This is a genomic window from Burkholderia sp. BKH01, assembly GCF_025685725.1.
Taxonomy (GTDB): domain Bacteria; phylum Pseudomonadota; class Gammaproteobacteria; order Burkholderiales; family Burkholderiaceae; genus Burkholderia; species Burkholderia pyrrocinia_C.
Genome location: NZ_JAOTQT010000008.1, coordinates 114,710 through 171,761, shown reverse-complemented (window position 1 = coordinate 171,761; position 57,052 = coordinate 114,710). Strand labels below are relative to the sequence as shown.

At 66.6% G+C, this 57,052-nt stretch carries 51 protein-coding genes (2 of these 51 cut by a window edge); 42 read left to right on the top strand and 9 right to left on the bottom strand.

Annotated features, from left to right (window positions below; genetic code table 11):
- The 9 genes from OEJ37_RS15200 to OEJ37_RS15160 all read left to right on the top strand — a co-directional run.
- Positions 1–1,198: the 3' portion of a DNA polymerase III subunit gamma/tau gene (locus OEJ37_RS15200; protein WP_263344717.1), read on the top strand. Its footprint begins 1,163 nt before the window's first position; only the last 1,198 of its 2,361 coding nucleotides appear in the window; the start codon falls outside the window, past its left edge; its stop codon occupies positions 1,196–1,198.
- Between the two features lie 98 nt (positions 1,199–1,296).
- Complete coding sequence (locus OEJ37_RS15195; protein ID WP_006482124.1) at positions 1,297–1,623, top strand: YbaB/EbfC family nucleoid-associated protein; 327 nt, start codon at positions 1,297–1,299, stop codon at positions 1,621–1,623.
- A 31-nt stretch (positions 1,624–1,654) separates the two neighbouring features.
- Positions 1,655–2,251: a recombination mediator RecR gene (gene recR / locus OEJ37_RS15190; RefSeq protein ID WP_034181272.1), complete on the top strand. Its 597-nt coding sequence runs from the start codon at positions 1,655–1,657 to the stop codon at positions 2,249–2,251.
- 48 nt (positions 2,252–2,299) lie between these two features.
- Complete coding sequence (locus OEJ37_RS15185; protein ID WP_263344716.1) at positions 2,300–3,505, top strand: CaiB/BaiF CoA transferase family protein; 1,206 nt, start codon at positions 2,300–2,302, stop codon at positions 3,503–3,505.
- Between the two features lie 223 nt (positions 3,506–3,728).
- Positions 3,729–4,490: a 5'/3'-nucleotidase SurE gene (gene surE, locus OEJ37_RS15180; protein ID WP_175920176.1), complete on the top strand. Its 762-nt coding sequence runs from the start codon at positions 3,729–3,731 to the stop codon at positions 4,488–4,490.
- Positions 4,487–5,419, top strand: a complete 933-nt coding sequence (locus OEJ37_RS15175) for a protein-L-isoaspartate(D-aspartate) O-methyltransferase (protein ID WP_263344715.1) — start codon at positions 4,487–4,489, stop codon at positions 5,417–5,419. The genes surE and OEJ37_RS15175 overlap by 4 nt, the downstream gene beginning before the upstream one ends.
- 5 nt (positions 5,420–5,424) lie before the next feature.
- Entirely contained in the window at positions 5,425–6,327 is a 903-nt protein-coding gene (locus OEJ37_RS15170; protein WP_175920174.1) for a peptidoglycan DD-metalloendopeptidase family protein, read from the top strand.
- 11 nt (positions 6,328–6,338) lie between these two features.
- Entirely contained in the window at positions 6,339–7,427 is a 1,089-nt protein-coding gene (rpoS, locus tag OEJ37_RS15165; RefSeq protein WP_034181276.1) for an RNA polymerase sigma factor RpoS, read from the top strand.
- Between the two features lie 3 nt (positions 7,428–7,430).
- Entirely contained in the window at positions 7,431–8,207 is a 777-nt protein-coding gene (locus OEJ37_RS15160) for a 3'-5' exonuclease (protein ID WP_174419028.1), read from the top strand.
- A gap of 14 nt (positions 8,208–8,221) precedes the next feature.
- Here OEJ37_RS15160 and OEJ37_RS15155 read toward each other — a convergent pair whose 3' ends face one another.
- Positions 8,222–9,076 carry an endonuclease/exonuclease/phosphatase family protein gene (locus OEJ37_RS15155; RefSeq protein WP_263344714.1) on the bottom strand — a complete coding sequence of 285 codons (855 nt, stop codon included), beginning with the start codon at positions 9,074–9,076 and terminating at the stop codon, positions 8,222–8,224.
- 220 nt (positions 9,077–9,296) lie between these two features.
- Here OEJ37_RS15155 and rlmD point away from each other — a divergent pair, with 220 nt between their 5' ends.
- Positions 9,297–10,694, top strand: a complete 1,398-nt coding sequence (gene rlmD, locus OEJ37_RS15150) for a 23S rRNA (uracil(1939)-C(5))-methyltransferase RlmD (protein WP_263344713.1) — start codon at positions 9,297–9,299, stop codon at positions 10,692–10,694.
- Between the two features lie 63 nt (positions 10,695–10,757).
- Here the strand turns inward: rlmD and OEJ37_RS15145 are convergent, their stop codons facing one another.
- The gene (locus tag OEJ37_RS15145; RefSeq protein ID WP_034181280.1) at positions 10,758–11,456 is read right to left on the bottom strand and encodes a Bax inhibitor-1/YccA family protein; all 699 of its coding nucleotides are present in this window, start codon (positions 11,454–11,456) and stop codon (positions 10,758–10,760) included.
- A 249-nt stretch (positions 11,457–11,705) separates the two neighbouring features.
- Here OEJ37_RS15145 and ndk point away from each other — a divergent pair, with 249 nt between their 5' ends.
- The 17 genes from ndk (at position 11,706) to OEJ37_RS15060 (ending at position 30,429) form a co-directional block, all read left to right on the top strand.
- On the top strand, positions 11,706–12,131 hold the full coding sequence (gene ndk / locus OEJ37_RS15140) for a nucleoside-diphosphate kinase (RefSeq protein WP_011352265.1): 426 nt from the start codon (positions 11,706–11,708) through the stop codon (positions 12,129–12,131).
- Positions 12,132–12,186: 55 nt separating this feature from the next.
- The gene (rlmN, locus tag OEJ37_RS15135; protein ID WP_174419031.1) at positions 12,187–13,326 is read left to right on the top strand and encodes a 23S rRNA (adenine(2503)-C(2))-methyltransferase RlmN; all 1,140 of its coding nucleotides are present in this window, start codon (positions 12,187–12,189) and stop codon (positions 13,324–13,326) included.
- Between the two features lie 164 nt (positions 13,327–13,490).
- Complete coding sequence (locus OEJ37_RS15130) at positions 13,491–14,519, top strand: helix-turn-helix domain-containing protein (RefSeq protein WP_263344711.1); 1,029 nt, start codon at positions 13,491–13,493, stop codon at positions 14,517–14,519.
- 112 nt (positions 14,520–14,631) lie between these two features.
- Positions 14,632–15,939, top strand: a complete 1,308-nt coding sequence (gene ispG, locus OEJ37_RS15125; protein ID WP_263344710.1) for a flavodoxin-dependent (E)-4-hydroxy-3-methylbut-2-enyl-diphosphate synthase — start codon at positions 14,632–14,634, stop codon at positions 15,937–15,939.
- 14 nt (positions 15,940–15,953) lie between these two features.
- Positions 15,954–17,294, top strand: a complete 1,341-nt coding sequence (gene hisS, locus OEJ37_RS15120) for a histidine--tRNA ligase (protein ID WP_174419034.1) — start codon at positions 15,954–15,956, stop codon at positions 17,292–17,294.
- Positions 17,295–17,349: 55 nt separating this feature from the next.
- Positions 17,350–17,979: a tetratricopeptide repeat protein gene (locus OEJ37_RS15115; protein WP_152857461.1), complete on the top strand. Its 630-nt coding sequence runs from the start codon at positions 17,350–17,352 to the stop codon at positions 17,977–17,979.
- Between the two features lie 41 nt (positions 17,980–18,020).
- Entirely contained in the window at positions 18,021–19,166 is a 1,146-nt protein-coding gene (gene bamB / locus OEJ37_RS15110) for an outer membrane protein assembly factor BamB (protein WP_152857460.1), read from the top strand.
- 249 nt (positions 19,167–19,415) lie between these two features.
- Positions 19,416–20,753 carry a ribosome biogenesis GTPase Der gene (der, locus tag OEJ37_RS15105; protein WP_072437233.1) on the top strand — a complete coding sequence of 446 codons (1,338 nt, stop codon included), beginning with the start codon at positions 19,416–19,418 and terminating at the stop codon, positions 20,751–20,753.
- A 141-nt stretch (positions 20,754–20,894) separates the two neighbouring features.
- Positions 20,895–21,134, top strand: a complete 240-nt coding sequence (gene hfq, locus OEJ37_RS15100; RefSeq protein ID WP_006399927.1) for an RNA chaperone Hfq — start codon at positions 20,895–20,897, stop codon at positions 21,132–21,134.
- A 72-nt stretch (positions 21,135–21,206) separates the two neighbouring features.
- Positions 21,207–22,382: a GTPase HflX gene (gene hflX / locus OEJ37_RS15095; RefSeq protein ID WP_174419041.1), complete on the top strand. Its 1,176-nt coding sequence runs from the start codon at positions 21,207–21,209 to the stop codon at positions 22,380–22,382.
- A gap of 47 nt (positions 22,383–22,429) precedes the next feature.
- Positions 22,430–23,770, top strand: coding sequence for an FtsH protease activity modulator HflK (gene hflK, locus OEJ37_RS15090; protein WP_175920169.1), 1,341 nt, complete (start codon positions 22,430–22,432; stop codon positions 23,768–23,770).
- Between the two features lie 15 nt (positions 23,771–23,785).
- The gene (gene hflC, locus OEJ37_RS15085) at positions 23,786–24,685 is read left to right on the top strand and encodes a protease modulator HflC (RefSeq protein WP_263344708.1); all 900 of its coding nucleotides are present in this window, start codon (positions 23,786–23,788) and stop codon (positions 24,683–24,685) included.
- Positions 24,686–24,721: 36 nt separating this feature from the next.
- Positions 24,722–24,913, top strand: a complete 192-nt coding sequence (locus OEJ37_RS15080) for a DUF2065 domain-containing protein (protein ID WP_006478685.1) — start codon at positions 24,722–24,724, stop codon at positions 24,911–24,913.
- A gap of 113 nt (positions 24,914–25,026) precedes the next feature.
- Positions 25,027–26,175, top strand: a complete 1,149-nt coding sequence (locus tag OEJ37_RS15075; protein WP_152857457.1) for an ATP phosphoribosyltransferase regulatory subunit — start codon at positions 25,027–25,029, stop codon at positions 26,173–26,175.
- A 113-nt stretch (positions 26,176–26,288) separates the two neighbouring features.
- A complete protein-coding gene (locus tag OEJ37_RS15070) occupies positions 26,289–27,635 on the top strand; it encodes an adenylosuccinate synthase (protein WP_174419037.1) in 1,347 nt (448 codons plus the stop codon).
- Between the two features lie 6 nt (positions 27,636–27,641).
- A complete protein-coding gene (locus tag OEJ37_RS15065; RefSeq protein ID WP_174419038.1) occupies positions 27,642–28,238 on the top strand; it encodes a phosphoribosyltransferase in 597 nt (198 codons plus the stop codon).
- Between the two features lie 274 nt (positions 28,239–28,512).
- A complete protein-coding gene (locus OEJ37_RS15060; RefSeq protein ID WP_174419039.1) occupies positions 28,513–30,429 on the top strand; it encodes a potassium transporter Kup in 1,917 nt (638 codons plus the stop codon).
- Positions 30,430–30,723: 294 nt separating this feature from the next.
- Here OEJ37_RS15060 and OEJ37_RS15055 read toward each other — a convergent pair whose 3' ends face one another.
- Positions 30,724–33,048 carry a Tex family protein gene (locus OEJ37_RS15055; protein WP_263344707.1) on the bottom strand — a complete coding sequence of 775 codons (2,325 nt, stop codon included), beginning with the start codon at positions 33,046–33,048 and terminating at the stop codon, positions 30,724–30,726.
- 160 nt (positions 33,049–33,208) lie between these two features.
- On the opposite strand from OEJ37_RS15055, the gene OEJ37_RS15050 reads away from it, so the two are divergent.
- The 3 genes from OEJ37_RS15050 (at position 33,209) to OEJ37_RS15040 (ending at position 36,559) form a co-directional block, all read left to right on the top strand.
- Entirely contained in the window at positions 33,209–33,961 is a 753-nt protein-coding gene (locus OEJ37_RS15050; protein WP_174422208.1) for a hypothetical protein, read from the top strand.
- A 77-nt stretch (positions 33,962–34,038) separates the two neighbouring features.
- On the top strand, positions 34,039–34,254 hold the full coding sequence (locus OEJ37_RS15045; RefSeq protein WP_034181296.1) for a YdcH family protein: 216 nt from the start codon (positions 34,039–34,041) through the stop codon (positions 34,252–34,254).
- Positions 34,255–34,309: 55 nt separating this feature from the next.
- On the top strand, positions 34,310–36,559 hold the full coding sequence (locus OEJ37_RS15040; RefSeq protein WP_263344706.1) for an ATP-dependent DNA helicase: 2,250 nt from the start codon (positions 34,310–34,312) through the stop codon (positions 36,557–36,559).
- A gap of 124 nt (positions 36,560–36,683) precedes the next feature.
- On the opposite strand, the gene OEJ37_RS15035 is transcribed toward OEJ37_RS15040, so the two are convergent.
- A complete protein-coding gene (locus tag OEJ37_RS15035; RefSeq protein ID WP_021163132.1) occupies positions 36,684–37,508 on the bottom strand; it encodes an outer membrane protein assembly factor BamD in 825 nt (274 codons plus the stop codon).
- 41 nt (positions 37,509–37,549) lie between these two features.
- Between OEJ37_RS15035 and OEJ37_RS15030 the strand changes: the two genes are divergently transcribed.
- The 6 genes from OEJ37_RS15030 (at position 37,550) to phaR (ending at position 44,659) form a co-directional block, all read left to right on the top strand.
- Entirely contained in the window at positions 37,550–38,758 is a 1,209-nt protein-coding gene (locus tag OEJ37_RS15030) for an RluA family pseudouridine synthase (RefSeq protein WP_174422206.1), read from the top strand.
- 6 nt (positions 38,759–38,764) lie between these two features.
- Complete coding sequence (pgeF, locus tag OEJ37_RS15025; protein ID WP_263344705.1) at positions 38,765–39,604, top strand: peptidoglycan editing factor PgeF; 840 nt, start codon at positions 38,765–38,767, stop codon at positions 39,602–39,604.
- A 359-nt stretch (positions 39,605–39,963) separates the two neighbouring features.
- Positions 39,964–41,829 (top strand): class I poly(R)-hydroxyalkanoic acid synthase, encoded by a 1,866-nt coding sequence (gene phaC, locus OEJ37_RS15020; RefSeq protein WP_175920164.1) that lies wholly within the window; start codon positions 39,964–39,966, stop codon positions 41,827–41,829.
- 99 nt (positions 41,830–41,928) lie between these two features.
- Positions 41,929–43,110 (top strand): acetyl-CoA C-acetyltransferase, encoded by a 1,182-nt coding sequence (locus OEJ37_RS15015; protein ID WP_263344704.1) that lies wholly within the window; start codon positions 41,929–41,931, stop codon positions 43,108–43,110.
- 122 nt (positions 43,111–43,232) lie between these two features.
- Positions 43,233–43,973 carry a 3-ketoacyl-ACP reductase gene (locus OEJ37_RS15010; protein WP_263344703.1) on the top strand — a complete coding sequence of 247 codons (741 nt, stop codon included), beginning with the start codon at positions 43,233–43,235 and terminating at the stop codon, positions 43,971–43,973.
- A 119-nt stretch (positions 43,974–44,092) separates the two neighbouring features.
- A complete protein-coding gene (gene phaR / locus OEJ37_RS15005; RefSeq protein ID WP_111016915.1) occupies positions 44,093–44,659 on the top strand; it encodes a polyhydroxyalkanoate synthesis repressor PhaR in 567 nt (188 codons plus the stop codon).
- A gap of 418 nt (positions 44,660–45,077) precedes the next feature.
- Here the strand turns inward: phaR and OEJ37_RS15000 are convergent, their stop codons facing one another.
- The 3 genes from OEJ37_RS15000 to OEJ37_RS14990 all read right to left on the bottom strand — a co-directional run bounded on the left by OEJ37_RS15000 (position 45,078) and on the right by OEJ37_RS14990 (position 48,222).
- Positions 45,078–45,329 (bottom strand): hypothetical protein, encoded by a 252-nt coding sequence (locus tag OEJ37_RS15000; RefSeq protein WP_175919406.1) that lies wholly within the window; start codon positions 45,327–45,329, stop codon positions 45,078–45,080.
- A gap of 185 nt (positions 45,330–45,514) precedes the next feature.
- Positions 45,515–46,861 carry a M16 family metallopeptidase gene (locus tag OEJ37_RS14995; protein WP_263344702.1) on the bottom strand — a complete coding sequence of 449 codons (1,347 nt, stop codon included), beginning with the start codon at positions 46,859–46,861 and terminating at the stop codon, positions 45,515–45,517.
- A complete protein-coding gene (locus tag OEJ37_RS14990; protein ID WP_175919405.1) occupies positions 46,858–48,222 on the bottom strand; it encodes a M16 family metallopeptidase in 1,365 nt (454 codons plus the stop codon). Before OEJ37_RS14990 ends, OEJ37_RS14995 begins: the two co-directional genes overlap by 4 nt.
- A gap of 426 nt (positions 48,223–48,648) precedes the next feature.
- On the opposite strand from OEJ37_RS14990, the gene rimO reads away from it, so the two are divergent.
- The 5 genes from rimO (at position 48,649) to OEJ37_RS14965 (ending at position 54,056) form a co-directional block, all read left to right on the top strand.
- A complete protein-coding gene (rimO, locus tag OEJ37_RS14985) occupies positions 48,649–50,010 on the top strand; it encodes a 30S ribosomal protein S12 methylthiotransferase RimO (protein ID WP_263344701.1) in 1,362 nt (453 codons plus the stop codon).
- 3 nt (positions 50,011–50,013) lie between these two features.
- The gene (locus tag OEJ37_RS14980; protein WP_263344700.1) at positions 50,014–50,940 is read left to right on the top strand and encodes a sugar kinase; all 927 of its coding nucleotides are present in this window, start codon (positions 50,014–50,016) and stop codon (positions 50,938–50,940) included.
- A 69-nt stretch (positions 50,941–51,009) separates the two neighbouring features.
- Positions 51,010–52,200, top strand: coding sequence for a beta-ketothiolase BktB (gene bktB, locus OEJ37_RS14975; RefSeq protein ID WP_174419293.1), 1,191 nt, complete (start codon positions 51,010–51,012; stop codon positions 52,198–52,200).
- Between the two features lie 18 nt (positions 52,201–52,218).
- On the top strand, positions 52,219–52,761 hold the full coding sequence (locus OEJ37_RS14970; protein WP_263344699.1) for a hypothetical protein: 543 nt from the start codon (positions 52,219–52,221) through the stop codon (positions 52,759–52,761).
- Positions 52,762–52,874: 113 nt separating this feature from the next.
- Positions 52,875–54,056: a cystathionine beta-lyase gene (locus OEJ37_RS14965; protein WP_174419291.1), complete on the top strand. Its 1,182-nt coding sequence runs from the start codon at positions 52,875–52,877 to the stop codon at positions 54,054–54,056.
- A gap of 89 nt (positions 54,057–54,145) precedes the next feature.
- Here the strand turns inward: OEJ37_RS14965 and serB are convergent, their stop codons facing one another.
- Positions 54,146–54,991, bottom strand: a complete 846-nt coding sequence (serB, locus tag OEJ37_RS14960; protein ID WP_175919402.1) for a phosphoserine phosphatase SerB — start codon at positions 54,989–54,991, stop codon at positions 54,146–54,148.
- Between the two features lie 202 nt (positions 54,992–55,193).
- The gene (locus tag OEJ37_RS14955; protein WP_174419304.1) at positions 55,194–56,135 is read right to left on the bottom strand and encodes a LysR family transcriptional regulator; all 942 of its coding nucleotides are present in this window, start codon (positions 56,133–56,135) and stop codon (positions 55,194–55,196) included.
- 123 nt (positions 56,136–56,258) lie between these two features.
- Between OEJ37_RS14955 and OEJ37_RS14950 the strand changes: the two genes are divergently transcribed.
- A protein-coding gene (locus tag OEJ37_RS14950; protein ID WP_175919400.1) for a zinc-binding alcohol dehydrogenase family protein crosses the window boundary here: on the top strand, positions 56,259–57,052 show its 5' portion. Its footprint extends 223 nt past the window's final position; the window shows 794 of its 1,017 coding nt (coding positions 1–794); the start codon lies at positions 56,259–56,261; its stop codon lies off the right edge, out of view.

The following is a 57,052-nucleotide window of genomic DNA, read 5'->3' as shown; positions in this document are numbered from 1 at the left end:
TGCTGCGGCGAAGCCGGTATCGGCTGCCCCCGCCAACGCAGTGCGTCCGCAGGCCGCCGCACCGGCTGCTCCCGTTGCGCCGGTCGCGCGTTCAGCGCCGGCACGGGCCGGCGACGAAGCGGGCCGGCCGGCCATGAAGCCGGCTGCTGCCGAGGCATCCGCGCCGGCTCCGGTTGATGCGCAAGTTATCGAGGCGCCGCAGCCGGAAGCGAATGCGGCGCCGGCCGGCGATACGTCGCCACCGGTCCGCAAGGAACCCGAGCCGCCTGCCGCTGCTGCCACTGCTGCCGTTACGCAGCGAAACGACGAACCGGCTGCTGCGCCGGCCGAACCGGTGCCGCGCGCTGCGCCGCCTGAACCCGCCGCGCGTCCGGCATCGCGTGCAGGCGGTGCCGCCGCTGCGCTCGACGTGCTGCGCAACGCGGGGATGCGCGTGTCGTCCGACCGTGCACGGGCAGGCGCCGCCGCGAAACCGGCGGTCGAGCCGGCCGCTGAGAAACCGGCCGCGCCGCGTCCCGCCGTGCAGGTGCCGACGCCGCGCGCTGCCGCCCGTGCGCCGCAAGCAGCCGATTCGCGCCAGGCTTCGCCGCCGTGGGAGGACATCCCGCCGGACGACTACGTGCCGCTCAGCGCCGATGAGATGTTCGGCGGGCCCGACGATGGTTTCGTCCCCGTGTTCGACAGCGGCCCCGACGATGTGTGCGTGTCGCCGAAGCTGGCGGAAGCCCGTCCGGCCGCGCCGGTCGACACGCGACCGTTGCCGCCCGCGATCGCGCTCGATCCGGTCGGCTTCGACGGCGAATGGCCGGCGCTGGCCGCGCGGCTGCCGCTCAAGGGTGTCGCATACCAGCTCGCGTTCAACAGCGAACTGACGGCCGTCGATGCGACGACATTGAAACTTTCCGTGCCGGTGCCGCAGTACGCGGACGCCGCGCAGGTCGCGAAGCTGAAGGCCGCGCTGGCCGATGCGCTCGGCAAGCCGGTCGAGGTGGTGGTCGAGGTCGGGCCCGCACGGCGCACGGCGGCAGCGCTCGATGCGGCCGCGCGCGCGGCACGCCAGCGCGAGGCCGAGCAGGAGATTCACGGCGACCCGTTCGTCCAGCAGCTCGTGCGCGACTTCGGAGCGCGCATCGTCGAGGGTTCGGTGCGTCCGCTCGCCGATTCGGCGCCGGACGGCCCGCCGCCGACGCTGCATTGAACTGACCGCACCGCGACAGGCACAATCACGCCCGCACACATTGGCCGGCACGCTCCGCGTGCCGGTTTTCACACGATCAAGAAAGAAGGAGTATTCCCATGTTGAAAGGCAACCTCGCCGGACTGATGAAGCAAGCGCAGCAAATGCAGGAAAACATGAAGAAGATGCAGGAGCAGCTTGCGCTGATCGAAGTCGAAGGGCAGTCGGGGGCGGGCCTCGTCAAGGTGACGATGACGTGCCGCAACGAAGTGCGTCGCGTGTCGATCGACCCGAGCCTGCTCGCGGACGACAAGGACATGCTCGAGGATCTCGTCGCGGCCGCGTTCAACGACGCCGTGCGCAAGGCCGAAGCGACGTCGCAGGAAAAGATGAGCGGCATGACGTCGGGCCTGCCGCTGCCCCCGGGCTTCAAGCTGCCGTTCTGAGCGCGGTGTCCTTGCCACTGTTTGCCGCCGTATGAAACAGCCGTCCGCCCTGTCCGCTCTCGTCGAAGCACTGCGCGTGCTGCCCGGCGTCGGGCCGAAATCCGCGCAGCGCATGGCGGTCCACCTGATGCAGCACGACCGCGAGGGCGCGGAGCGGCTCGGCCGGTCGCTGCTGTTCGCGACCGAGCACCTGCAGCACTGCGAGAAATGCAACACGTTCACCGAAGCGCAGATCTGCGAGGTCTGCAGCGACGAAGAGCGTGATCCGACGCTGCTGTGCGTCGTCGAGACGCCTGCCGACCAGATCATGCTCGAGCAGACGATGACTTACCGCGGGCTGTATTTCGTGCTGATGGGGCGACTGAGCCCGCTCGACGGGATCGGTCCGAAGGAAATCCATTTCGACCGCCTCGTGCGGCGCGCGTCCGACGGAATCGTCAAGGAAGTCGTGCTTGCGACCAACTTCACGAACGAGGGCGAAGCCACCGCGCACTACCTCGGCCAGACGCTGAAGGCGCGCGGCCTCGCGGTCACGCGCCTCGCGCGCGGCGTGCCGGTGGGCGGCGAGCTCGAATACGTCGACGCGGGCACCATCGCCCGCGCGATGCTCGACCGCCGCACGATGTAAGCCGGGCGTCGCCTGCGGGCGGCGCCGTTCCTCATGCCAGGGAGACACATGAGCACCAGCCAGGGCCCGCTCGCGGGCGTCAAAGTGCTCGAATTCGGAACGCTGATCGCGGGGCCGTTCGCGTCGCGGCTGTTCGCCGAATTCGGCGCGGAAGTGATCAAGATCGAGGATCCGAACGGCGGCGACCCGCTGCGCAAGTGGCGCAAGCTCCATCCGGAGCAGGGCGGCACGTCGCTGTGGTGGTCCGTTCAGGCGCGCAACAAGAAGTCGGTCACGCTCAACCTGAAATCCGATGCCGGCAAGGCGATCGCGCGGCAGCTCGCGAGCGAGGCCGACATCGTGATCGAGAACTTCCGTCCGGGCCTGCTCGAAAAGCTCGGGCTCGGTTACGACGTGCTGTCGGCCGACAACCCGGGCCTCGTGATGGTGCGCCTGTCCGGCTACGGGCAGACGGGCCCGTACCGCGACCGGCCCGGCTTCGGCGCGATCGCGGAATCGATGGGCGGGCTGCGCCACATCACCGGCTATCCCGACCTGCCGCCGCCGCGCATCGGCATCTCGATCGGCGATTCGATCGCCGCGCTGCACGGCGTGATCGGCGCGCTGATGGCGCTCCATCACCGCAAGGTCAACGGCGGTGCGGGGCAGGTGGTCGACGTTGCGCTGTACGAAGCCGTATTCAACATGATGGAAAGCGTGGTGCCCGAATACGGCGTGTACGGGATGGTGCGCGAGCGCACCGGCGCGTCGCTGCCGGGCATCGTCCCATCGAATACGTATGCGTGCCGCGACGGCAGCATCGTGATCGGCGGCAACAGCGACCCGATCTTCAAGCGGCTGATGAAGGCGATCGAGCGCGACGACCTCGCCGACGATCCCGCGCTTGCGCGCAACGACGGGCGCGTGCCGCGCACGCAGGAAATCGACGACGCGATTGCCGAGTGGCTCGCGCCGCGCACGATCGACGATGCGCTCGTCGTGCTCAACGCGGCCGACGTGCCGGCCGGGCGCATCTACAGCGCCGCCGACATGTTCACCGATCCGCAGTTCGTCGCGCGGCAGATGATCCAGCGCTTCAAGCTCGCCGACGGCACCGACATTCCGCTGCCGAACATCACGCCGAAGCTGTCGGACACGCCGGGCGGAACGCGCTGGCTCGGGCCCGAGCTCGGCGAGCATACGGACGAGGTGCTGCGCGGCCTCGGCTACGACGCGCAGGCGATTGCCGCGCTGCGCGACGCGGGCGCGATTTGAGCGCTGTCGGGCCTGTCGCTTTGCGCCAGGCCTTCCCTGAGGGGGCATCCCCCAAGGGGACGTCCATCGGGGCGGAAAACCTGGTGCGGCCCGGTGTTTTCTTGAGAGCGCGGAACGCCGCCGCTCAATGCGGCGACGCACCGTGCGCGCCTGCGCGCACCCGGCCATCCGCGGCCGCCGGACTGTCGCTCTCGCGCCATCTTTCCTCGGTTACAATCGCCGGATGCGAATCCTACTCAGCAACGACGACGGCTATCTCGCCCCCGGTCTCGCCGCGCTCAGCGAAGCGCTGCGGCCGCTGGCCGAACTCACTGTGATCGCGCCCGAGCAGAACTGCAGCGGCGCATCGAATTCACTCACGTTGTGGCGGCCGCTGTCGGTGCAGCGCGCGACGGGTACGGGTTTCTTCTACGTGAACGGCACGCCGACCGATTCGGTGCACGTCGCGTTGACGGGGATGGCCGACGCGAAGCCGGACATCGTCGTGTCGGGGATCAACAACGGCCAGAACATGGGCGAAGACACGCTCTATTCGGGGACAGTTGCGGCCGCCACCGAAGGCATCATGTTCGGCGTCCCGGCCATCGCGTTCTCGCTGGCCGACAAGGGCTGGGCCTATCTGGCGGACGCCGCGCGCGTCGCCGCGGAAATCGTCGAGCACTATCTCGCGCATCCGCTGCCGGGCCAGCCGCTGCTGAACGTCAACATTCCGAACCTGCCTTACGACGAACTGAAGGGCTGGAAGGTCACGCGCCTCGGCAAGCGTCATCCGTCGCAGCCGGTGATTCGCCAGACCGACCCGCGCGGCGAGCCGGTGTACTGGATCGGTGCGGCGGGCGCGGCGCTGGACGCGAGCGACGGCACCGATTTCCACGCCGTCGCAAACGGTTTCGTGTCGATCACGCCGCTGCAGCTCGACCTCACGCATACGCAGATGCTGCCCGCGACGCGCGAATGGGCGCGCGCCGGAGGGCGGGCTTCATGAGCGGCGAGCGCGCGAAGCGGTTCCCGCTCGCGCTCGAAGATCTCAAGCGAGCGCCACGCAAGTCGGAAGGTCGGGCCGGTGAACGCCATGCGGCGGCCGCGGCGCCGAAGGCCGTCGACAAGCCTGCTGCCGTGCTGAAACCGGTTGCGGTGAAGCCGGCTGCCGGGCGGGCGCCGCTGTCCGGTTCCGCCGCCGCGAAGCCTGCGACCACTCCGAAGTCGACCGCGCTGAAGCCTGCGCTGCCGAAGCCGGCCGCGCCGAGCGTCGCGCCGGCCGGCGCGTTCGCGCTCACGTCGGAACGTGTGCGCGAGCGGATGGTCGAACGGCTGCGCGCGAACGGCGTGACCGACGCGCGCGTGCTGGAAGCGATGGCCGCGGTGCCGCGCCACATGTTCGTGGATCCTGGGCTTGCGACGCAGGCCTATGAGGATTCGGCGTTGCCGATCGGCCACCAGCAAACAATTTCAAAGCCGTCGGTCGTCGCGCGCATGATCGAGCTCGCGATGGCCGGCCGCACGCTCGAGCGCGTCCTCGAGATCGGCACGGGCTGCGGCTACCAGGCCGCCGTGCTGAGCCACGTGGCACGCGACGTGTATTCGATTGAACGCATCAAGCCGCTCTACGAGCGCGCGAAGCTGAACCTGCGGCCGTTGCGCGTGCCGAACATCCGGCTGCACTACGGCGACGGGCGTGTCGGCCTGCCGTCCGCGGCCCCGTTCGACGCGATCGTGATCGCGGCGGCGGGGCTCGACGTGCCGCAGGCGCTGCTCGAGCAGCTCGCGATCGGCGGGCGGCTCGTCGCACCGGTCGGCGCGCAGAGCGGGCAGCACCAGGTGCTCACGCTCGTCGAGCGCGTCGCGCACGCGCAATGGCGAGAGTCCCGGCTTGATCGCGTTTTCTTTGTCCCTTTAAAATCCGGAGTGATTTGAAACCGATGAGTATGTTGCGCGCGATGCAAAACAACCGATCCAGGGAACCGCTCACGTTCGCCCAGCGCGCGATCTGTGTGGCTGCGTTCTCCACGCTGCTGGCCGCCTGTGCGACGCGGCTCGACAACGCGCCTGTCGTCGACCGCTCCGGGTCGCTCGGCACGACCGCCACTGCGCAGCCCGCGGTGCCGCTCGGGCCGCCGCCGCCTGGCTTCTACCGTGTGAAGCCTGGCGACACGCTGTACCGGATCGCGCTCGAGAACGGGCAGAACTATCGCGACATCGCGTCGTGGAACAACCTGACGAACCCGAACCAGATCGAGGTCGACCAGTTGCTGCGCGTTGCGCCGCCGGGCGGCGCTGCGGCTGCGGGCGTACCGGCTGCGGGCGCACTGGCGGCCGCACCGATCGCGGGCGCCACCGTCGCGACCGCGCCGCTCAGCAGCGGCCCCGCGACGCCGGCTGCCGGCACGTCGTCCACGCTCGCAGCGCCGCCGGCCGCGGCCACCGGATCGAGCGACACGGCGGCGGCCCCGAGCGGCCCCGTGACGTTCGCGTGGCCCGCGCGCGGCCCCGTGCTGAATGGGTTCGACGACGCGAAGAACAAGGGTGTCAACATCGGCGGCACGGCCGGCGAGGCCGTGAAGGCGGCGGCCGACGGCCGCGTCGTCTACTCGGGCAACGGCCTGCGTGGCTACGGCAACCTCATTATCATCAAACACGATGCAACTTACCTCACGGCGTATGCACACAATCGCGCTTTGATGGTAAAAGAGGGGGACGCGGTAACGAAGGGGCAGAAGATCGCCGAGATGGGTAACAGCGATGCCGACCGCGTGATGCTGCATTTCGAGGTTCGCCGGCAGGGTAAGCCTGTCGATCCGCTGAAGTATTTGCCGCCTCAATAACCGAGACGACCATGCCGAAATCGAAGCGCCACGAGCCGCAAGCCGAGTCTGAGAAGATCAGTCGTGCCACGCAAGCATCGGCGGGGCGAGCTGGCGCTTCGACGGACGATGACGACGACGTCGCGGAAAACGAACGAGATCTCGAGGCACGCGACGCCGAGGCGGACGGTGGCGACGACGAGCGCGAAGGCCGCGCGGAAGCCGCGCCCGACGTCGACGATTTCCGCACGCTGCTGCAGGCCGAGCTCACGGCCGATACGATCCAGCATTACCTGAACCGCATCAGCGTGAAGCCGCTGCTGACCGTCGAGGAAGAGCAGCGTTATTCCCGTCTCGCGAAGGCCGGCGAATTCGAGGCGCGGCAGGTGATGATCGAGCGGAACCTGCGTCTCGTCGTCAGCATCGCCAAGGGGTATCTGAACCGCGGCGTGCCGCTGCTCGACCTGATCGAGGAGGGCAACCTCGGCCTGATGCACGCGATCGAGAAATTCGACCCGACACGCGGTTTCCGCTTCTCGACCTATGCGACCTGGTGGATCCGGCAGAGCATCGAGCGAGCGATCATGAACCAGGCCCGCACGGTGCGCCTGCCCGTGCACGTGATCCGCGAACTGAACCAGGTGCTGCGCGCGAAGCGCCACCTCGAAAAGAATTCGATGTCGACGGGCGAGGCGGCCGAGCGCCGCGAAGCCAGCATCGACGACATCGCCTATCTCACCGGCAAGACCGCCGAGGAAGTCACCGACATCCTCGCGCTCAACGAGCACACGGCGTCGCTCGACGCGCCGCTCGACCTCGATCCCGCGAGCAGCTTGCTCGACCTGCTGCCCGACGACCAGAGCCAGTCGCCCGACGCCGAGGTGCAGCACCGCGAGCTCGAGACGCTGACGCGCGCGTGGCTGTCGCGGCTGTCCGACAAGCATCGGCACGTGATCGAGCGCCGCTTCGGCCTGAATCACATCGAACCGGCGACGCTCGAGGAGCTCGCCGACGAGATGGGGCTCACGCGCGAGCGCGTGCGGCAGATCCAGCAGGAAGCGCTGGTGCGCCTCAAGCGGTTTTTTGCCTCCAACGGCGTGCGCAAGGACGCCGTTCTGTAACCGATGACTCCGATTCTTGTTTTTGACATCGAGACGATTCCCGATGTCGACGGCATTCGCCGTCTGGAAGACCTGCCCGCGACGCTCGACGACGCCGCGGTGGCCGAACATGCGTTCGCCGCACGGCGCGAGAAGACCGGCGGCGATTTCCTGCCGCATCACCTGCAGCGTATTGCGGCGATCTCGTGCGTGTTCCGCGACAACAACGGTTTTCGCGTCCGCTCGCTCGGCACGCCGCAGGACAACGAAGCGACGCTGATCCAGTCGTTTTACCGCGTGATCGAGAAATACACGCCGCAGCTCGTGTCGTGGAACGGCGGCGGCTTCGATCTGCCGGTGCTCCATTACCGCGCGCTCGTGCACGGCATCCCCGCGACCCGCTATTGGGATCTCGGCGAGGACGACCGCGAATTCAAGTGGAACAACTACATCTCGCGTTATCACTCGCGGCATACCGACCTGATGGATGTGCTCGCGATGTATCAGGCGCGCGCGAACGCGCCGCTCGACGCGCTCGCGAAGATGTGCGGCTTTCCGGGCAAGCTCGGGATGGACGGCAGCCAGGTTTGGCCGGCGTTCCAGGACGGGCGGATCGAGGAAATTCGCAATTATTGCGAGACCGACGTCGTCAATACGTACCTGCTGTACTGCCGGTTCCAGCTGATGCGCGGCGGCCTGACGCAGAGCGAGTATACGGACGAGATCCTGCTCGTGAAGAACGCGCTCGCGCAGGAGCCCGCGTCGCACTGGGCCGAATACCTGGCGGGCTTCGCTGCGTAGCGCGGGCATCGCGATCAGGCGAGTTCGAGCAGCACCGGCTGGTGATCCGACGCGCGCACGTCGCCGTCGATCTCGCAGCGCATGACGCGCGGCAGCAGTGTATCGGTCACGAACACGAAGTCGCACGCGAGCGGCCCCTCCGACCATTGCGCCGTATCGTAGACGCCGGCCGTCGGCGGCGGCGTGCTGCCGGGATGCCGCGCCCTCCATGCGTCGACGAAGTGCGGGGCGTCGGCGATCGGCTCCAGGAAGCGCCGGTACGCATCGCTGCCGAACGCGCTGTTGAAATCACCGCAGACGATCGCGTCGCGCGGCTGGCCGGTCGCGCTGAACGGCCCCTCGGCAGTTTCGGCGGGCGCGGGCCGTTCCGCGTGTGCGCAGGCCTCGCGATGCCGGTCGCGCAGCGCATCGACCTGCGCAAGCCGCTGGCGCGCCGAATAGTATTCGAGGTGCGTGGTGACCACGCGCAGCGGGCCGAAAGGCGTCTGCAACTCAGCGTCGAGCGCGATGCGCGGCATCGACGGCGCGTCGGCGTCGGCCGGCCACGGCAGCAACTGGCGCAACACGCGCCCGACCGGCAGCCGGGTCGCGATCGCATTGCCGAACTGGCGGCGCGGGGCGCCCGGTTCAATGGCCGGCAGGTCCGCGCCGATGGCTTCGACGATCGTATAACCGGGCAGCAGCGACGCGAGTTCGGCGAACTGGTCGAGGCCCGGCCGGCCAGGCAGTGCGTCGAAGCCGCGCGTGACCTCCTGCAGGCACAGCACGTCGAAATCGCCGAGTCGGCGAATCGCTGCGACGGTGCGTGAAAGGTCGACAACGCCGTCGGCGTCCCGACCCCATTGGATGTTCCAGTCGATCAGTCGCATGGTCGAACCTCCTGCCGGGTGGCTTTCGGGTTCCCGGCCTCTCCTGGCTGGTTTGCATCCCGCCGGCTGCGGGCGTTCCTGGGAGCTATTCGCCTGGCCGTCCCGGCGCAATGCAGGGGCGTCTATGCTTAAGTGTCGGCGCTTGCCCGATGCAAAGCGGTCGATGCGGGCCTTCGTCGTCTACAATCTCGCCTTCTTCAACGTTTGTCAGGAAAAGCTGGTGTCTGAAGCCGTCCCCACTTCTACGCGCAAATCGAAAAATGCGCCCGTCGCGCCCGGGATCGCCCCGGTTCTCGAGATCGAATCGCTCGACATGGAAGCGCGCGGTGTCGGCCGCACGATGACCGAGGACGGCGAGCCGGGCAAGGTCATCTTCGTCGAGGGCGCGCTGCCCGGCGAGCGTGTGACCTATTCGAGCTACCGCCGCAAGCCGAGCTACGAGCAGGCGACGGTAGTCGACATTCTGCGCCCGAGCGTGATGCGCACGCAGCCGAAATGCAAGTTCTTCGGCACCTGCGGCGGCTGCTCGATGCAGCATCTCGACATGCGCGCGCAGGTGGCGGTCAAGCAGCGCGTGCTCGAAGACAACCTGTGGCACCTGGCGAAGCTGCGGGCGGAAACGATGTTCGCGCCGATCCACGGCCCGTCGTGGGGCTATCGCTATCGTGCGCGCCTGACCGTGCGAAACGTGGCGAAGAAGGGTGGCGTGCTGGTCGGGTTCCACGAGAAGAAGAGCAGTTACGTTGCCGACATGACGAGCTGCGAAGTGCTGCCGCCGCACGTGTCGGCGATGCTGGTGCCGCTGCGCCGGCTCGTCGAGGGGCTGTCGATCCGCGATCGGATGCCGCAGATCGAGCTCGCGGTCGGCTCGGAGGTCACCGCGCTCGTGCTGCGTGTGCTGGAGCCGATCAACTCGGACGACGAAGCGTTGCTGCGCGCGTTCGCGGACGAACACAAGGTGCAGTTCTGGCTGCAACCGAAGGGCCCCGACACGGTGACGCCGTTCTATCCGCTCGACGTGTCGCTCGATTACACGCTGCCGGAGTTCGGTATCCGCATGCCGTTCAAGCCGACCGACTTCACGCAGGTCAACCATCAGATCAACCGCGTGCTGGTGGGGCGCGCGCTGCGCCTGCTCGCGCCGTCGCGCGACGACCGCGTGCTCGACCTGTTCTGCGGGATCGGCAACTTCACGCTGCCGCTTGCGCGGCTGTCGCGCGAAGTGATGGGCATCGAGGGCAGCGACACGCTGACGACGCGCGCGCTTGCGAACGCACGCGAGAACGGTGTCGACGGCCATACGACGTTCGCGTGCCGGAACCTGTTCGAAGTGACGGGCGACGACCTCCGTGCGCTCGGTGCATTCGACAAGTTCCTGATCGATCCGCCGCGCGAAGGCGCGCTCGCGGTGTCGAAGGCGCTGGCCGAGATCGCGCAAAGCGGCGAAGGCCCGCTGCCGAAGCGGATCGTCTACGTGTCGTGCAATCCGTCGACGCTTGCGCGCGACGCGGGCCTGCTTGTGCACGAGGCCGGCTACCGGCTGAAGGGCGCCGGTGTCGTGAACATGTTCCCGAATACGTCGCACGTCGAATCGATTGCGCTGTTCGAGCGTGATTGAGCCGGGCGGCAGACGTAAAAAAACCGGCCCTCGGGCCGGTTTTTTCATGGTGCGTGGCGAACGTCAGTTGCGGTTGCCGCCGAAGATGCCGAGCAGCGCGAGCAGGTTCGTGAACACGTTGTACAGGTCGAGGTAGATCGCGAGCGTCGCCGAGATGTAGTTCGTCTCGCCGCCGTTCACGACGCGCTGGACGTCGAACAGCATGTACGCGGAGAAGATCGCGATCGCGAGCACCGACACGGTCAGCATCAGTGCCGGCAGTTGCAGGAAAATGTTCGCGACCGACGCGAGCAGGATCACGATCACGCCCATGAACAGCCACTTGCCGAGCCCCGAGAAATCGCGCTTGCTGACGGTGGCGATCGTCGCCATCGCGGCGAAGATGATGCCGGTGCCGCCGAACGCGAGCATGATCAGCGACGGGCCGTTCGAGAAGCCGAGGATGAAGCTCAGCAGCCGCGACAGCATCAGGCCCATGAAGAACGTAAAGCCGAGCAGCACGAACACGCCGGCCGCGCTGTTTTTCGTCCGCTCGATCGCGAACATGAAGCCGAACGCGATCGCGAAGAACGCAAGCAGGCTCATCATCGGGCTCGTGGCCGCGAACAGCGAGAAGCCCGTCGTGACGCCGACCCAGGCGCCCAGCACGGTCGGCACCATCGATAGCGCGAGCAGCCAGTACGTGTTCCGCAGCACGCGGTTGCGAACCTCGGCGGTGCTGACGGAACCGCCGCGACCGAAATTGTACGGATAGTCGTTCATGGTTTCTCCTAACATGGAACGCGTGGGCGTCCGGGGCCGGTTCGGCGCGCGCGGTGTGCGGCGCAGCAAACCGGAACAGCTATGGCTAAGATACGTTCCGCGCCGCGAGGTTTCAATGGATGCGTGGCGCAAAACATATGAATTCGGAACCTTTCACGCGTGTAAGGGTTCAATCGCAATGATACACGGGATCGTGCTACAATAGCGGATTCATTTGAACCTGTAACTTCTTAATTTCTTGGAGTTTTTATGGCAATCGAGCGCACCCTGTCGATCATCAAGCCGGATGCGGTGGCAAAGAACGTGATCGGCCAGATCTACAGCCGTTTCGAAGGCGCCGGCCTGAAGATCGTCGCATCGCGCATGGCGCACCTGTCGCGTGCTGACGCAGAGAAGTTCTACGCGGTTCACGCAGCGCGTCCGTTCTTCAAGGATCTCGTCGATTTCATGATCTCGGGCCCGGTGATGATCCAGGTTCTGGAAGGTGAAGGCGCGATCCTGAAGAACCGCGACCTGATGGGCGCGACGGATCCGAAGAAGGCGGAAAAGGGCACGATCCGCGCCGACTTCGCCGACAGCATCGACGCGAACGCCGTGCACGGCTCGGACGCAGCAGAAACGGCTGCGGTCGAAGTCGCGTTCTTCTTCCCGGAAATGAACGTTTACTCGCGTTAAGCTCTGGCTGGCAGCAGGTAGGCAGGATTCAGCGCACGCGGCAAGGCAGCACATCATGACGAGCGAAACTTCCGTCAATCTTCTCGACTTCGATGCCGAGGGTCTTGTCGCGTACTGCGGCAGCCTCGGCGAGAAGCCGTTCCGCGCCAAGCAGTTGCAGCGCTGGATCCATCAGTACAACGCCGGCGATTTCGACGGCATGACCGATCTCGCGAAGTCCCTGAGGGAGAAACTCAAGGATCGAGCGTCGATCGTGATGCCGGATATCGCCAGCGATCACGTTTCCACCGACGGTACGCGCAAGTGGCTGATCGACGTCGGAAACGGCAATGCGGTGGAAACCGTGTTCATCCCGGAAGAGACGCGCGGCACGCTGTGCGTGTCGTCGCAGGCCGGGTGTGCGGTCAACTGCCGCTTCTGTTCGACGGGCAAGCAGGGCTTTTCCCGCAACCTGTCGACAGCCGAAATCATCGGCCAGCTACGGATGGCCGAATTTGCGCTGCGAGCGTCGCTGGGCCGCGCGCCCGGCCCGAACGGCAAGGCCGAGCGGGTCGTCACCAACGTGGTGATGATGGGCATGGGCGAGCCGCTCCTGAATTACAGCGCGGTCGTGCCCGCGATGCGGTTGATGCTCGACGACAACGCGTACGGCCTGTCGCGCCGCCGCGTCACGCTGTCGACGTCCGGCGTGGTGCCGATGATGGACCGCCTCGGCGCCGAATTGCCGGTCGCGCTGGCCGTTTCGCTGCACGCGCCGAACGATGCGCTGCGCGACGAACTGGTGCCGCTCAACAAGAAGTATCCGCTTCGCGAGCTGATGGCTGCGTGCCAGCGCTATCTGAAAGTCGCGCCGCGCGACTTCATTACTTTCGAATACTGCATGCTGGACGGCGTCAACGACACCGAAGCGCATGCGCGCGAACTGCTGGCCGTCACGCGCGACGTGCCGTGCAAGTTCAATCTGATCCCGTTCAATCCGTTTCCGGAATCGGGCCTCATCCGCTCGAAGCCGGAGCAGATCAAGCGCTTTGCACAGGTCCTCATCGACGCGGGTGTCGTCACGACCGTGCGCAAGACGCGCGGCGACGATATCGATGCCGCATGCGGCCAGCTGGCCGGCGCGGTGAAGGACCGCACGCGCCTCGCGGAACGAACGGGCGCAGCAGCAAAAATCATCGAAGTTCGGGCAGTTTGACGGGGGTGCCTAGCCAAGGATGCCCGAACCTCTTGGCGGTACAACACGCGAATAGCGATCGGTCGCGGCGCCACGGCGCCGCGCATGGTATGAACAGTTGCGGGTGCAGGCCGGCGGGAGCCGGCGGCGGCCGCCAGTGAAGAAGAATCGACGCGAGGACAAGGATGAGTGAGCCGCAGCCGACTAACGGCGCAGAGACGAATGCCGCAAAACCGGCACCGGCGGGACTTGAATCGCTGGCGGCGGTCGGCAGCCGGCTGGCGCAGCTTCGGGAGACGAAGGGCTGGACGGTCGACGACGTATCGGCGCGGCTCAAGGTCGCACCGCAGAAGCTTCGAGCGCTCGAGGCCGGCGACATCAGTCATTTGCCTGGCGTGACGTTCGCGCTCGGCGTCGTGCGCAGCTACGCGAAGATGCTCGGCGTCGACCCGGAACCGTTCGCGCAGGCGCTGCGCCGCGAGCGCGGAGTGCCGGAAGTCGACCTGTCGATGCCCGCATCGTCGGGGACGGATCTGCCGCGCGGCCGCGTGTCGATTCCGCTGGGCGGTTCGTCGCGCAACCACCCGTGGCTGTGGGGAACGGCGATCGTCGTCGTCGCGGTGGTTGCCGTATTGATGTGGCACACTGGCGGCGATTCGTCGAGCCTGCTCGCGCGCTTCAAGGGCGGCGACGCGGAGCATGCGTCGGCTGCGAGCGCACCGGCGGCATCATCGTCTTCCGTTGAAGAGGCAGCCGCGAGCGGCGCGTCGGCCGTAGCCGCCAATGAGGTTCCGGCCCCGGCGGCGACGTCCGCTGCAGCGACGCAGGCGATTGCGTCTGCCGTACCGGCGCCCGCGGCGCCTGCGGCCCCGGTCGCGACGGCGGCTGCATCGCAGCCGGTCGTGGCAACGACGGCCGCGAGCGCCGCCGCGCCGGCCGAGCCGGCGAGCGTCGTGGTCGCGGCTGGCCAGTCGATGGTCGAACTGAAGGTCAAGCAGGATTGCTGGTTCAGCGTGCGTGACAAGAACGGCAAGGAGCTGTTCTCGGCGCTGGTGCGGGCCGGCGAGACGAAGCAGGTCGCTGGCGACGGGCCGTTCAAGGTCACGATCGGCAACAAGGCAGGCCTCGACGCGGTCGCGTTCGACGGAAAACCTGTCGATCCGGCAAAATATTCGGCAGCGCGGGGCAATGTGGCGCGGTTCACGTTGCCCTGACGTCAAGCGCCGTGGCGAAGGTCTGTCGTCGATACCGGCAGGCCGTGAGGGCACGGCGCTTTTTCAATTCATGCGCTGCGTTGCGGCGCATTCCGCGTAAATGGATCTATCGATGCAATCCGAAGCCCAATCCCCACGCAGCAGTCAGATTTGTTCAACCGAGCCGGTGTTCGGCGGGCATCAGCCCCGTCGCGTGTCGCATGCGGTGGATGTCCGCTGGGGCGGGCAGCTCGTGACGATCGGCGGCACCGCGCCGGTGCGCGTGCAGTCGATGACGAATACCGACACGGCCGACGCGATCGGCACGGCGATCCAGATCAAGGAACTCGCGAACGCGGGCTCCGAACTGGTGCGCATCACGGTCAACACGCCCGAGGCCGCGGCCGCCGTGCCGGCGATCCGCGAGCAGCTCGACCGGATGGGCGTGACCGTGCCGCTCGTCGGCGATTTCCACTACAACGGCCACCTGCTGCTGCGCGATTACCCGGGCTGCGCGGAGTCGCTGTCGAAGTACCGGATCAACCCCGGCAACGTCGGTCAGGGCGCGAAGCGCGATACGCAGTTCGCGCAGATGATCGAGGCCGCTGCCAAGTACGACAAGCCGGTGCGGATCGGCGTGAACTGGGGCAGTCTCGACCAGGACCTGCTCGCCCGCATGATGGACGAGAACGGCGCGCGTTCGCAGCCGTGGGATGCGCAAAGCGTGATGTACGAGGCGCTGATCCAGTCGGCAATCGGCTCGGCCGAGCGTGCGGTCGAACTGGGTCTGGCCCGCGACCGCATCGTGCTGTCGTGCAAGGTCAGCGGCGTGCAGGACCTGATTGCCGTGTACCGCGAACTCGGCCGCCGCTGCGGCTTCGCGCTGCACCTCGGGCTGACCGAGGCCGGCATGGGCTCGAAGGGCATCGTCGCATCGACGGCCGCGCTCGGCGTGCTGCTGCAGGAAGGGATCGGCGACACGATCCGTATCTCGCTGACGCCGGAACCGGGCGCATCGCGCACGGGCGAGGTGATCGTCGGCCAGGAAATCCTGCAGACGATGGGCCTGCGCTCGTTCGCGCCGATGGTGATCGCGTGCCCGGGCTGCGGCCGTACGACGAGCACGCTGTTCCAGGAACTCGCGATGCAGATCCAGACCTACCTGCGCGAGCAGATGCCGGCCTGGCGCAAGGAGTATCCGGGCGTCGAGAAGATGAACGTCGCGGTGATGGGCTGCATCGTCAACGGCCCGGGCGAATCGAAGCACGCGAACATCGGCATCAGCCTGCCGGGTTCGGGCGAGAACCCGGCCGCGCCCGTCTTCATCGACGGCGAGAAGGTCAAGACGCTGCGCGGCGAGCGGATCGCCGAGGAATTCCAGCAGATCGTCAGCGACTACGTCGCACGCAACTATGGCCGCGCCGACGCGACCGTGAATTAATTCGTCCACACACGATGACTGAACAGAAACGCAAGATAGAAAAGCTTACCGGCGTCAAGGGCATGAACGACATCCTCCCGCAGGATGCCGGCCTGTGGGAATTCTTCGAAGCCACCGTGAAATCGCTGCTGCGCGCTTACGGCTACCAGAACATCCGCACGCCGATCGTCGAACACACGCAGCTCTTCACGCGCGGCATCGGCGAAGTCACGGACATCGTCGAGAAGGAAATGTATAGCTTCACCGACGCGCTGAACGGCGAGAACCTGACGATGCGCCCGGAAAACACCGCGGCCGTCGTGCGCGCGTCGATCGAGCACAACATGCTGTACGACGGCCCGAAGCGCCTGTGGTACATCGGCCCGATGTTCCGTCACGAGCGTCCGCAGCGCGGCCGCTACCGCCAGTTCCACCAGGTCGGCGTCGAGGCGCTCGGCTTCGCGGGTCCCGATGCGGATGCCGAGATCATCATGATGTGCCAGCGCCTGTGGGACGACCTCGGCCTGACCGGCATCAAGCTCGAGATCAACTCGCTCGGCCTCGCCGAAGAGCGCGCCGCGCATCGCGTCGAACTGATCAAGTACCTCGAGCAGTTTGTCGACGTGCTCGACGAGGACGCAAAGCGTCGCCTGTATACGAACCCGCTGCGCGTGCTCGACACGAAGAATCCCGCGCTGCAGGAGGTCGCGCAGAACGCGCCGAAGCTGATCGACTTCCTCGGCGACGAATCGCGCGCGCACTTCGAAGGGCTGCAGCGCCTGCTGCTCGCGAACAACATTCCGTTCAAGATCAACCCGCGTCTCGTGCGCGGCCTCGACTACTACAACCTGACCGTGTTCGAGTGGGTGACCGACAAGCTCGGCGCGCAGGGCACGGTCGCGGCCGGCGGCCGCTACGATCCGCTGATCGAGCAGCTCGGCGGCAAGCCGACCGCCGCGTGCGGCTGGGCGATGGGTATCGAGCGCATCCTCGAACTGCTGAAGGATGAGGATCTGGCGCCCGAGCAGGAAGGCGTCGACGTGTACGTCGTGCACCAGGGCGAGACCGCCCGCGAGCAGGCGTTCATCGCGGCCGAGCGCCTGCGCGACACGGGCCTCGACGTGATCTTCCACTGCAGCGCCGACGGCGCGCCGGCGAGCTTCAAGTCGCAGATGAAGCGGGCCGATGCAAGCGGCGCGGCATTCGCGGTGATCTTCGGCGAAGAAGAGGTCGCGAACGGCACGGTGGGCGTGAAAGCACTGCGCGGGGCGGGCGACGATGGGGAAAAGAACGTTCAGCAGACCGTACCGGTCGAAAGCTTGACCGAATTCCTAATCAATGCGATGGTTGCATCCGCCGAAGACGGCGACGACTGATCGCGCTGGCATCCGCTCGACAAGAAAGGCCTGAACAGGAAGGAATCGCTCGCCGATGAGTTATCACGACGAACAAGAATCGATTGAAAGTGTCAAGGCGTGGTGGGCCCGCTGGGGCAACCTCACCACGTGGATCGTGCTCGCGGCGCTCGTCGTCGCGGCCGGTTTCAACGGCTGGAACTACTGGCAGCGCCGTCAGGCTGCCGAGGCGTCCGGGCTGTACGAGCAAGTCCAGAAGGCCGCCGCCGCGAACGACAAGGCGACGATGGCTCGCGCGGCCGCCGACATGGAAGACAAGTTCGGCAGCACGCCGTATGCGCAGATGACGGCGCTCGCGGCCGCGAAGGTGCTGTACGCGGCCGGCGACTCCGCAGGTGCGAAGACGCAACTGCAATGGGCTGTCGATCACGCCAAGGATGACGAGTACAAGCAGATCGCGAAGCTGCGTCTCGCGTCGCTGCTGCTCGACGAGAAGGCGTACGACGCGGGCCTCGCGCTGCTGTCGGGCACGCCGCTCGATGCATTCAAGGGCCTCGTGGCCGATCGCCGCGGCGACCTGCTTGCCGCGCAAGGCAAGACCGACGATGCGCGCGCCGCATACAAGCTCGCGCTCGACGGCCTGTCGAAGGACGATCAGTCTGCGCGACAGCTCGTGCAGTTCAAGCTGGACGCGCTCGGCGGCTGAACCCCGGTCCCCTCAACCTCTTAACTCTGCTTCGCTAACCGATGAATTTGCTGAAACGTTACGCTGTGCCCGTTGCCTGCGCGGCGGCTGTCCTGGCATTGGCGGCCTGCTCGTCGTCGAAGGATGCGCGCCGCGTGCCGACGCCGCTCACCGAGTTCAAGCCCGTGATGGACGTGCAACAGGTCTGGAAGGCAAGCGTCGGCAAGGGCGGGCGCTATCTGTTCTCGCCGGTGGCCGTGGGCGACGCCGTCTATGCGGCGGGTGAAAACGGTTCGGTCGAGAAGATCGACGCGAAGACGGGCCAGTCGATCTGGCGCTCGAAGGTCGGTTCGGACCTGTCGGCCGGTGTCGGCAGCGACGGCAACCTGACCGCCGTCGGCGCGCTGAAGGGCGGCGTGTTCGTGCTGGGCCCGGACGGCAAGCAACTGTGGAAGACCAGCGTGCAGGGCGAGATCTTCTCGCCGCCGCTCGTCGGCAACGGCCTCGTGGTCGTCCGCACGATCGACGGCCAGGTGATCGCATTCAACGCGCAGACGGGCGAGCAGAAGTGGAACTACCGCAACCGCGCGGTGCCGCTGAACCTGCGCGTGTCGGCCGGCATGACGTTCGCGGGTGACGCGGCGGTGCTGGCGGGCTTCCCGGGCGGGGGTCTCGTCGCGATCAACCTGCAGACGGGCGAGCCGTTCTGGCAGACTCCGGTGTCGTTCCCGAAGGGCGTGACCGAGGTCGAGCGCATCAACGACGTCAGCGGTCCGCCGACGCTCGTGGGCGCGGAAGCCTGCGCGGTGACGTTCCAGGGGCAGCTCGGCTGCTTCGATGCGAACTCGGGCCGCCCGCTGTGGGAAAAGGCGTTCTCGAGCCGCAGCGGCCTCGCGCAGGACGATTCGGTGGTCGCCGGCGGCGACGACTGGTCGGTCGTGACGGCGTACGACGCGGCCTCGGGCAACCAGCTCTGGCGCAACGACAAGCTGAAGAGCCGCGACGTCGGCGTGCCGTACCTGCTCGGGCGTGCGGTCGTGATGGGCGACTACCAGGGCTTCGTGCACTTCCTGTCGCGCGAAGATGGCAGCTTCATCGCGCGGATGAAGACGGATGGCAGCGCGATTACGGCAGCACCGGTCCTCGCGGGCAATACGCTCGTGGTGCAGACGAAGGACGGCGGCCTGTACGGGTTCCGTCCGCGCTGACGCGCAGGAAACATGCGCAGCCGAGGTGCGGCGGGCTCGTCCCGCGCGCCTGGGCCGCGCGACATGAAGGCGGCCGGTGTTCCCGGCCGCTCGGTATTTGAAAGGCAGTTCGAGACGAAAGACGACGGCGCGCACGACGCGCGCCCGGCGCGCGCATCCGGCGCGGCGCGAATTCGTGATATTTTCATTCAGCGCAGCCGCCCGCAGCAGCGGGCCTCCCGCTGCTGCGCTTCACCGTAGAAAACACAGATGAAACCGGTCATTGCCCTTGTTGGGCGCCCCAATGTGGGGAAATCCACGCTGTTCAACCGGCTCACGCGCTCGCGCGATGCGCTGGTCGCCGACTTGCCGGGCCTGACGCGCGATCGCCATTACGGCGAAGGGCGCGTCGGCGAGCGGCCGTACCTGGTCGTCGATACGGGCGGCTTCGAACCCGTCGCGAAGGACGGCATCCTGCACGAGATGGCGCGCCAGACTCGGCAGGCGGTTGAAGAGGCCGACGTCGTCGTGTTCATCGTCGACGGCCGCAACGGGCTCGCGCCGCAGGACAAGTCGATCGCCGACTACCTGCGCAAGACCGGCCGGCCGATTTTCCTCGTCGTCAACAAGGCCGAGGGGATGAAGTATACGGCGGTCGCGACCGACTTCTACGAGCTCGGGCTCGGCGACCCGCGCGCGATCTCGGCCGCGCACGGCGATGGCGTGACCGACATGATCAACGAGGCGCTGGAAGTCGCATACAGGGACCAGCCCGAAGAGGAAGACGAGAACGACCCGTCGCGCGGCATCAAGATCGCGATCGTCGGCCGGCCGAACGTCGGCAAGTCGACGCTCGTGAACGCGCTGATCGGCGAGGACCGCGTGATCGCGTTCGACATGCCGGGCACGACGCGCGATTCGATCTACGTCGACTTCGAGCGTAACGGCAAGAAATACACGCTGATCGACACGGCCGGCCTGCGGCGCCGCGGCAAGGTGTTCGAAGCGATCGAGAAGTTCTCGGTCGTGAAGACGCTGCAGTCGATCTCCGACGCGAACGTCGTCATTCTTTTGCTGGATGCGCAGCAGGACATTTCCGACCAGGACGCGCACATCGCCGGCTTCGTCGTCGAGCAGGGCCGCGCGCTCGTGATCGGCGTCAACAAGTGGGACGGGCTCGACGACCACGCGCGCGATCGTGCGAAAGCGGATTTGACCCGCAAGCTGAAATTCCTCGACTTCGCGAAATCGCACTTCATTTCGGCCGCGAAGAAGACGGGCATCGGCACGCTGATGCGCTCGGTCGACGACGCGTACGCGGCGGCGATGGCGAAGCTGCCGACGCCGAAGCTCACGCGCGCGCTGATCGAGGCCGTCGAGTTCCAGCAGCCGCGCCGTCGCGGCCCGGTGCGTCCGAAGCTGCGCTACGCGCACCAGGGCGGCCAGAATCCGCCGATCATCGTCATCCACGGCAACGCGCTCGACGCCGTGACGGAAACGTACAAGCGCTACCTGGAAAACCGGTTCCGCGAAACTTTCTCGCTGACCGGGACTCCATTGCGCATAGAGTTCCGTTCGTCGAACAATCCGTACGCGGACAAGGGCTGAAGCACGCCCCGCAAGGGATAGGCCGCAAGGCCTACGCCCGGGCGGGGCAGGCAAAATCGGCTATAGTGTAGCGATTGGCGCCGGATCTCTTTTTCTTCGCCGCCAATCCAGATCAACCTGCAAAAAAAGATGGAGTACGCCATGAGCAACAAAGGGCAATTGTTACAAGACCCGTTTTTGAACGCACTGCGCAAAGAGCACGTTCCCGTTTCGATCTACCTCGTCAACGGCATCAAGCTCCAAGGGAACATTGAATCGTTCGACCAGTACGTCGTGTTGCTCCGTAATACGGTGACCCAGATGGTATACAAGCACGCCATCTCGACGGTCGTGCCGGCGCGCCCGGTGAATTTCCACCCGGACGCTGAAGCTTCGTCCTAACCTATCGCAGCGGCCGGCATCCGGTCGCCGCGAGCGACCGATGCCAGCCGCCTTATCTTGACACCCGATAATTTGATCAACGCAGCGCTCGTCGGCATCGATTTCGGCAAGACCGATTTCGAAGCCAGTCTCGAAGAACTCAGTCTTCTCGCCTCCAGCGCGGGGGCCCGTCCCGCCGTCACCCTCACGGGTCGTCGCTCCAGTCCCGATGCCGCGATGTTCATCGGCAGCGGCAAAGCCGAAGAATTGCGGCTTGCCTGCGACGCGCACAACGTCGAAATCGTCATCTTCAACCACGCACTGGCACCGGCCCAGCAACGCAATCTGGAGCGGGCGCTTAACAGGCGAGTCGTCGATCGCACGAGCCTCATCCTCGACATCTTTGCGCAGCGCGCCCGCAGCCACGAAGGCAAGCTGCAGGTCGAACTCGCGCAGCTTCAATACCTGTCGACGCGGCTCATTCGCGCATGGACCCACCTCGAACGGCAAAAGGGTGGTATCGGCCTGCGCGGTCCCGGCGAAACCCAGCTCGAAACCGACCGCCGGCTGATCGGCGAGCGCATCAAGATGCTGAAGTCGCGGCTCGACCGGCTGCGCCGGCAACACAGCACGCAACGCCGGCAGCGCGCGCGCAGCGGCACGATGTCGGTGTCGCTCGTCGGCTATACGAACGCGGGCAAGTCGACGCTGTTCAATGCGCTGACGAAAGCGCAGGCCTACGCGGCCGACCAGCTTTTCGCCACGCTCGATACGACGTCGCGGCGCGTGTACCTCGGCGACGAGGTCGGCCAGATCGTCGTGTCGGATACGGTGGGGTTCATCCGCGAGCTGCCTCACCAGCTCGTCGCGGCGTTTCGCGCGACCCTCGAGGAAACGATCCACGCGGATCTGCTGCTGCACGTGGTCGATGCATCGAGTGCGGTCAGGCTCGAGCAGATCGAGCAGGTCAACGGCGTGCTGCACGAGATCGGCGCGGACACGATCCGGCAGGTGCTGGTGTTCAACAAGATCGACGCCGTGCCCGAGCTGGCGGCCCGCGGCGACGCGGTCGAGCGGGACGAGTATGGTAATATTTCGCGCGTCTTTTTGAGCGCGCGCACCGGTCAGGGTCTTGACGCGTTGCGTGCCGCCATCGCCGAGATCGCCTCCGCGGAACACCTTTCCAGTGCGATGTTGCCCAACGGCGCGCTCGACGGCGCGTCCGCTGAACCACACGAAGACCGCACGATTTCCGAACACGGGCGCTAACCGGTCCCGGCCGGTTAGCCGGCGCCTAATCTGGTGAACAAACTCTGGTGAACGAATACAACGAGCGGAGTACCTGGCGGCGGATGCGCGCCTTGCTGTCGATCAACGATCCCCGCTGGGGACGCGGCGAAGGCAATGGCAAAGACGGATCCCGTCCCCGTGCGAACGAATCGAAGCGTCCGCAAAGCGGCGACGGCGAAGGTCCGCCCGATCTCGACGAGATGTGGCGCAACTTCAACCGGCGCCTCAGCGGCCTTTTCGGCGGCAAGGGCGGCAATGGCTTCCGTCCTGACAACGGCCGTGCCGCGCGGGTCGGCGTCGGCATCGTGATCGGCGTGCTGGTCGCGGTTTATGCGGGCAGCGGGCTGTTCGTCGTGCAGGACGGCCAGACGGGCGTCGTGCTGCAGCTCGGCAAGCTGTCGGGCACGGTCGGCCAGGGCGTGCACTGGCGCGCGCCGTATCCGTTCGCGTCGCACGAGATCGTCGATACGTCGCAGGTCCGCTCGATCGAGATCGGCCGCAACAACGTCGTGCGCCTCGCGAACGTGAAGGAAGCGGCGATGCTGACGCGCGATGCCGACATCGTCGACGTGCGCTTCATCGTCCAGTATCGGATTCGTTCCGCAACCGATTACCTGTTCCGCAGCGTGGATCCCGAGCGCAGCGTGTCGCAGGCCGCGCAGGCCGCGGTGCGTGCGATCGTCGGTACGCGCAGCGCGGCCGACGTGCTGAACCAGGACCGCGACGCGCTGCGCGAGCAGCTTTCCACCGCGATCCAGCGCGATCTCGACCGCTACCAGTCGGGGCTCGAGGTAACGGCCGTCACGATGCAGAGTGTCGCGGCGCCCGAGCAGACGCAGGCCGCCTACGGTGAAGTCGCGAAGGCGCGCGATGAGCGCGAGGCCGCGAAGCGCGCCGCGCAGGCGTACGCAAACGACCTGCTGCCGAAGGCGCAGGGCGATGCCGCGAAGCTCGTCGACGAAGCGAAGGCGTATTCCGGTCGCGTGATTACGGAAGCCGAAGGCGATGCCGATCGCTTCAAGCAGGTCTACGCGCAGTACTCGAAGGCGCCGGCGGTGATCCGCGAGCGGATGTACCTCGAAACGATGCAGGAAATCTATTCGAACGCGACGAAGGTGTTCGTCGGCAACAAGGGCGGCAACAGCGTCGTGTATCTGCCGCTCGACAAGCTCGTCGAGCAGGGGCGGCAAAACGCCGCGACATCCACCGGCGCGAGCGCGCCCGATGCGGCGTCGGCACCGGCGGCCGTTGCGCCGGCGGCAGCCGTACCCGCGAGCGCGGCACCGGCCGCCGCGGCGTCGGGCACCGACGTGCAGCGATCGCGCGAAGCGTTCCGCAGCCGGTCGCGTGAAGACGATCTGAAGTAACGGGGAGCGCAGAACATGAACCGAATCATTGCGCTCGTCGTCGCAATCGTGATCGTTGCCTTCGCGGCGTCCTCGACGGTCCTGACCGTCGATCCGCGCCATACGGCCGTGCTGTCGGGCCGCGACGGCGCGCAGCCCGAACTCGCTGGCCCCGGCATCCATTTCAAGCTGCCGCCGCCACTGCAGACGGCCACGCTGATCGACACGCGCCTGCAGTCGCTCGAATCGTCCGATCCGCTGCAATTGGCAACGGAAGACAAGCACGACCTGCTCGTCGCGTATGCGGTGAAGTACCGGATCAGCGATCCGCTGAAATATTTCACGGCGACGGGCGGCGACCCGGCGGCCGCGACCGAACGCCTGGCCGGCGCGCTGAAGGGCGCGCTCGGCGACGCGTTCGGCAAGCGTGCGCTCGACGATGCCCTCGGCGGCCAGCGCGCGATCGCCGACGCGGCCCGCGATGCGGCGAAGGCGAAGGCGTCCGGTTTCGGCGTCGACGTGGTCGACGTCCAACTGACGCGCGTCGACTTGCCGGCCGCGCAGACGGATGCCGTCTACCAGCGGATGATCGGCGCGCTGCGCGATCAGGCCGCACAGGTGCGTGCAGAAGGCGCGGCCGACGTCGAGCAGATCAAGGCCGACGCCGAACGCGAACAGCAGGCCGTGCTCGCGAACGCGTACAAATCCGCGCAGACGATCAAGGGCGAGGGCGACGCGAAGGCCGCGACGATCGCCGCCGACGCGTTCGGCCGCGATCCGCAGTTCTATCAGTTCTACGCGAGCCTGCAGGCCTACCGGAATACGTTCAAGCGCAACGACATCATCGTCGTCGATCCCGACAGCGAGTTCTTCCGCTTCATGCGCAGCCCGACGGGCGGTGCCGCACCGGCGGCTCCTGCTCCCCGCAAACACTGACCTTGGGGCGCCGCGTCGAGCGGCGCCGTCGCTCGCATGGACCTGGCTGGCTCGTTGTTGCTCGCAGTAGCGCTGATGCTGATCATCGAGGGGGCGTTTCCCTTCGTGTTTCCCGTCGCCTGGCGCGACACGTTTCGTAGAATAGCTGAGCGGCCGCCGCATCATATCCGGATCGGCGGCCTGATCGTGATGGTGCTCGGGCTTGTGCTGCTGCTGCTCGCAACCTGACCGGCGACCTGATCCGGACGGCGCATCCGCCGTTCGTTCCGCCCGATTTCGAATTTCCGATTCACATCGCGGCGCGCGTGTCGCGCGCTGTTTCCCGTCGTAGGACCGTACCGATGTCGACCTGGTTACTTCCCGAGAATATCGCCGACGTACTGCCGTCGGAAGCGCGCAAGATCGAGGAGCTGCGCCGCAGGCTGCTTGACCGCTTCCGTTCGTACGGCTACGAAATGGTGATGCCGCCGCTGCTCGAGTATCTCGAGTCGCTGCTGACGAGCGGCGGCGCCGATCTGCGCCTGCGCACCTTCAAGCTGGTCGATCAGTTGTCGGGCCGCACGTTGGGCCTGCGCGCGGACATCACGCCGCAGGTCGCGCGGATCGACGCGCACCTGTTGAACCGTCAGGGCGTGACGCGTCTCTGCTATGCGGGCCACGTGATGCATACGCGCCCGCGCGGCCTGCACGCGACGCGCGAGCAGATCCAGATCGGCGCCGAAATCTACGGGCATGCCGGTCTGGAAGCCGATCTCGAGATCCAGCAACTGATGCTCGACGCACTGCATCTCGCGGGCCTGTCGCGCATCCGTCTCGACCTCGGCCACGCGGGCGTGCTCGCGGCGCTGCTGGCGCGCGATGCGCAGGCCGCCGAGCGCGGCGAGTCGCTGTACGACGCGCTGTCGGGCAAGGACGTGCCGCTGCTGAACGAGCTTACCGACGATCTCGGCGCCGATACGCGCGCGGCACTGCGCGCGCTGCCGAACCTTTACGGCGACGCGAGCGTGCTCGCCGAGGCGCGCGCGCGCTTGCCGGTGCTGCCCGAAATCACGCGGGCGCTCGACGATCTGGCGCAGCTCGCCGCGCAGGCGAAGGGCGCCGAAGTCGCGATCGACCTCGCCGACCTGCGCGGCTACGCGTACCACAGCGGTGCGATGTTCAGCGCCTACATCGACGGCGTGCCGAACGCGATCGCGCGCGGCGGCCGCTACGACCACGTCGGCCAGGCATATGGCCGTGCGCGTCCGGCAACGGGCTTTTCGCTCGACCTGCGCGAGCTCGCGCGGATTTCGCCGGTCGAGGCGCGCGGCACCGCGATTCTCGCGCCGTGGGCGCAGGACGACGCGTTGAGTGCGGCCGTCGCGACGCTGCGCGATGCGGGTGAGGTCGTGATCCAGGCACTGCCGGGCCACGACCACGTGCTCGACGAATTCGCATGCGACCGTTCGCTCGTCGAGCGCAACGGCGCATGGGTGGTCGAACCCCGATAAACAGGCGTTCGCGGGCCGTGCTTCGGCGTGCATATCGTTGAAGCGAAACGGAAAAATTCGGAATCGCCCGCGAACATAGGTAGAATACGTTTTTAACCAGCTAACGAATCAACATGTCTGCCAGCGCAGTGAACGTGACTCCCGGGCGCAATGTCGTCGTCGTGGGAACTCAATGGGGTGATGAAGGCAAGGGCAAGATCGTCGACTGGCTGACGGACCACGCTCAGGGCGTCGTGCGTTTCCAGGGCGGCCACAACGCCGGCCACACCCTCATCATCGGCGGCAAGAAAACGATCTTGCGCCTCATTCCGTCGGGCATCATGCGTGAAGGCGTCGCCTGCTACATCGGCAACGGCGTCGTCCTGTCCCCCGAGGCACTGTTCAAGGAAATCGGCGAGCTCGAAGAAGCCGGCGTGAACGTGCGCGACCGCCTGTTCATTTCCGAAGCCGCGACGCTTATCCTGCCGTACCACATCGCGATCGACCAGGCGCGCGAAGCGCGCAAGGGCGCGGGCAAGATCGGCACGACGGGCCGCGGCATCGGCCCCGCGTACGAAGACAAGGTCGGCCGCCGCGCGCTGCGCGTGCAGGACCTGTTCGACGCGAAGACCTTCGCCGACCGCCTGCGCGAGAACCTCGATTTCCACAACTTCGTGCTGACCCAGTACCTGGGTGGCGCGGCCGTCGACTTCCAGGCCACGCTCGACACGATGCTCGGTTATGCCGACCGCCTGAAGCCGATGGTGGCCGACGTGTCGCGCCGCCTGTACGACGCGAACAATGCAGGCCAGAACCTGCTGTTCGAAGGCGCACAAGGCACGCTGCTCGACATCGATCACGGCACCTATCCGTTCGTCACGTCGAGCAACTGCGTCGCGGGTGCGGCGTCGGCCGGCGCGGGCGTCGGTCCGCAGAAGCTCAACTACATTCTCGGTATCACGAAGGCGTATTGCACGCGCGTCGGTTCGGGCCCGTTCCCGAGCGAACTGTATGATGCGGACAACCCGCAGCGCCAGGAGCAGGTCGGCGTCACGCTCGCGAACGTCGGCAAGGAATTCGGTTCCGTCACCGGCCGTCCGCGCCGCACGGGCTGGCTCGATGCGGCCGCGCTGCGCCGCTCGATCCAGATCAACGGCGTGTCGGGCCTGTGCATGACGAAGCTTGACGTGCTCGACGGCCTCGACGAGGTCAAGCTGTGCGTCGGCTACAAGATCGACGGCAAGGATGTGGACATCCTGCCGCGCGGCGCTGCCGATGTGGCGCGTTGCGAGCCCGTGTACGAAACGTTCGCCGGCTGGAAGGAAAGCACGGTCGGCATCAAGACGTGGGAAGCACTGCCGGCCAACGCGCAGGCCTACCTGACCCGCGTCCAGGAAGTGGCTGGCGTGCCGGTCGACATGGTGTCGACGGGCCCGGACCGCGACGAAACGATCCTGCTCCGCCATCCGTTCAAGGTGTAACCCCAGATGACGCAGCAAATCACGATGACGGCGGCAGACTTGATGACCGATCCGCGCAACGATGACAAGAACCTGTGGGTAGGCTGGGACGAGTATCACCGTCTGATCGAGCTGCTCGCGCTCGAGGTGCACGCGTCGGGCTGGAAGTTCGACCAGATCCTGTGCCTCGCGCGCGGCGGCCTGCGCGTCGGCGATCAACTGTCGCGCATCTACGACGTGCCGCTCGCGATCCTCGCGACGAGTTCGTACCGGGAAGCGGCCGGCACCGAGCAGGGCGACCTCGACATCGCGCAGTACATCACGATGACGCGCGGCAACCTCGCGGGCAACGTGCTGCTGGTTGACGATCTCGTCGATTCGGGCGTCACGCTCGCGCGTGTGCAGGAGCACCTGAAGGAGCGTTATCCGGCCGTGACGGCCGTGCGTTCGGCCGTGCTCTGGTACAAGGGTTGCTCGACGGTCAAGCCCGACTATCACACGCAATATCTGCCGACGAATCCGTGGATTCATCAGCCGTTCGAGGAGTGGGACACGGTTCGTCCGCACAACCTCGAGGCGTGGATCAAGCGCGGTCGCGCGCAGCGCGACGGTTCGGGCGCCTAAGCGGCCGGCCGATCGAAGGAAAGCCTTGTACGGCGCCGCTTGCGGCGCCGTTTTTCATGGGTACGCCGCGTGCGTCGTGCGGTGTTCCCGGCCTGACCGGTAGGCAGACGGCGCCACCCCGGCTATGATGGCAGCCCTGCCACAGCTCGCGCCGGATTGCATGCGCAGCGTGGATCACGTGGTTTCACGGCAACAGAGCAGGGCGGCGTTTCACGGGGGCGCGAGTAGAATAGCGCTCGTTTTGTCCGACCCGGACCCGATTATTACGCTTCATATGAACGACACGATCCACGCGACCGACGCAGCACACGCGCCGCACTCGACGCAACAACACTCGATGCGGGCGCTAGCGATAGCAGCCATCGGCGTCGTGTTCGGCGACATCGGCACCAGCCCGCTGTATTCGCTCAAGGAGGCGTTCAGCCCCGCGCACGGCATCCCGCTGACCGAAAGCTCGATTCTCGGCGTGATCTCGCTGCTGTTCTGGGCAATCATCCTGGTGGTCGGCATCAAGTACCTGCTGTTCGTGATGCGGGCAGACAACAACGGCGAAGGCGGCGTACTCGCGCTGATGGCGCTGTCGCTGCGGCCGCTCGACTCGAGAACCCGCGTCGCGGGCGCGCTGATGGCGCTCGGGATATTCGGCGCGTGCATGTTCTACGGGGACGCGGTGATCACGCCGGCGATCTCGGTGATGTCGGCCGTCGAAGGTCTCGAAATCGCGACGCCGCACCTGTCGCACCTCGTGCTGCCGATCACGATCGTGATCCTGATCGCGCTGTTCTGGATCCAGCGCCACGGCACCGCGCTGGTCGGCAAGCTGTTCGGCCCGATCATGGTGCTGTGGTTCGTCGTGATCGCGGCGCTCGGCGTGTACCACATCGTGCGCGTGCCGGGCATCATCGCGGCAATCAACCCGTACTACGCGGCATCGTTCATGGCCGATCACCTGCTGCAGGCCTACGTGGTGCTCGGCTCGGTCGTGCTGGTGCTGACCGGCGCGGAAGCGCTCTACGCGGACATGGGCCACTTCGGCGCGAAGCCGATCCGCCTCGCCGCTTACGGGCTCGTGATGCCGTCGCTGGTACTGAACTACTTCGGCCAGGGCGCGCTGCTGATCCAGAACCCGAAGGCGATCGAGAACCCGTTCTTCCTGCTGGCACCCGAATGGGGGCTGCTGCCGCTCGTCGTGCTGTCGACGGTCGCGACCGTGATCGCGTCGCAGGCCGTGATCTCGGGCGCGTATTCGCTGACGTCGCAGGCGATCCAGCTCGGCTACGTGCCGCGCATGAAGGTACTGCATACGTCTGAACTCGCGATCGGCCAGATCTACGTGCCGGTCGTGAACTGGCTGCTGCTGTTCGTGATCCTCTGCATCGTGATCGGCTTCAAGAGTTCCGACAACCTCGCTGCCGCATACGGCATCGCGGTGACGGCGACGATGGTGATCACGACCGTGCTCGCGGCCGTCGTGATGGTGAAGGTGTGGAACTGGAACCGCCTGCTGGTCGGCGCGATCATCGCGGTGTTCCTCGCGGTCGATCTCGGCTTCTTCGGCGCGAACCTGCTGAAGGTCGCGCAGGGCGGCTGGCTGCCGCTCGGCATCGGCGCGCTGCTGTTCTTCCTGCTGATGACCTGGTACAAGGGGCGCCACATCGTCAAGGAGCGCACGGCGGCCGACGGCATTCCGCTCGAGCCGTTCCTGCAGGGGCTGCTCGCGCATCCTCCGCATCGCGTGTCGGGCACCGCGATCTACCTGACCGGCAACGACAAGCTCGTGCCCGTCAGCCTGCTGCACAACCTGAAGCACAACAAGGTACTGCACGAGCGGACCATTTTCCTGACGTTCGTCACGCGCGACTTTCCTTACGTGCGCGACGACAAGCGCCTGAGCTCGCGCGATGCGGGCGGCGGGCTGTACATCGTGAAGGCCGAGTACGGCTTCAACGAGACGCCGGACGTGAAGGCCGTGCTCGAGGAATTCGGCCGCACGCACGACATGACGTTCGAACTGATGGATACGTCGTTCTTCCTCGCGCGCGAAACGGTCGTACCGACGCATCTGCCAGGGATGTCGATCTGGCGCGAGCGCGTGTTCGCGTGGATGCATCAGAATGCCGCGAAGCCGACCGACTTCTTCTCGATTCCGGCGAACCGCGTCGTCGAGCTCGGCACGAAGATCGAGATCTGACCGGGCGCGGCGCGCGGGCCTTCTGGCCGCGCGCCGCGTCTGCCGCCCGCCGGGGCCTGCCGCGATCGTTCGCATCGCGCCGGCTGCAAACGCAACAGCAAACGCAACAGCAAACGCAACAGCAAACGCAACAGCAAACGCAGCCGTATCGCGCCGCGTATCCGCACAAGCCAAACCATCCAGTCCGATAGCCGACTGCGTGCGCGCAGGCGCCGTCGAGCCGTGCGCGTTCGTGGCAGCAACAAAGAACCCGCCTTGCAGCGGGCTTTTTGTGCGTCGACGGCTTTCGCGCGTTCAGCGCTTCAGCTTCGCGAATGCCGCGGCCATCGCGCCGGCCGGTTCCGGCTCGCGCGAACGCGGCGGGCGTGCTGCGCCGCGTCCCGCGTTGCCGCGATCCTGGCTGCCGCGCGACGGCATGCCGGGGGCGGCCGCATCGTCGTCGAGGCGCATCGTCAGCGCAATGCGCTGACGCTTCACGTCGACGTCGAGCACCTTCACCTTGACGACCTGGCCGGCCTTCACGACTTCGTGCGGGTCCTTGATGAACTTCGTCGACATCGCGGACACGTGGACGAGGCCGTCCTGATGGACGCCGATATCCACGAATGCGCCGAACGCGGCGACGTTCGTCACGACCCCTTCGAGCGTCATGCCTGGCACGAGATCCGACACCTTCTCGACGCCTTCGCGGAACGTCGCCGTCTTGAATTCCGGGCGCGGATCGCGGCCCGGCTTCTCCAGTTCGGACAGGATGTCGCGCACGGTCGGCAGGCCGAAACGTTCGTCAACAAATTCCGCGGGGGACAGGCCCGACAGCGCTTCACGGTTGCCGAGCACGTCGTCGATGCGCTTGCTGATCTTCGCGAGCATCCGCTCGACGACCGGATAGGCTTCCGGGTGCACCGACGAGCGGTCGAGCGGATTTTCGCCGCCATTGATGCGCAGGAAGCCGGCGGCCTGTTCGAACGTCTTGTCGCCGAGGCGCGGCACCTTGCGCAGGTGCTCGCGCGACGGGAACGGGCCGTTCGCATCGCGGTAGTCGACGATGTTGCGCGCGAGCGTCGCATTCAGGCCCGACACGCGCGCGAGCAGCGGGGCCGATGCGGTGTTCGCATCGACGCCGACCGCGTTCACGCAATCCTCGACGACCGCGTCGAGCGAGCGGGCGAGTTCGCGCTGGTTCACGTCGTGCTGGTACTGGCCGACGCCGATCGCCTTCGGCTCGATCTTCACGAGCTCCGCGAGCGGATCCTGCAAGCGGCGTGCGATCGACACGGCGCCGCGCAGCGACACGTCGAGCTCCGGGAATTCCTTCGCGGCGAGCTCGGACGCCGAGTAGACCGACGCGCCGGCTTCCGACACGACGATCTTCTGCAGGCGCAGCTCAGGGTGTTTCGCGATCAGTTCGCTCGCGAGCTTGTCGGTTTCGCGCGACGCGGTGCCGTTGCCGATGCTGATCAGTTCGGCCTGCGTCTGCGCGGCGATGCGCGCGAGTTTCGCGATCGAGCCGTCCCAGTCGCGGCGCGGCTCGTGCGGGTAGATCGTGTCGGTCGCGAGTACCTTGCCGGTGCGGTCGACGACCGCGACCTTCACGCCCGTGCGCAGGCCGGGGTCGAGACCGATCACGGCCTTCGGGCCGGCCGGCGCCGCGAGCAGCAGGTCGTTCAGGTTGCGCGCGAACACGCGGATCGCTTCGGTTTCGGCGGTTTCACGCAGTTGCGTGAGCAGCTCGTTCTCGATATGCGGCTGCACCTTCACGCGCCAGCACCAGCGGCATACGTCGGACAGCCATTTGTCGGCCGGGCGGTTCTGGTTCGCGATGCCGAAATGGCGCGCGATCATCGCCTCGCCGGGATGCGGCACCTGCGCGTCGAGCTCTTCTCCGAGGCCGAGCTTGACCGTCAGCACGCCCGCGTTGCGGCCGCGGAACAGCGCGAGTGCGCGGTGCGACGGCACGGTCTTGATCGTTTCCGCGTAGTCGTAATAGTCGCGGAATTTCTCGCCTTCCTCGTGTTCCTTGCCCTCGACGACAGCCGACGACACGACGCCCTGGTTGTGCAGGTAGTCGCGCAGCTTGCCGAGCAGCTCGGCCGTTTCGCCGAACTGTTCGGACAGGATGTCGCGCGCGCCGTCGAGCGCGGCCTTCACGTCGGCGACGCCCTTGTCGGCGTCGACGTACGCGGCCGCCTCGGCCTGCGGGTCGAGCAGCGGGTTCGCGAGCAGCGCCTGCGCGAGCGGCTCGAGGCCGGCTTCGCGGGCGATCTGCGCGCGCGTGCGGCGCTTCGGCTTGTACGGCAGATAAAGGTCTTCGAGCACCTGCTTGCTGTCGGCCGCATCGATCGCGGAACGCAGTTCGTCGGTCAGCTTGCCCTGTTCGTCGATGCTCGACAGGATCGACGCGCGGCGATCCTCGAGTTCGCGCAGATACAGGAGGCGTTCCTCGAGCTGGCGCAACTGCGTGTCGTCCAGGTTGCCGGTCACTTCCTTGCGGTACCGGGCAATGAACGGAACGGTCGAGCCTTCGTCGAGGAGTTGCACGGCCGCCGCGACCTGGCGCGGCTGGACGGACAGTTCGGTGGCGATGCGCTGTACGATCTTGAGTGCTACGGTTTCCGTCATGTCGTGGATGATCTGCCTGCTGAAATCGCGGCGCGGGCCGGCAGGCCCGGAGCGGCAGGCTGCACGGCGGGCCCGACGGGCCAGATGCCGCGGGTGGGTGAAGCGGGGCATTTTGCCATAAATGGCGGAGCGTCCAGCCGGGGGTGATAGAATTTGACACATGTCCCGCAGCTTTCCTACGACGTTGCCAACTTCCCGCATTTCTCTCGTCGCGCTCGGCGCAGCGCTCACCGCGGCCTTGTCCGTCGGGCCTTCCGGCGCGTTCGCGCAGGCTTCGGGCGCAACCGCGCCGCCCGCCGTCGCAGCCGCGCCCGATACGACCACAGCCGCACCGGATTTCGACGCCCGTCAAAAAGTGCTCAATCAGCGCTCCGCGGAAAACGATTATCGTTATGCGGTGGCCGAGCACGATTGCTACAGCAAGTTCTTCGTCAATCACTGTCTCGGCAAGGCACGCGACCAGATGCGCGACGAGCGCGCGAGCATCCGCCAGGAGCAACTCGCACTGAACGACGAGCAGCGTGCGGTGCGTGCGCAGCAGCGCGACCAGCAACAGGCGCTGAAGCAGGCGCAGAACGCGGCGGAAGCGCCGCAGCGCGCGGCGAACGACGCGGCGAACGCGGCTGCGTTCCGCGACAAGCAGGAGCAGAATGCGCTGAAGCGGGCGCAGCGCGGCGCGGAAGGGCCGCAGCGCGCGGCGAGCAAGCAGGCATACGACCAGAAGCAGGCGGACTTCCAGCGCAAGCTCGATCAGGCGCACCAGCAGGCGACGCAGAAGGCGCAGGAACGGGCGGACAACGCCGCGCGCTACGAGCAGAAGCAGAACGAAGCCGCGCAGCACAAGGCCGATGTCGAGCGGCGCCAGCAGGAAGCGGCCGACAAGGCCAAGCAGCAGCAACAGCAGGGGCAGTAACGTGTTGGGTTGATCGGAAATCAGTTTCGTGCGCGTCGGCACGCCAGTCGGCGCGCTGCTTCGATGAGGAGGCAAACATGCAAAACCGTCTCACGGAACAGCAGCAGGAATTGCACAACCGTTTGGCTGCATTGCAGGAGCAGCACCAGCAGCTCGCTCGGGAGATCGAGCTGAAGGAAGGACACTCCGACATCGACGACATCACGCTGCACCGGCTGAAGAAGGAAAAGCTGGCGGCCAAGGACAAAATCATTTTGCTGCAATCGCAGCTGGAACCGGATAAGCGCGCCTGAGCGCGGCCTGGCAAGCGCCGGCGCCGCTCGGGCGCTGGACACAGGAACGCTTGCCTTGAATTCACCGCTTGAAGCCACCCCCGATGCCCGGCGAGACACATCGTCCGCCGGGCGCGTTCGTGCGCCCGAAGGCACCTTCGAGCTGAGCCGCAAGCGTGTCGACGAACTCGACACGATCTTCGGCGAAGGCGGGTTGCTGGCGCGCTCGCTCGACGGCTATCGGCCGCGTACGTCGCAGATCGAGATGGCGCGTGCAGTCGCGTCCGCGATGGAAGCGTCCGCGCGCCGGATGCCCGAGCCCGAGATCTTCGAAACCCGCAAGCGGCCGGCGCGCCGCCTCGGCGACGGCGACAAGACGGCCGGGCCGGCGGCGGACGATGCCGCGGCCGCCGAGTCCGACAGCGACGCAGGCGACAACACGCTGATCGTCGAAGCCGGCACGGGTACCGGCAAGACCTATGCGTATCTCGTGCCCGCGATGCTTTGGGGCGGCAAGGTGATCGTGTCGACCGGCACGAAGCACCTGCAGGACCAGTTGTTCCAGCGCGACATCCCGACCGTTCGCAACGCGCTCGCGGTGCCGGTGACGGTCGCGATGCTCAAGGGCCGTGCGAACTACCTGTGCCACTACTACCTGCAACGCACGGCCGACAACGGCCGCCTGCCGTCGCGGCAGGATACGGCCTACCTGCAGGAAATCGTCCGCTTCGCGAAGATCACGAAGAGCGGCGACAAGGCCGAACTCGCGAGCGTGCCGGAAACGGCACCCGTGTGGTCGATGGTCACGTCGACGCGCGACAACTGCCTCGGCCAGGAGTGCCCGCACTACAAGGAATGCTTCGTGATGCAGGCGCGGCGCGAGGCACAGCAGGCCGACGTCGTCGTCGTCAACCACCACCTGTTCTTCGCGGACATCATGCTGCGCGACACGGGGATGGCCGAGCTGCTGCCGAACGCGAACACGATCATCTTCGACGAAGCACACCAGTTGCCGGAGACGGCGACGCTGTTCTTCGGCGAGACGCTGTCGACGACGCAGATCCTCGAGCTCGCACGCGACACGGTGGCCGAAGGCCTGAGCCATGCGCGCGACGCGGTCGAGTGGGTGAAGCTCGGCGGCGATCTCGAACGTGCGGCGCGCGACTTGCGCCTCGCGTTCACGAACGACCAGATCGTCCGCATGTCGCTCGCGCAGCTCGGCGACGACCACCCGATGTTCGGCGCGCTCGACGCGCTCGAGGCGGCGCTCGATGCGCTTGCGTCGGCGCTCGCGAGCCAGGCCGAACGGGCGGAGTCGCTCGGTGCATGCCTGCGGCGCGCACGCGAATTGCAAGACCTGCTGGCCGGCTGGGTCGCGCCCGGCGCGGCGGAAGCGGCCGCGAAGGCCGATGAGGCAGCGGCCGGCGACAAGGCTGCGTCCGGCGGCGATCCGAACGAGAAGGTGCGCTGGGTCGAGGTGTTCGCGCATACCGTCCAGTTGCACGAGACGCCGCTGTCGGTTGCGCCGATCTTTGCGAAGCAGCGCGCGGGCGTGCCGCGTGCATGGGTGTTTACGTCGGCCACGTTGTCGGTGCGCGGCGATTTCACGCACTACGCGGCGCAGATGGGCCTCAGCTCGCGCCGTTCGATGACGCTCGCGAGCCCGTTCGACTACCAGTCGCAGGGGCTGCTGTACGTGCCGCGCAACCTGCCTCAGCCGTCTTCGCCCGCGTTTACCGATGCCGTCTTCGATGCTGCGCTGCCGGCGATCGAGGCGTCCGGCGGCGGCGTGTTCATGCTGTGCACGACGTTGCGCGCGGTCGACCGGATCGCGTCGAAGCTGCGCGACGTGATCGAGTCGCGTGGCTGGAATACGCCGCTGCTCGTGCAGGGCGATGCGAGCCGCACCGAGTTGCTCGATCGCTTCCGCGCGTACGGCAACGCGATCCTGGTCGGCAGCCAGAGTTTCTGGGAAGGCGTCGACGTGCGCGGCGACGCGCTGTCGCTCGTCGTGATCGACAAGCTACCGTTCGCGCCGCCGGACGATCCGGTGCTGGCCGCGCGGCTCGACGCGCTGACGAAGAAGGGCCTGAGTCCGTTCGCCGTGCATCAGTTGCCGCAGGCCGTGATCACGCTGAAGCAGGGCGCGGGTCGGCTGATTCGTGCGGAGACGGATCGCGGCGTGCTGATGATCTGCGACACGCGGCTCGTCGACAAGCCTTACGGGCGCCGGATCTGGCAGAGCCTGCCGCCGTTCAAGCGGACTCGCGAGATCGCGGTCGTTCAGGACTTCTTCGACGAGCACCGCTCGGAAAAACGCATGTGACGGCGCGCGCGGCGACCGCCGCGCGACCGTACTTGTGGTGCCGCCGAAATGCGGCGCTAACAAAAAACCCGGCTCGATGGCCGGGTTTTTTGTTCGTGCAACTGGTGTTGCGTCGCGCAGCGCTTTAGAACTGCCACCACGACTTCTTCGCACCGGGGCGCGAATGGCCCGTCACGTACGGGCTGTCGGGGAACGTGCCCGCAAGCACGCGCTTCGTGTCCTCGGCGAGTTGCGGCTGGTTCAGCTTGCCGTACGACAGGATCATGATGTGCAGTGCGTCTTCGATCGCCGGCGCACCCTTGTAGTCCTTGATCGCGAGCTGCGCGCGGTTGATGGCCGCGACATACGCGCCACGACGATAGTAGTAGTCGGCCGCGTGCACTTCGTGCGACGCGAGCGCGTTGACGATGTAGCGCATCCGCGCGGCCGCGTCGGGCGCGTACTTGCTCTTCGGGAAGCGGTCGACGACGACCTTGAACGCATCGTACGATTCGCGCAGCGCCTGCGGATCGCGCTCGCTCATGTCCTGGCCGGAGAAGCGGCCAAACAGGCCCAGATCGTCGTTGAAGTGGATCATCCCCTTCAGGTAGTACGCGTACGGAATATCCGGATGATCGGGGTGGAGCTGGATGAAGCGGTCGACGGCCTGGTCGGCGGCTGCCGCTTCGTTGTCCTTCCAGTTGCAGTACGCGACGTTGATCTGCGCCTGTTGCGCGAAATGGCCGAACGGATCGCGACCTTGCAGCGATTCGAAATATTTCGCGCACTTGCCCCAGTCGCCGCCGGACAGTGCGTCCTGGGCCTCTGAGTATAATTTGTTGTTCGACCAGGTAGCCGTCTCGTCCTGCTTCTGCGGCAAGCCGTGGCAGCCGGCGATGAGGGCCGCGGCCGCTACCGCCGCAGCCCGGGCGGCGACGGTTCTGGCCGTACGTTTGGTCGAATTCATCATGCTCGCATGTCCTAGCTTCAAGTCTCGGTGACCCAGTCTAAATGACCCGTTCAAGTTCGCAGAATGCCCAGCCGGGCACACCAAATCGCGAAGATTATAGCCCAAGCGGTCGGCCCGCCGACGCTGCCTCGGGGGATTCCCTCGATGACGATCTGACCGGCGACGTATTGCAACCGCCCGTGACGCCGTCCGCGGCGGACGATGACGCGCCGCGCGTCGTCGAAGTGCCGCTGTCGCTCGCGGGCGAACGCCTCGACAAGGCGCTCGCCCAACTGTTCCCCGAATTCTCCCGCAGCCGCTTGCAGAGCTGGATCGAGGCGCAGCGCGTGCTGGTCGACGGCGCGCCCGCGAAGATCCGCCAGCCGGTGCCGCTCGGCGCGAAGATCGAGCTCGTGCCCGACCTGCTTCCCGAGCAGCTCGCGTTCACCCCGGAGCCCGTGCCGCTCGACGTCATCTACGAGGACGACGCGCTCGTCGTCATCAACAAGCCGGCCGGCCTCGTCGTGCACCCGGCGGCCGGCAACTGGAGCGGCACGATCCTGAACGGCCTGCTGCATCGCTACGGCGACGCGGCGGCCGGCCTGCCGCGCGCGGGGATCGTCCACCGGCTCGACAAGGAGACCTCCGGCCTGATGGTGGTGGCACGCACGCTGGCCGCGCAGACGGACCTCGTGCGCCAGTTGCAGGCCCGCACGGTGAAGCGCCGCTATTTCGCGCTCGTGTGGGGCACGATGCCCGAGGAAGGCACGATCGACGCGCCGATCGGCCGCGATCCGCGCGAGCGCACCCGCATGGCCGTCGTCACGGGCGCGTCGGGCAAGCCCGCGCGCACGCATTTCCGCACGGTTGACACATGCGTGTGGCAACGTCAGCCGGTTTCGGCGATCCAGTGCGACCTCGAAACCGGCCGCACGCATCAGATCCGCGTGCACTGCGCGCACGCCGGGCACCCGCTGCTCGGCGATCCCGTCTACGGACGCGCGCGCGGCAAGCGCTCGGTCGCGCCGCTGCCGGACGGGTTCGCGCGACAGGCGCTGCATGCATGGCGGCTCGGTCTCGTGCATCCGGTCACCGGCAAGGCGATGCAGTGGCGCTGTCCGCTGCCGGACGACATGAATGCACTCGTCGCGGCGCTCGGCTTCGGACAGGGCGATGAGGAATTCGACGACGATGACGGTGTCTACGACGATGACGATTTCGGCGGCGAGTATCACGACGATGAGCCGTATCTGGACGATGAGGAGGAGTGAGTGCCGATGACGAACCTGGCGCCGTTGACGTGGCAGGACTGCGTACAGCCCGACTGGCAGGTGTCGCCGCGCGTGCGCGCGCTGATCACGACGCGCGACGGCGGCGTGAGCGAAGGCCCGTACGGGCGCTGGCAGGACGGTGCCGCGATGGCGGGCGGGATGAATGTCGGCCTGCATACCGGTGACGATCCGGCCCATGTCGCCGGCAATCGCGCGCGCTTGCTCGCGCTGGCGGGCCAGTCGAGTGCGGCATGGCTCGAGCAGGTTCACGGCGCGCAGATCGTGCGCGCGGACGAGGTGATCGCGGCGGCGCCCGCGGCTGCGGCGCCGGTGCAGGCGGATGCAAGCGTCACGGACCGGTCGGGCGCCGTCTGCGTCGTGATGGTGGCCGACTGCCTGCCCGTGCTGCTGTGCGACGCGCAGGGGCGCGCGGTCGGTGCTGCGCATGCGGGCTGGCGCGGGCTCGCGGCCGGCATCGTCGAGCAGACCGCGGCGCGCGTCGCGGCGCTCGCGGGCGGCGCGACGGACACGCTTCATGCGTATCTCGGGCCGGCGATCGGCCCGCAGGCGTTCGAGGTCGGCGCCGACGTGCGCGACGCGTTTCTCGACACGGCTCCGCAGTCGGAGCATGATGAAACCCGTCGTGCGTTCGTCGCGATCGACGGCGCGCCCGGCAAGTTTCTGGCCGATATCTATGCGCTCGCACGCCTGCGTCTCGCGCGTGCGGGAGTGGCGCACATGAGCGGCGGGACAGCCTGTACGGTCACCGAACGCGCGCGCTTCTATTCGTACCGGCGCGACCGTGTGACGGGCCGCATGGCGGCGGCGATCTGGCTGGCAGATTGACGCATGCGCATGCGCGCATGGTTTTGTTGCGTCGCGAAATCGGTTATCTCGATATTTAGACGGCAATACGGCGTTGCATGCGCAGTCGAATGAAAAATCCCGAAGTCAAGTCGACCAAAATGTTTATGTTTCGCCGGAACCCTTGTCCCGTCTGTTGCACACGGATTATCTCTGCGCAGAAATGTTCAGCGGTTTGACATGGCGCTTCACATGGGGGAAAACGATAATGATAAAAATACCGCACTGCGGCAGAATCTGGAGACGCCTCTCCAGAGCATGACGGCCCGGCTCGCAGCCGGCACGCCGCGCGCGAGCAGGATTTCACGATAGACGCTCACGAATCACCGGTAAGGCAGGTAATGACAGCATCGAAAAATTCGTCGACGTCCGCTCAGGCGGGCACTTCCGCGGGTAGCACCGGCTTCGATCCGGTCACCCAGCCGATGCAGCAGATGTTCGAGTCGTGGTTGAGTGCGTGGCGCGGTTTTGCGGATCCGGCGCGCGCCGCGACCGCATCGGCCACCGTCAATCCGTTCGCGACATTCCAGTTCCCGACTTCGTTTCCGTTCCAGGTGCCGTCGATGCCTGATCTGGGCAGCATGGCGTCGCCGTTCGCGGGGCTGAAGCTGCCGGTTGCCGCGATTCCGCCCGAACGGCTGCAGACGCTGCAGGCCGACTACGCGCGCGATTGCATGACGCTGATGCAGCAGGCGGCCGCCGCGAAGCTCGAATCGCCCGAACTGAAGGACCGCCGCTTCAGCGGCGATGCGTGGAAGGCGTCGCCGGCGCATGCGTTCGCGGCTGCCTGGTATCTGCTCAACGCGCGCTATCTGCAGGAACTGGCCGACGCGCTTCAGACCGATCCGAAAACGCGCGAGCGCATCCGGTTCACGGTCCAGCAATGGACGGCCGCCGCCGCACCGAGCAACTTCCTCGCACTCAATCCCGACGCGCAGAAATCGATTCTCGACACGCAGGGCGAAAGTCTGCGGCAGGGGATGATGAACCTGCTCGGCGACCTGCAGCGCGGCAAGATTTCGCAGACCGACGAATCGCAGTTCGTGGTCGGCAAGAACCTCGGCTGTACTGAAGGCGCGGTCGTCTACGAGAACGATCTGATCCAGTTGATCCAGTATTCGCCGAAGACGGACAAGGTATTCGAGCGGCCGCTGCTGATCGTCCCGCCGTGCATCAACAAGTTCTACATCCTCGACCTGCAGCCCGAGAATTCGCTCGTCGCGCACGCGCTGTCGAGCGGCCATCAGGTGTTTCTCGTGTCGTGGCGCAATGCGGATGCTTCGGTCGCGCACAAGACGTGGGACGACTACATGAACGAAGGGCTGCTCGCGGCGATCGACGCCGTGCAGCAGGTCAGCGGCCGCGAACAGATCAACACGCTCGGCTTCTGCGTCGGCGGCACGATGCTCGCGACTGCGCTGGCGGTGCTTGCCGCGCGCGGCGAACATCCGGCCGCGTCGATGACGCTGCTGACCGCGATGCTCGACTTCACCGACACGGGCATCCTCGACGTGTTCGTCGACGAGGCGCACGTGCAGATGCGCGAGCAGACCATCGGCGGCAAGAACGGCTCGCAACCGGGGCTGATGCGCGGCGTCGAGTTCGCGAATACGTTCTCGTTCCTGCGGCCGAACGACCTCGTGTGGAACTACGTCGTCGACAACTACCTGAAGGGCCGCACGCCGGCGCCGTTCGATCTGCTGTACTGGAACAGCGACTCGACGAGCCTGCCGGGCCCGATGTATGCGTGGTACCTGCGCAATACCTATCTCGAGAACAAGCTGCGCGAGCCGGGCGCGCTGACCGTGTGCAGCGAATCCGTCGACCTGTCGCTGATCGACGTGCCGACCTTCATCTATGGCTCGCGCGAGGATCACATCGTGCCGTGGCAGACGGCCTACGCGTCGACGTCGATCCTGTCGGGCCCGCTGAAGTTCGTGCTCGGCGCGTCGGGTCACATCGCGGGCGTGATCAATCCGCCGGCGAAGAAGAAGCGCAGCTACTGGGTCAACGACAGCGACCTGCCCGAAACCGCGGACGACTGGTTTGCCGGTGCGACCGAGCAGCCCGGAAGCTGGTGGACGACCTGGGTCGAGTGGCTCGACCAGTACGGCGGCCGCAAGGTGGCGCCGCCGGCCAAGCCGGGTTCCGCGCAGTTTCCGGTGATCGAGCCGGCACCGGGACGCTACGTGTTGCAGCGCGATTGACGAAAACCGGACAGCGGCGCACGCTGTTCGATGCACCGCAGTTTTTTTAACAGGGCCGGTAACGATGCGCCGTGTCGTGCGGGCCTGGAGGAAAGGGAAATGACGGACGTAGTGATCGTATCGGCCGCGCGGACCGCGGTCGGCAAATTCGGCGGCTCGCTTGCGAAGATTGCGGCGCCGGAGCTGGGCGCGACGGTGATCCGCGCGGTGCTGGAGCGTGCGGGCGTGAAGCCCGAGCAGATCAGCGAAGTGATCATGGGCCAGGTGTTGACGGCCGGCTCGGGGCAGAACCCGGCGCGGCAGTCGCTGATCAAGGCCGGGCTGCCGGCGGCGGTGCCTGGGATGACGATCAACAAGGTGTGCGGCTCGGGCCTGAAGGCCGTGATGCTGGCGGCGAATGCGATCGTCGCGGGCGACGCGGAGATCGTGATCGCGGGCGGCCAGGAGAACATGAGCGCGTCGCCGCACGTGCTGCCGGGCTCGCGAGACGGGTTCCGGATGGGCGACGCGAAGCTGGTCGACACGATGATCGTCGACGGGCTGTGGGACGTGTACAACCAGTACCACATGGGCATCACGGCGGAGAACGTCGCGAAGGAATACGGCATTACGCGCGACGAGCAGGACGCGTTCGCGGCGCTGTCGCAGAATAAGGCGGAAGCGGCGCAGAAGGCCGGGCGCTTCGACGACGAGATCGTGCCGGTGTCGATTCCGCAACGCAAGGGCGAGCCGCTGCAGTTCGCGACCGATGAATTCGTGCGTCACGGCGTGACGGCGGAATCGCTGGCGGGGCTGAAGCCGGCGTTCTCGAAGGACGGCACGGTGACGGCGGCGAACGCGTCGGGCCTGAACGACGGCGCGGCGGCGGTGCTGGTGATGTCGGCGCAGAAGGCGGCGGCGCTGGGCCTGACGCCGCTGGCGCGGATCAAGGCGTACTCGAACGCGGGCGTGGATCCGAGCGTGATGGGGATGGGTCCGGTGCCGGCGTCGCGCCGGTGCCTGGAGCGCGCGGGCTGGACGCCGGGCGACCTGGACCTGATGGAGATCAACGAGGCGTTCGCGGCGCAGGCGCTGGCGGTGCACAAGCAGATGGGCTGGGACACGTCGAAAGTGAACGTGAACGGCGGGGCGATCGCGATCGGTCACCCGATCGGTGCGTCGGGCTGCCGGATCCTGGTGACGCTGCTGCACGAGATGGTCAAGCGCGATGCGAAGCGCGGGCTGGCGTCGCTGTGCATCGGCGGCGGGATGGGCGTCGCACTCGCGGTCGAGCGTCCGTAACCGGTCGTCCGTTACCGGCGAACCGAATCCGGGCGCCGGCCGATCGCGGTTTCGGCCGGCGCCACGTGAAGTCAGAGCGGGCCTCCGGCAGCTCTCGAAACCAAGAAAATGGAGTGAGATCTATGTCTCAGCGAATTGCGTACGTAACGGGCGGGATGGGCGGCATCGGCACCAGCATCTGCCAGCGTCTGTTGAAAGACGGCTTCAAGGTAGTGGCCGGCTGTGGCCCGAACTCGCCGCGGCGCGTGAAGTGGATCGAGGACCAGAAGGCGCTCGGCTACGATTTCATCGCGTCGGAAGGCAACGTCGGCGACTGGGACTCGACCAAGGACGCGTTCGACAAGGTCAAGGCCGAAGTCGGCGAGATCGACGTGCTGGTCAACAACGCGGGCATCACGCGCGACGTCGTGTTCCGCAAGATGACGCACGAAGACTGGACCGCCGTGATCGACACCAACCTGACGAGCCTGTTCAACGTGACGAAGCAGGTGATCGACGGGATGGTCGAGCGTGGCTGGGGCCGGATCATCAACATTTCGTCGGTGAACGGCCAGAAGGGGCAATTCGGCCAGACCAACTATTCGACCGCGAAGGCCGGCATCCACGGCTTCACGATGTCCCTCGCGCAGGAAGTCGCGACGAAGGGCGTGACGGTCAACACCGTGTCGCCGGGCTACATCGGCACCGACATGGTCAAGGCAATCCGTCCCGACGTGCTCGAGAAGATCGTCGCGACGATCCCGGTGCGGCGCCTCGGCGGGCCGGAGGAAATCGGCTCGATCGTCGCGTGGCTTGCGTCGAACGATTCCGGCTTCGCGACGGGCGCCGACTTCTCGCTGAACGGCGGCCTGCACATGGGCTGAACACCCAGGCTGCGCGGGCCGGGTGGCCGCGCAGCCGGGTGTGTTCCGAAGGCCCCCGCCTCCCGGATTCGGGCGGCGGGGATTCGTCACTTGCGCTACGCTGCACTGAAAGGCGTTACATGACTACTACAAAGAAGACGGCCGAACGGCTCATCAAGAAGTACCCGAACCGCCGGCTCTACGATACCGAGACAAGCACGTACATTACGCTCACCGACGTGAAGCAACTCGTGCTGGAGCAGGAGGATTTCAAGGTCGTCGATGCGAAATCCAACGAAGACCTGACGCGCAGCATCCTCCTGCAGATCATCCTCGAAGAGGAAAGCGGTGGCGTGCCGATGTTCTCGTCGTCGATGCTGTCGCAGATCATCCGTTTCTACGGTCACGCGATGCAGGGCATGATGGGCACGTACCTGGAAAAGAACATCCAGGCGTTCATCGACATCCAGAACAAGCTCGCGGATCAGTCGAAGAACATGTACGACACCAATGCGATGAATCCGGAAGTCTGGTCGCAGTTCATGAACATGCAGGCGCCGATGATGCAAGGGATGATGACGAGCTACATCGAGCAGTCGAAGAACATGTTCGTGCAAATGCAGGAGCAGATGCAGAACCAGGCGAAGTCGATGTTCAGCACGTTCCCGTTCAAGCAGCCGGGTCCCACGGAGCCGGAGAAGAAGTAGCGATTTTGCGGCAGGCCGGCCGCGGCGGCGCGAGCCGTCGGGTGTCGGTACCGTGCGGCGAGGTGGCGCGGGTCGCCCGATCGTGTGCTCGGGTACGACGATGCGCGGCTGTCGCCTGCCGGAAGATATCGCCGACGGATCGTTCGTGATCGTCGGCATAGCATGCTCGCGCCGAGTGTGAGGCGGGCATGGCCGTTGTTCAGTCGATCGAGATGCGGAAATGTGGCCGATCGGCGATGGAGACGATGCGGTGTGGTTTGAGCGCCTGACCGCGGCGATGTTTCCGTGAGTGCAGGACTGGATTGAGCCCGCTCCGGCGGGTTTTTTTACGATCTCGTCGCTCGAGTGATTTCACGCAACGCGGGCCGGACGTGTGCGATTGCCGGCGGCAACGCCGACGGTACCGGCCCGGATTGTTTCACTGCGCCGGGAATCCTTGCTCGTCGTCGTGCGGAGGAAGATCGAGCACGAGCTTGACCGCGCTGTAGTTGGCCTTCAGCGAAAACACGCGGCCGATCACGAGAAACGTCTGCTGCGAATTCTCGAGTTCGACGAAGTCGCCCGGTTGCGGCACGTGCGCGCCTTGATCGTAGGAAAAGCTCGTGCTGGTTTGCTCACCGATGGCTTCTGCCGCGTGCTCGGTGAATTCGATCGTGATGTGGGTGGTCATGCGAGCCCCGTTGGGTGGATGGAAGAGAGCGAAGGCTTCGATTTTCGCATAGCGGCGGTGCGCTTCCGCGGCGATTGTTGCGCGACCGCGATTGCCGATCGTGCTTGCCCGCTGGTCCACGCATATGCGATAGCAACGACCCGGCCGAGGCCGGGGCGGGAGGGCGGGACGAAGCGGAGCGACCGTTACCTCTCCGCAAACGTCCCCGCTTGCACCAACGTCATCTTGCCGGGGGCCAGGTATTTGCGGATGGCGGTGTTGACCTGTTCCACGGTCAGCGCGCGGACGCGCTCGGGGTAGGTGTCCAGGTCGCTTAGCGGTTGGTCCTGAAGCACCGTCTGGGCGAGCATGGCGGCCATCTGCCCGGTGGTTGCCATCGCGACCTGCTGGCGACCGATCATGCCGTCCTTGCGCGCATCCAGTTCCGCCTGGGTGATGCCCTGTTTCCACCAGGCGTCCAGCACCCGGCGGGTGCTGGCGATGCCCTTGTCCAGCAAGGCCGGGGCGAAGTTGGTGTTGACGACAAAGCCGCCCTCCATCAGCGAGAGGCCGGACAGGCCGGCGCCGATGCCGTAGGTCAGGCCTTCCTGATCGCGGACGGTCGCCATCAGGCGGCCGGTGAAGCCGCTGCCCAGGACGGCAATGCCTGCACTCAGGGGCAGGTAGTCGACGTCGCTGGCGCGCAGGTCGATGGCCTGCCCCAGCGCCACGCTGACGGATGCCTTGTCCTTCATCGCGATGCGCTGCGTGTCAGGCCGACTTGCCTTGCGTGCCGGCCCCTGCCGTACGAGTGCCTTGCCGCCGCTCCAGCCCGCGAAGGCCTCGATCAACTTGGCCTGCAGGCCGCGAGGGTCCGCGCCGCCCACCACGACCACGGTCATATGCGCCGGTCCGTAGTACGCGCGATGAAACGCCTTGATGTCCTCCAGTGTGGCGGCGGCAATGGCCTGGAGCATCCGCTCGCGCGGCACCGGGGCGTTGACGTGTGCCTCGGGGTAGATGGCCATCGACAACGCATCGCGTGCCCGCATGCCCGGTACTTCCCCGCTTTGACGGACCCTGGCCTCCAGCAGGGTCTTGGCCCTGGCCAGTTCCTCGGCCTTGAAGGCCGGCAACCGCAACTGTTCGGCCATCAGGTCGATCAGGGTCGGTAAATCCCCGGTCAGGCTCTTGCCGTATATGCCGACAAAGCCCCCTGCGGTCTGGAACGACAACTGGGCGCCCAGGCTCTCCAGCAGCCTGGAGATGGCCACCTTGTCGCGGCGGGTGGTGCCCGCCTCCAGCAACATGCCGGTCAGCAATGGCACGGCGGGATTGGTCGCCTTGCTGGCCGCGTCGGCATCGCCCAGCGGCATCACTGCGGCAACGGACACCATCTCTTGCGGCGCCATCGGATAGACCAACAGATCGATGCTGCCGGCCTGGGCGCGCGCCACGCGATCGGCGATGCCCGCCTGAGCCGCGACAGGCAACCACAGCATGGCCAACGCCAGCACCCATGGGCGCAGCCAGTTGAAACGAACACGCATCATGTCGACTTCTCCGGGACGAACCAGCCGGTGGTGCTCTGGTCTTCATTGAGGTACGTGCGGGCTACCCGCTGCACGTCGGCGGGCGTGACCTTTTCCAGTTGTTCCAGTTCGGTGACGAACCGGGTCCAATCGCCTTGAGCGACCGCTTCGCCAAGCAGGGCCGAGGTCTTGCTGACGCCGTCGCGCTGGTAGATCTGCTCGGCCCGGTAAGGGCCCAACACCCGCTGGATATCCTCGCGAGTCACGCCCTGGTTCTTGATGCGTTCCAGTTCGGCCCAGGCGATTTTCTCGGCCTGGTCGTGTTTGGCGTTGGACGACAGGTTGACCGTGATCAGGAACGGCCCGGGATCGCGCAACGCATGGAAGCTGGCGCTGGCGTTCGTGGCGACTTCAGTGTCCACCAGCGTGCGATACAGCGGGCTGGCCTTGCCCTGACTCAATACCAGGCCCAGCACGGTCAGCGCTGCCGCATCGGGATGCAGGGCGTTGGGCGCCTTGAAGGCCATGATGACGCTGCCCGTCTCGCCGGCCCGCTTGAGCACCAGCCGCCGTGGCCCCTGTTGCGGGGGTTCCTCGGTGGTCATCGCCGGGATCGCATGGGGTGCGCGCGGAATGCCGCCGTAGTACTGCCTGATCCAGCCCAGCGCCTGCGCCGGCTGGAAGTCGCCAACCAGAATGACCACCGCATTGTCCGGCCAGTAGAAGGTGTCGTAGAAGCTGCGCAGCTTGTCCACACTGGCATGCTCGATGTCGCTGCGCCAGCCTATGGTGGGATGGTGGTAGGGATGCGTCTGGTAAGCGGTGGCCAGCACCTGCTGGAACAACGCGCGGAAAGGACGGTTCTCGCCCCGCTCGTACTCGTTGCGTACCACCGTCATCTCGCTGGCCAGGTCTTCGGGGCGCAGCAGGAGGTTACGCATGCGGTCGGCTTCGATGGCGATATAGCCTTCCAGCGCGTGGCGCTCCAGCGTGCCGAAGTAATTGGTGCGGTCCATCGATGTGGTGGCGTTGAAGCTGGCGCCCGCCCGCTCCAGATAGTCGTTCACCGAGTTGCCCTGTTCCTTCGTGTAGTGCCGGCTGCCCTTGAACATCAGGTGTTCCAGCAGGTGGGTGCCGCCGGTGGTGCCGGCGGCCTCGTTGCGCGAGCCTACCCGGTACAACACCTGGAAACTGACCACCGGCGCGGCAGGGTCGGGCAGGGCGAGCACGGTGAGGCCGTTGCCGTCCAGGCGGTATTCGTCGATACCGGCCAGGGAGCGCACATGGGTAAAACCCGGTACCTGGGTGGATTGGGCCATCGCTGTGCCTGCGATCAGCAGGCACAGCGAGAGCCCCGTCCGTATCGAACGCGGCAATGACATGGGACTTTTTCTCGTGAACACGATGAACGTGAAGGGTTAGGGGCTGGCCAGTGTGGCCAGCGAGGGTCCAGGCGTATTTTCGCGGCGCTGCGCACGACGCTCGATGCTACGTGGCATCGGGATCATTGTGGAATGAGACGGGTTCGAATTTTTCGCGGCAAAAGGAAGAAAGCACGGGCGCGAGGGGCAGGTGTCGCAGCAGCCGGGGCAGGAACTGGCGCGGGGCGATCCGGGTGGCGTCGTACCTCTGCGGCAGTCGCTCGCCCCGAAGTGAAAGGGTCGCATCAAACTCCGATTCATGACCCGCCGCCCGTCGTGCGGCGTATTCGAACGGGCGGCCCATGTTGCCGATAGCCGTTCATTTTGGCTCGCCGCCCCTAAATCGCTGTAAACTCACGCTTTTGCCGCCACGCCCCCACATTCCAGATGTCCCAATCCCCCAAAGTAGGTTTCGTTTCGCTTGGCTGCCCGAAGGCGCTCGTCGATTCCGAACAAATCATCACCCAGTTGCGCGCCGAAGGTTATGAAATCTCCAGCACCTACGACGGCGCCGACCTCGTCGTCGTCAACACCTGCGGCTTCATCGACGAAGCCGTGCAGGAAAGCCTCGATGCGATCGGCGAAGCGCTGACCGAGAACGGCAAGGTGATCGTCACCGGCTGCCTCGGCGCGAAGTCGAGCGCCAGCGGCTCGAACCTGATCGAGGAAGTCCATCCGAAGGTGCTCGCCGTCACCGGCCCGCATGCGGTGGGCGAAGTGATGCAGGCCGTGCATTCGCACCTGCCGAAGCCGCACGACCCGTTCGTCGACCTCGTGCCCGCGGCCGGCATCAAGCTCACGCCGCGCCACTACGCATACCTGAAGATTTCCGAAGGCTGCAACCACCGCTGCACGTTCTGCATCATCCCGTCGATGCGCGGCGATCTCGTGTCGCGTCCGGTTTCCGAAGTGATGCTCGAGGCCGAGAACCTGTTCAAGTCGGGCGTGAAGGAACTGCTCGTGATCTCGCAGGACACGAGCGCTTACGGCGTCGACGTGAAGTACCGCACGGGCTTCTGGAACGGCAAGCCGATCAAGACGCGCATGACCGACCTGGTCGCCGCGCTCGGCGAACTCGCCGCGCAGTACGGCGCATGGGTGCGCCTGCACTACGTGTATCCGTATCCGAGCGTCGACGAAGTGATTCCGCTGATGGCCGAAGGTCCGTTCAAGGGCCACGTGCTGCCGTATCTCGACGTGCCGTTCCAGCACGCACACCCTGAAGTGCTGAAGCGCATGAAGCGTCCGGCGAATGCCGAGAAGGTGCTCGAGCGCGTGCAGAAGTGGCGCGAGATCTGCCCGGACCTGACGATCCGCAGCACGTTCATCGCGGGCTTCCCCGGCGAGACGGAGGAGCAGTTCGAAACGCTGCTCGACTTCATCCGCGAGGCGGAACTCGATCGCGTCGGCTGTTTCGCGTATTCGCCGGTCGAAGGTGCGACCGCGAACGAACTCGACGGCGCGCTGCCCGACGACGTCCGTGAAGAACGCCGCGCGTGCTTCATGGAAGTCGCCGAGGAAGTGTCGGCGAACCGCATCCAGCGCAAGGTCGGCAAGACCCTCAAGGTGTTGATCGACGAAGTCGGCGAAGAAGGCGGGATCGGCCGCACGGCAGCCGATGCGCCGGAGATCGACGGCGTCGTTTATGTCGAGCCGTCGACGAAGGCGTCGAAGCGCTACAAGGTCGGCGATTTCGTGTCCGTGAAGATCACGGGCGCCGACGGCCACGATCTGTGGGGCGAGGTGTAAGCGATGACCGCCGCATTTCCGGAGATCCTCGCGCTCGGCGAGGCGATGATCGAATTCAACCAGTCGCAGCCGGGCCGTCCGGAATTCCTGCAGGGCTTCGGCGGCGACACGTCGAACTTCTGCATCGCGGCGGCGCGCCAGGGCGCGTCGACGGGCTTCGTGTCGGCGATCGGCGACGAACCGTTCGGCCGCCTGCTGGCCGACATGTGGCGCGCCGAGCACGTCGATACGACGTACGTGCGGATCGATCGCATGGCGCCGACCGGCGTGTATTTCGTCACGCACGGCGCCGACGGCCACCAGTTCGACTATCTGCGCGCGGGCTCCGCGGCGAGCCGCTACACGGCGGGCGACCTGCCGCTCGACGCGCTGGCTGCGGCGAAGGCCGTGCACCTGTCGGGCATCAGCCTCGCGATCAGCACGGCCGCGTGCGATGCCGCGTTCGCGGCGATCGACCATGCGCGCCGCAACGGTGTGAAGGCCAGCTTCGACACGAACCTGCGCCTGAAGCTGTGGCCGCTGCCGCGCGCCCGTGCGGTGATGCGCGAGGCGCTTCGCCAGACGGACATCTGCCTGCCGAGCTGGGACGACGTCACGGCGCTCACGGGCGCGAACGATCGCGACGCGATCGTCGACGCGATGCTCGAACACGGGCCGCAGGTCGTCGCGCTGAAGCTCGGCAAGGAAGGCGCGTACGTCGCGACGCCGAACGAGCGGCGCGTCGTGCCGGGCTTCGCGGTCGAGGCCGTCGACGCGACGGGCGCGGGCGACTGCTTCGGTGGCGCCTTCGTCGCGCGGATTGTCGCGGGCGACGATCCGTTCGCGGCGGCGCGCTATGCGAACGCGGCGGCGGCGTTGTCGACGACGGGCTACGGCGCGGTCGCACCGATTCCCCACCGCGATGCGGTGGAGCGCCTGATGCAAGGCTGACGCGGCACGCGCACGCCGGCCACGGCCCCGCACGATCGATTCATTCGAAGAGAAGGATGAGGAGGCAACATGCAACGCGAAGTGGTGGTGGTGAGCGGCGTGCGTACCGCGATCGGCGAATTCGGCGGCAGCCTGAAGAACATCGCGCCGACGGAGCTCGGTGCGCAAGTCGTGCGCGAAGTGATGCGGCGAGCGCAGGTGTCGGGTGACGAGGTCGGTCACGTGGTGTTCGGCAACGTCGTGCACACCGAACCGAAGGACATGTATCTCGCGCGTGTTGCCGCGATCAACGGCGGCGTCGCGCAGCATGCGCCGGCGCTCACGGTCAACCGGCTGTGCGGTTCCGGGCTGCAGGCGATCGTGTCGGCCGCGCAGGGCGTGCTGCTCGGCGATGCGGACATCGCGATCGCGGGCGGCGCGGAGAACATGAGCCGCGCGCCGTATTCGATCCCGGCCGCGCGCTTCGGGCAGCGCATGGGCGACATGCGCGCGGTCGACATGATGATCGGCGCGCTGAACGATCCGTTCCAGACGATCCACATGGGCGTGACGGCCGAGAACGTCGCCGCGAAGTACGGCATTTCGCGCGATGCGCAGGACGCGCTCGCGCTCGAATCACACCGCCGCGCGTCGCACGCGGCGAAGGCCGGCTACTTCAAGGACCAGATCCTGCCGGTCGAGCTGATCGGCTCGAAGAAGGGCACGCCGGTCGTGTTCGATCACGACGAACACGTGCGCCATGACGCGAGCCTGGACGACTTCTCGAAGCTGCGGCCCGTGTTCGTGAAGGAGAACGGCACGGTGACGGCCGGCAACGCGTCGGGCATCAACGATGCGGCCGCTGCGGTGCTGCTGATGGAGCGCAGCGTCGCCGAGAAGCGCGCGGCAACGCCGCTCGCGCGCCTCGTCGCGTATGCGCATGCGGGCGTCGATCCGGCCTACATGGGAATCGGTCCCGTGCCGGCCACGCGAAAGGTGCTCGAGCGCGCGGGGCTGACGGTTGCCGATCTCGACGTGATCGAGGCGAACGAGGCATTTGCCGCGCAGGCATGCGCGGTGACGAAGGAGCTGGGTCTCGACCCGGCAAAGGTGAATCCGAACGGGTCCGGCATTTCGCTCGGCCACCCGATCGGCGCGACGGGCGCGCTGATCACCGTCAAGGCGCTGTACGAGCTGCAGCGCATCGGCGGCCGATACGCGCTCGTGACGATGTGCATCGGCGGCGGGCAGGGCATCGCCGCGATTTTCGAGCGAATCTGAAGCAAGGAGCAATGCAAGGTGGGTCGATATTCGGAATGGCAACGGGCGCTCGTCGTCGCATGTGCGCTGGCGGCGGGCATCGCGCTGCCGGGCGCGGTCGCGGCGCAGGCCGTCGCGCCAGGAGCGCAACAGGATGAAGCGGCACCCGCGCGGCCGCTGCGGCCGAATCCCGAATTCGCCCGCCTGCCGCGCTACGAAGGCACGCTCGGCGACCGGCCGATCGTCGTGCATCTCGGCCCGAAGACGAACGAGGAAGGCGTGCACGGCGAATACCAGTTCGCCGATACGGGCGAGGTGGTCCTGCTTGCGGGCGATCGCGATGGCGATACGCTCGAGATCGAGGAATCGAACGACGGCACGAACATCTCCGGCGTGTGGATCGGCCGCTTCGACACGACGGGCGATCTGAAGGCCGACCGGATGAACTCGGACGAATCGGACCCGCAGCCTGTCGTGCTGCGCTTGGCGCCGGGCAAGCGCGCGGCGCTGCAGGTGCGTGACGGCCGCGTGCAGGAAATCGAGACGGTGGGCGGCGTCGTCAATCTGCGCGCCGACGACTGAGCTCGCGCTGGCTCGGCGTGCGCGGCGCGAATTGTACTGGGCCAAATGCGCCGAATTTGGCTACTCTAGCGACATATTCCGCAACCGAACGGCCTTGTGCCCGGCTTCCTGTCATGACTGCATCCACTCCCAAGCGCGCGCTGCAAACCCGCATCGTTCAACCCGACGACGTCATTCCGGAAGGCTTCCGCTCGTTCGTGCCGCCGGTCGCGCGCGCATCGACGGTCGTGTTCCCCGATCTCGCGACGATGCGTGCGCTCGTCTGGCACAACGACAACCAGTGGCGCTACGGGCTGCATGCGACGCCGACGTCGCTCGCGCTCGCGCAGCGGCTCGCCGAGATCGAGGGCGGCACGCATGCGCTGCTGCAGCCGTCGGGCCTCGCGGCGATCATGAATGTCTACTTCGGGATCGTGAAGGCGGGCGACGACGTGCTGATTCCGCACAACGTGTACGGGCCGAATGCCGATTTCGGCAGCTGGCTCGCGAAGGATTTCGGCATTACCGCGCGCTTCTACGATCCGCTCGTCGGCGCCGGCATCGCCGAGCTGATCCAGCCGAACACGCGGCTGATCTGGATCGAGGCGCCCGGTTCGGTGACGATGGAAGTGCCCGACGTGCAGGCGATCGCGGCGGCCGCGAAGGCGCGCGGCATCGTCACTGCGATCGACAACACCTATTCGGGCGGGCTCGCGTTCAAGCCGTTCGAGCACGGCGTCGACATCTCGGTGCAGGCGCTGACCAAGTACCAGTCGGGCGGCAGCGACGTGCTGATGGGCGCGACGATCACCGCGGACGCGGAGCTGCACGCGAAGCTGAAGCTCGCGCGGATGCGCTGCGGGATCGGCGTGTCGGTCGACGATTGTTCGCTCGTGCTGCGCAGCCTGCCGAGCATGCAGGTGCGCTTCGACGCGCACAGCAAGAGCGCGCTCGCGCTCGCGCAATGGCTGAAGGCTCGGCCGGAGATCGCATCGGTGCTGCACCCGCAGATCGCCGACTGCCCCGGGCATGCATCGTTCATGCGCGACTTCACGGGCGCGGGCGGGCTGTTCTCGGTGGTGTTCGACGAGCGCTACAGCGCGGAGCAGATCGACCGTTTCGTCGAGTCGCTCGAGCTGTTCGCGATCGGCTGGAGCTGGGGCGGCGCGTGCAGCCTCGCGATGCCTTACGACGTCGCGTCGATGCGCCCGGACTGGCCGCATCGCGGCACGCTGGTGCGTTTCTACGTCGGTCTCGAGGACGAAGCCGACCTGCGCGCGGATATCGAGCGCGCGATGCAGGCCGTACTCGGCTGATCGCAGGCCGATAACGTCCCGCGGGGAAAAACGAAACGCCGGCGCGATGCAAGATCGCGCCGGCGTTTTTCATTCGAGGGCGTGCGGGATCAGAACAGCCGCAGCAGCCCGTCGAGGCCGACGTGATCGAACGCGACCGTCGCCGCGTCGCGCACGACGGGCTTCGCGTGGAACGCGACGGACAGGCCGGCTTCGGCCATCATCTTCAGGTCGTTCGACCCGTCGCCCATCGCGATCGCGCGGTTCGGCTCGAGGCCGAGCGATGCGCACGTGTCGCGCAGCAGGCGCGCCTTCACGTCGGCGTTGACGATCTCGCCGAGCACCTTGCCGGTCAGCTTGCCGTCGACGATCTCGAGCGTGTTCGCGTGCGCGTAGTCGAGGCCGAGCCGTGCCTTCAGCCGCTCGGTGAAGAACGTGAAGCCGCCCGACACGAGCAGCGTTTTCATGCCGGCGGCCTTCACGCCGGAGAGCATCGTCTCGGCGCCCGGCGACAGTTGCAGCCGTTCCTCGTACACGCGCTCGAGCGCCTGCGCGTCGAGCCCGGCCAGCAGCGCGACGCGGCGCGTGAGGCTTTCGTTGAAGTCGCGGATTTCGCCGCGCATCGATGCTTCGGTGATCTCGGCGACCTGCGTCTTGAGCCCGCAGAAATCGGCGATCTCGTCGATGCACTCGATCGTGATCAGCGTCGAATCCATGTCCATCACGGCGAGCCCGAAATCGCCGAGCGTGCGGCCGGCCTCGACGAACGCGAAGTCGAGTGCGTGCGTGCCGCAGTACGCGTCGATGTCGAGGCGCTGCGCCGGGTTCGCGTTTTCGATGCGCAGCGCGTGATCGTCGGTCTGCACGATGCGGGTGCCGCGCGACAGCGCGAGCAGCGGTTTGTGATGGGCGTCCGACAGCGGCGCAAGACTCTGGATGACGAGGTTGTGGGTCATGGCGGGATGATTGGGAGGCGAATGAAACGCGTGCGCGGCCAACGGGCGGCCGCTTGCGGACGCGGGCCCCGTTCGGCTGCGGGCCATTGCGTCGCGAACGCGCCATTGTAGCCGGTTGGCCGGGCCGGGCGGTCGCGGCAGGGACGAATCCTGAGGCCCGACTCGAACCGGCACACCCGCAGAGCGAGCCGAACGCCGGCGCCTATCGCCCGTCCGCGCGGTCCCAGTACGGCGGATCGCCGAAATGCTCGGCCAGGAACGCGATGAACGCGAGCGTCTTCAGCGGCACGTGCGCGCGGCTCGGATAGACGGCCCAGATCGCGACGTCGTCCGCGAACGGATAGTCGTCGAGCACCGTGACGAGCGCGCCGCTCGCGAGCAGCGGGCCGACGTCCCAGGTCGACTTGATCGCGATCCCGAAGCCGTCGACCAGCGCTTCGCGGATTGCCTCGCCGTTGCTCGCGACGAGCCGGCCGCCGACCCGCACGGTCAGCGGGCCTTGCGGTGTCGCGAACGACCAGTCGCGCTGGTCGCCGAGGATCACGCACTCGTGCTGCGCGAGGTCGGCCGGATGGCGCGGCGTGCCGCGTTCGGCGAGATACGCGGGCGAACAGCACAGCACGCGGCGGTTCACCGCGAGCTTGCGCGCGACGAGCGTCGAATCCTTCAGCGCGCCGAGGCGGATCGCGACGTCGTAGCCGTCGTCGACGAGATCGACGATCTCGTCGGACAGCCGCAGGTCGAGCGACACCGACGGATAGCGGCGCAGGAACGCGGGAATCACCGGCGCGACATGCTGGCGGCCGAACGACGACGACATCGACACCTTCAGCCGCCCGTACGGCTCGCTGCGGCCGCGGCCGACCGACGCGCGTGCGGCGTCGGCGGCCGACAGCAGCGCGTCGGCGCGCGCCATGAAGACCTCGCCGTCCTGCGTGAGGCTGATGCGACGCGTGGTGCGGTGCAGCAGCCGCGCGCCGAGCTGGCGCTCGAGCTGCGCGATGCGCGCGCTCGCGACCGCGGCCGACACGCCGAATTCGCGCCCGGCCGCGGTGACGTTCGCGAGCAGCGCCGCGCGCACGAACAGCGCGACGTCGAGCAGGTCGAGCGGCTTGTCGGGTGCCGGGATCGGATCGAGCGCCATTATTCTGAAATTCCTGAAAATGTTTCAGGAAATATAGCGGTTTTCTCGAATGATCGGGTTGCCTACGATGATGTTCATCGGGCTGCGCCGCGGCCCGCCCGTTTTCCTGAAAGGAGTTTCGTGATGAAAGCCGTTGGACTGACCCGCTATCTGCCGATTGACGACCCGCAGGCCTTGCTCGACGTGGAACTGCCGCAACCCGTGCCGGGCCCGCGCGACCTGCTCGTGAAGGTCGAGGCGATTTCCGTGAACCCGGTGGACACCAAGGTGCGCGCGCCGAAGCCGCAGGTCGAGGACACGCCGCGCGTGCTCGGCTGGGATGCCGCCGGCACGGTCGTCGCGGTCGGCGCGGACGTCACGCTGTTCCGGCCTGGCGACGAAGTGTTCTACGCGGGCAGCATCACGCGGCCCGGCGCGAACAGCGAATTCCATGCGGTCGACGAGCGGATCGCCGCGCTGAAGCCTCGCACGCTCGACTTTGCCGCCGCAGCCGCGTTGCCGCTCACCGCGCTGACCGCGTGGGAAGCGCTGTTCGACCGGCTGCGGGTGTCGCCGCAGGGCGCGGACGCCGGCAAGTCGGTGCTGATCATCGGCGGCGCGGGCGGTGTGGGCTCGATCGCGATCCAGCTCGCGAAGGCACTCGGCAAGCTGCACGTGATCGCGACCGCGTCGCGGGCGGCGTCGGCCGAATGGGTGCGCTCGCTCGGTGCGGATGCGGTGGTCGACCATTTCGGCGACCTGCCTGAGCAGCTGCGCGAGGCAGGGCATCCGAACGTCGACTACGTGCTGATCTTCAACGACACGGACCGCCATTTCCCCGCTGCGGCGGAAGTAATCCGGCCGCAGGGCGGCATTTGCACGATCGTCGAGAACGGGAAGCCGGTGCCGGTCGAACTGCTGAAGGCGAAGAGCGCTGC

What these genes read in the sequence shown, in the direction of transcription:
- hflC (WP_263344708.1), top strand. Translation starts at nt 23,786, where the DNA reads ATGAACCGAATCATTGCGCTCGTCGTCGCAATCGTGATCGTTGCCTTC.
- phaC (WP_175920164.1), top strand. Translation starts at nt 39,964, where the DNA reads ATGACAGCATCGAAAAATTCGTCGACGTCCGCTCAGGCGGGCACTTCC.
- hfq (WP_006399927.1), top strand. Translation starts at nt 20,895, where the DNA reads ATGAGCAACAAAGGGCAATTGTTACAAGACCCGTTTTTGAACGCACTG.
- OEJ37_RS15115 (WP_152857461.1), top strand. Translation starts at nt 17,350, where the DNA reads ATGAGTTATCACGACGAACAAGAATCGATTGAAAGTGTCAAGGCGTGG.
- OEJ37_RS14955 (WP_174419304.1), bottom strand. Translation starts at nt 56,135, where the DNA reads ATGGCGCTCGATCCGATCCCGGCACCCGACAAGCCGCTCGACCTGCTC.
- OEJ37_RS14995 (WP_263344702.1), bottom strand. Translation starts at nt 46,861, where the DNA reads ATGATGCGTGTTCGTTTCAACTGGCTGCGCCCATGGGTGCTGGCGTTG.
- OEJ37_RS15015 (WP_263344704.1), top strand. Translation starts at nt 41,929, where the DNA reads ATGACGGACGTAGTGATCGTATCGGCCGCGCGGACCGCGGTCGGCAAA.
- OEJ37_RS15050 (WP_174422208.1), top strand. Translation starts at nt 33,209, where the DNA reads ATGTCCCGCAGCTTTCCTACGACGTTGCCAACTTCCCGCATTTCTCTC.
- OEJ37_RS15000 (WP_175919406.1), bottom strand. Translation starts at nt 45,329, where the DNA reads ATGACCACCCACATCACGATCGAATTCACCGAGCACGCGGCAGAAGCC.
- OEJ37_RS15080 (WP_006478685.1), top strand. Translation starts at nt 24,722, where the DNA reads ATGGACCTGGCTGGCTCGTTGTTGCTCGCAGTAGCGCTGATGCTGATC.
- OEJ37_RS15010 (WP_263344703.1), top strand. Translation starts at nt 43,233, where the DNA reads ATGTCTCAGCGAATTGCGTACGTAACGGGCGGGATGGGCGGCATCGGC.
- rlmN (WP_174419031.1), top strand. Translation starts at nt 12,187, where the DNA reads ATGACGAGCGAAACTTCCGTCAATCTTCTCGACTTCGATGCCGAGGGT.
- bamB (WP_152857460.1), top strand. Translation starts at nt 18,021, where the DNA reads ATGAATTTGCTGAAACGTTACGCTGTGCCCGTTGCCTGCGCGGCGGCT.
- rpoS (WP_034181276.1), top strand. Translation starts at nt 6,339, where the DNA reads ATGCCGAAATCGAAGCGCCACGAGCCGCAAGCCGAGTCTGAGAAGATC.
- OEJ37_RS15060 (WP_174419039.1), top strand. Translation starts at nt 28,513, where the DNA reads ATGAACGACACGATCCACGCGACCGACGCAGCACACGCGCCGCACTCG.
- hisS (WP_174419034.1), top strand. Translation starts at nt 15,954, where the DNA reads ATGACTGAACAGAAACGCAAGATAGAAAAGCTTACCGGCGTCAAGGGC.
- OEJ37_RS15035 (WP_021163132.1), bottom strand. Translation starts at nt 37,508, where the DNA reads ATGATGAATTCGACCAAACGTACGGCCAGAACCGTCGCCGCCCGGGCT.
- OEJ37_RS15065 (WP_174419038.1), top strand. Translation starts at nt 27,642, where the DNA reads ATGACGCAGCAAATCACGATGACGGCGGCAGACTTGATGACCGATCCG.
- ndk (WP_011352265.1), top strand. Translation starts at nt 11,706, where the DNA reads ATGGCAATCGAGCGCACCCTGTCGATCATCAAGCCGGATGCGGTGGCA.
- OEJ37_RS14965 (WP_174419291.1), top strand. Translation starts at nt 52,875, where the DNA reads ATGACTGCATCCACTCCCAAGCGCGCGCTGCAAACCCGCATCGTTCAA.
- rimO (WP_263344701.1), top strand. Translation starts at nt 48,649, where the DNA reads ATGTCCCAATCCCCCAAAGTAGGTTTCGTTTCGCTTGGCTGCCCGAAG.
- OEJ37_RS15170 (WP_175920174.1), top strand. Translation starts at nt 5,425, where the DNA reads ATGAGTATGTTGCGCGCGATGCAAAACAACCGATCCAGGGAACCGCTC.
- OEJ37_RS15145 (WP_034181280.1), bottom strand. Translation starts at nt 11,456, where the DNA reads ATGAACGACTATCCGTACAATTTCGGTCGCGGCGGTTCCGTCAGCACC.
- OEJ37_RS14990 (WP_175919405.1), bottom strand. Translation starts at nt 48,222, where the DNA reads ATGTCATTGCCGCGTTCGATACGGACGGGGCTCTCGCTGTGCCTGCTG.
- surE (WP_175920176.1), top strand. Translation starts at nt 3,729, where the DNA reads ATGCGAATCCTACTCAGCAACGACGACGGCTATCTCGCCCCCGGTCTC.
- OEJ37_RS15130 (WP_263344711.1), top strand. Translation starts at nt 13,491, where the DNA reads ATGAGTGAGCCGCAGCCGACTAACGGCGCAGAGACGAATGCCGCAAAA.
- OEJ37_RS15045 (WP_034181296.1), top strand. Translation starts at nt 34,039, where the DNA reads ATGCAAAACCGTCTCACGGAACAGCAGCAGGAATTGCACAACCGTTTG.
- OEJ37_RS15030 (WP_174422206.1), top strand. Translation starts at nt 37,550, where the DNA reads ATGACCCGTTCAAGTTCGCAGAATGCCCAGCCGGGCACACCAAATCGC.
- OEJ37_RS15055 (WP_263344707.1), bottom strand. Translation starts at nt 33,048, where the DNA reads ATGACGGAAACCGTAGCACTCAAGATCGTACAGCGCATCGCCACCGAA.
- recR (WP_034181272.1), top strand. Translation starts at nt 1,655, where the DNA reads ATGAAACAGCCGTCCGCCCTGTCCGCTCTCGTCGAAGCACTGCGCGTG.
- pgeF (WP_263344705.1), top strand. Translation starts at nt 38,765, where the DNA reads ATGACGAACCTGGCGCCGTTGACGTGGCAGGACTGCGTACAGCCCGAC.
- ispG (WP_263344710.1), top strand. Translation starts at nt 14,632, where the DNA reads ATGCAATCCGAAGCCCAATCCCCACGCAGCAGTCAGATTTGTTCAACC.
- bktB (WP_174419293.1), top strand. Translation starts at nt 51,010, where the DNA reads ATGCAACGCGAAGTGGTGGTGGTGAGCGGCGTGCGTACCGCGATCGGC.
- OEJ37_RS15075 (WP_152857457.1), top strand. Translation starts at nt 25,027, where the DNA reads ATGTCGACCTGGTTACTTCCCGAGAATATCGCCGACGTACTGCCGTCG.
- OEJ37_RS15175 (WP_263344715.1), top strand. Translation starts at nt 4,487, where the DNA reads ATGAGCGGCGAGCGCGCGAAGCGGTTCCCGCTCGCGCTCGAAGATCTC.
- der (WP_072437233.1), top strand. Translation starts at nt 19,416, where the DNA reads ATGAAACCGGTCATTGCCCTTGTTGGGCGCCCCAATGTGGGGAAATCC.
- serB (WP_175919402.1), bottom strand. Translation starts at nt 54,991, where the DNA reads ATGACCCACAACCTCGTCATCCAGAGTCTTGCGCCGCTGTCGGACGCC.
- OEJ37_RS15155 (WP_263344714.1), bottom strand. Translation starts at nt 9,076, where the DNA reads ATGCGACTGATCGACTGGAACATCCAATGGGGTCGGGACGCCGACGGC.
- OEJ37_RS15160 (WP_174419028.1), top strand. Translation starts at nt 7,431, where the DNA reads ATGACTCCGATTCTTGTTTTTGACATCGAGACGATTCCCGATGTCGAC.
- OEJ37_RS15195 (WP_006482124.1), top strand. Translation starts at nt 1,297, where the DNA reads ATGTTGAAAGGCAACCTCGCCGGACTGATGAAGCAAGCGCAGCAAATG.
- OEJ37_RS15070 (WP_174419037.1), top strand. Translation starts at nt 26,289, where the DNA reads ATGTCTGCCAGCGCAGTGAACGTGACTCCCGGGCGCAATGTCGTCGTC.
- phaR (WP_111016915.1), top strand. Translation starts at nt 44,093, where the DNA reads ATGACTACTACAAAGAAGACGGCCGAACGGCTCATCAAGAAGTACCCG.
- OEJ37_RS14980 (WP_263344700.1), top strand. Translation starts at nt 50,014, where the DNA reads ATGACCGCCGCATTTCCGGAGATCCTCGCGCTCGGCGAGGCGATGATC.
- OEJ37_RS15185 (WP_263344716.1), top strand. Translation starts at nt 2,300, where the DNA reads ATGAGCACCAGCCAGGGCCCGCTCGCGGGCGTCAAAGTGCTCGAATTC.